General features: G+C 62.1%; 53 protein-coding genes and 2 pseudogenes (2 of these 55 cut by a window edge). 10 read left to right on the top strand and 45 right to left on the bottom strand.

The window, feature by feature from the left end; genetic code table 11:
* The 4 genes in view from NKH42_RS05890 to NKH42_RS05875 are tightly spaced (at most 13 nt apart) and all read left to right on the top strand, a layout consistent with a single transcriptional unit that may run on beyond the window.
* A protein-coding gene (locus NKH42_RS05890) for a sarcosine oxidase subunit beta family protein (RefSeq protein WP_352751002.1) crosses the window boundary here: on the top strand, positions 1-234 show its end. The gene continues 1,023 nt to the left of window position 1, outside the view; the window shows 234 of its 1,257 coding nt (coding positions 1,024-1,257); its start codon lies off the left edge, out of view; it ends in the stop codon at positions 232-234.
* A 13-nt stretch (positions 235-247) separates the two neighbouring features.
* Entirely contained in the window at positions 248-544 is a 297-nt protein-coding gene (locus NKH42_RS05885; protein ID WP_352751004.1) for a sarcosine oxidase subunit delta, read from the top strand.
* Positions 541-3,495: a sarcosine oxidase subunit alpha family protein gene (locus NKH42_RS05880; RefSeq protein WP_352751006.1), complete on the top strand. Its 2,955-nt coding sequence runs from the start codon at positions 541-543 to the stop codon at positions 3,493-3,495. The genes NKH42_RS05885 and NKH42_RS05880 overlap by 4 nt, the downstream gene beginning before the upstream one ends.
* The gene (locus NKH42_RS05875) at positions 3,488-3,991 is read left to right on the top strand and encodes a sarcosine oxidase subunit gamma family protein (protein ID WP_352751008.1); all 504 of its coding nucleotides are present in this window, start codon (positions 3,488-3,490) and stop codon (positions 3,989-3,991) included. Before NKH42_RS05880 ends, NKH42_RS05875 begins: the two co-directional genes overlap by 8 nt.
* A gap of 44 nt (positions 3,992-4,035) precedes the next feature.
* Here the strand turns inward: NKH42_RS05875 and NKH42_RS05870 are convergent, their stop codons facing one another.
* The 10 genes and pseudogenes from NKH42_RS05870 to NKH42_RS05825 form a co-directional block, all read right to left on the bottom strand.
* Positions 4,036-4,911, bottom strand: a complete 876-nt coding sequence (locus NKH42_RS05870; RefSeq protein ID WP_352751009.1) for an aldose 1-epimerase — start codon at positions 4,909-4,911, stop codon at positions 4,036-4,038.
* Positions 4,911-5,717: a FadR/GntR family transcriptional regulator gene (locus tag NKH42_RS05865; RefSeq protein ID WP_352751011.1), complete on the bottom strand. Its 807-nt coding sequence runs from the start codon at positions 5,715-5,717 to the stop codon at positions 4,911-4,913. The genes NKH42_RS05870 and NKH42_RS05865 overlap by 1 nt, the downstream gene beginning before the upstream one ends.
* Before the next feature lie 2 nt (positions 5,718-5,719).
* On the bottom strand, positions 5,720-6,601 hold the full coding sequence (locus tag NKH42_RS05860; RefSeq protein ID WP_352973981.1) for an ABC transporter permease: 882 nt from the start codon (positions 6,599-6,601) through the stop codon (positions 5,720-5,722).
* A 116-nt stretch (positions 6,602-6,717) separates the two neighbouring features.
* Positions 6,718-8,238: a sugar ABC transporter ATP-binding protein gene (locus NKH42_RS05855; protein ID WP_352751014.1), complete on the bottom strand. Its 1,521-nt coding sequence runs from the start codon at positions 8,236-8,238 to the stop codon at positions 6,718-6,720.
* Between the two features lie 107 nt (positions 8,239-8,345).
* Complete coding sequence (locus tag NKH42_RS05850) at positions 8,346-9,329, bottom strand: substrate-binding domain-containing protein (RefSeq protein WP_254818518.1); 984 nt, start codon at positions 9,327-9,329, stop codon at positions 8,346-8,348.
* A 30-nt stretch (positions 9,330-9,359) separates the two neighbouring features.
* The gene (locus tag NKH42_RS05845; RefSeq protein WP_254818517.1) at positions 9,360-10,136 is read right to left on the bottom strand and encodes an SDR family oxidoreductase; all 777 of its coding nucleotides are present in this window, start codon (positions 10,134-10,136) and stop codon (positions 9,360-9,362) included.
* A gap of 5 nt (positions 10,137-10,141) precedes the next feature.
* Entirely contained in the window at positions 10,142-11,314 is a 1,173-nt protein-coding gene (gene dgoD / locus NKH42_RS05840) for a galactonate dehydratase (protein WP_352505161.1), read from the bottom strand.
* 181 nt (positions 11,315-11,495) lie between these two features.
* Positions 11,496-12,556 (bottom strand): annotated as a pseudogene (locus NKH42_RS05835) (alpha/beta fold hydrolase).
* Between the two features lie 337 nt (positions 12,557-12,893).
* Complete coding sequence (locus NKH42_RS05830; RefSeq protein WP_352751145.1) at positions 12,894-13,106, bottom strand: glutathione S-transferase C-terminal domain-containing protein; 213 nt, start codon at positions 13,104-13,106, stop codon at positions 12,894-12,896.
* Positions 13,013-13,477, bottom strand: coding sequence for a glutathione S-transferase family protein (locus NKH42_RS05825; RefSeq protein ID WP_352751016.1), 465 nt, complete (start codon positions 13,475-13,477; stop codon positions 13,013-13,015). The genes NKH42_RS05830 and NKH42_RS05825 overlap by 94 nt, the downstream gene beginning before the upstream one ends.
* A gap of 355 nt (positions 13,478-13,832) precedes the next feature.
* Between NKH42_RS05825 and NKH42_RS05820 the strand changes: the two are divergent.
* The 3 genes and pseudogenes from NKH42_RS05820 to NKH42_RS05810 all read left to right on the top strand — a co-directional run.
* A pseudogene (locus tag NKH42_RS05820) lies at positions 13,833-13,967 on the top strand (Rieske 2Fe-2S domain-containing protein); the annotation flags it as partial.
* A gap of 15 nt (positions 13,968-13,982) precedes the next feature.
* Positions 13,983-15,278, top strand: coding sequence for a cytochrome b (locus NKH42_RS05815; RefSeq protein ID WP_352751018.1), 1,296 nt, complete (start codon positions 13,983-13,985; stop codon positions 15,276-15,278).
* A gap of 23 nt (positions 15,279-15,301) precedes the next feature.
* Positions 15,302-16,819 (top strand): mechanosensitive ion channel family protein, encoded by a 1,518-nt coding sequence (locus NKH42_RS05810; protein WP_352751020.1) that lies wholly within the window; start codon positions 15,302-15,304, stop codon positions 16,817-16,819.
* A gap of 277 nt (positions 16,820-17,096) precedes the next feature.
* Here the strand turns inward: NKH42_RS05810 and NKH42_RS05805 are convergent, their stop codons facing one another.
* The 24 genes from NKH42_RS05805 to bglB all read right to left on the bottom strand — a co-directional run bounded on the left by NKH42_RS05805 (position 17,097) and on the right by bglB (position 43,381).
* The gene (locus NKH42_RS05805) at positions 17,097-17,528 is read right to left on the bottom strand and encodes a DUF1810 domain-containing protein (RefSeq protein WP_352751021.1); all 432 of its coding nucleotides are present in this window, start codon (positions 17,526-17,528) and stop codon (positions 17,097-17,099) included.
* Positions 17,529-17,569: 41 nt separating this feature from the next.
* The gene (locus tag NKH42_RS05800) at positions 17,570-17,851 is read right to left on the bottom strand and encodes a GNAT family N-acetyltransferase (protein ID WP_352751023.1); all 282 of its coding nucleotides are present in this window, start codon (positions 17,849-17,851) and stop codon (positions 17,570-17,572) included.
* A 54-nt stretch (positions 17,852-17,905) separates the two neighbouring features.
* Positions 17,906-18,187 carry an ATP-binding protein gene (locus NKH42_RS05795; protein WP_352751024.1) on the bottom strand — a complete coding sequence of 94 codons (282 nt, stop codon included), beginning with the start codon at positions 18,185-18,187 and terminating at the stop codon, positions 17,906-17,908.
* Positions 18,180-18,641 (bottom strand): sensor histidine kinase, encoded by a 462-nt coding sequence (locus tag NKH42_RS05790; RefSeq protein WP_352751026.1) that lies wholly within the window; start codon positions 18,639-18,641, stop codon positions 18,180-18,182. Before NKH42_RS05790 ends, NKH42_RS05795 begins: the two co-directional genes overlap by 8 nt.
* Positions 18,642-18,774: 133 nt before the next feature.
* A complete protein-coding gene (locus NKH42_RS05785; RefSeq protein ID WP_352751027.1) occupies positions 18,775-19,206 on the bottom strand; it encodes a CBS domain-containing protein in 432 nt (143 codons plus the stop codon).
* Between the two features lie 137 nt (positions 19,207-19,343).
* The gene (locus NKH42_RS05780; RefSeq protein ID WP_352751029.1) at positions 19,344-19,865 is read right to left on the bottom strand and encodes a carboxymuconolactone decarboxylase family protein; all 522 of its coding nucleotides are present in this window, start codon (positions 19,863-19,865) and stop codon (positions 19,344-19,346) included.
* A 267-nt stretch (positions 19,866-20,132) separates the two neighbouring features.
* Positions 20,133-20,579, bottom strand: coding sequence for a hypothetical protein (locus NKH42_RS05775; RefSeq protein ID WP_352751031.1), 447 nt, complete (start codon positions 20,577-20,579; stop codon positions 20,133-20,135).
* Between the two features lie 245 nt (positions 20,580-20,824).
* Entirely contained in the window at positions 20,825-21,226 is a 402-nt protein-coding gene (locus tag NKH42_RS05770; protein ID WP_352751033.1) for a cupin domain-containing protein, read from the bottom strand.
* Positions 21,227-21,268: 42 nt separating this feature from the next.
* Positions 21,269-22,027, bottom strand: a complete 759-nt coding sequence (locus tag NKH42_RS05765; RefSeq protein ID WP_352476718.1) for an SDR family oxidoreductase — start codon at positions 22,025-22,027, stop codon at positions 21,269-21,271.
* A gap of 65 nt (positions 22,028-22,092) precedes the next feature.
* The gene (locus NKH42_RS05760; protein WP_352751035.1) at positions 22,093-22,884 is read right to left on the bottom strand and encodes an alpha/beta fold hydrolase; all 792 of its coding nucleotides are present in this window, start codon (positions 22,882-22,884) and stop codon (positions 22,093-22,095) included.
* A 463-nt stretch (positions 22,885-23,347) separates the two neighbouring features.
* A complete protein-coding gene (locus NKH42_RS05755) occupies positions 23,348-24,097 on the bottom strand; it encodes a glucose 1-dehydrogenase (RefSeq protein ID WP_352751037.1) in 750 nt (249 codons plus the stop codon).
* A gap of 515 nt (positions 24,098-24,612) precedes the next feature.
* On the bottom strand, positions 24,613-25,593 hold the full coding sequence (locus tag NKH42_RS05750; protein ID WP_502896021.1) for an alpha/beta fold hydrolase: 981 nt from the start codon (positions 25,591-25,593) through the stop codon (positions 24,613-24,615).
* Between the two features lie 567 nt (positions 25,594-26,160).
* Entirely contained in the window at positions 26,161-26,844 is a 684-nt protein-coding gene (locus NKH42_RS05745; RefSeq protein ID WP_352505448.1) for a response regulator transcription factor, read from the bottom strand.
* Positions 26,834-27,223, bottom strand: a complete 390-nt coding sequence (locus tag NKH42_RS05740; RefSeq protein ID WP_254818501.1) for a response regulator — start codon at positions 27,221-27,223, stop codon at positions 26,834-26,836. Before NKH42_RS05740 ends, NKH42_RS05745 begins: the two co-directional genes overlap by 11 nt.
* A gap of 2 nt (positions 27,224-27,225) precedes the next feature.
* Positions 27,226-27,867 (bottom strand): response regulator transcription factor, encoded by a 642-nt coding sequence (locus NKH42_RS05735; RefSeq protein WP_352505175.1) that lies wholly within the window; start codon positions 27,865-27,867, stop codon positions 27,226-27,228.
* Entirely contained in the window at positions 27,864-30,728 is a 2,865-nt protein-coding gene (locus NKH42_RS05730; RefSeq protein ID WP_502899796.1) for a sensor histidine kinase, read from the bottom strand. Before NKH42_RS05730 ends, NKH42_RS05735 begins: the two co-directional genes overlap by 4 nt.
* 366 nt (positions 30,729-31,094) lie before the next feature.
* Positions 31,095-34,223, bottom strand: coding sequence for a PAS domain-containing protein (locus NKH42_RS05725; RefSeq protein ID WP_352751040.1), 3,129 nt, complete (start codon positions 34,221-34,223; stop codon positions 31,095-31,097).
* Positions 34,224-34,414: 191 nt separating this feature from the next.
* Entirely contained in the window at positions 34,415-35,503 is a 1,089-nt protein-coding gene (locus NKH42_RS05720) for an ABC transporter ATP-binding protein (protein WP_352505177.1), read from the bottom strand.
* Positions 35,504-35,510: 7 nt separating this feature from the next.
* Positions 35,511-36,563, bottom strand: coding sequence for a carbohydrate ABC transporter permease (locus tag NKH42_RS05715; protein ID WP_352505178.1), 1,053 nt, complete (start codon positions 36,561-36,563; stop codon positions 35,511-35,513).
* Positions 36,560-37,582 (bottom strand): carbohydrate ABC transporter permease, encoded by a 1,023-nt coding sequence (locus NKH42_RS05710; protein WP_502896023.1) that lies wholly within the window; start codon positions 37,580-37,582, stop codon positions 36,560-36,562. The genes NKH42_RS05715 and NKH42_RS05710 overlap by 4 nt, the downstream gene beginning before the upstream one ends.
* Positions 37,579-38,847 (bottom strand): ABC transporter substrate-binding protein, encoded by a 1,269-nt coding sequence (locus NKH42_RS05705; protein WP_352505179.1) that lies wholly within the window; start codon positions 38,845-38,847, stop codon positions 37,579-37,581. Before NKH42_RS05705 ends, NKH42_RS05710 begins: the two co-directional genes overlap by 4 nt.
* Positions 38,848-38,934: 87 nt before the next feature.
* Complete coding sequence (locus NKH42_RS05700; RefSeq protein ID WP_352505180.1) at positions 38,935-41,454, bottom strand: hypothetical protein; 2,520 nt, start codon at positions 41,452-41,454, stop codon at positions 38,935-38,937.
* Entirely contained in the window at positions 41,451-42,281 is an 831-nt protein-coding gene (kduI, locus tag NKH42_RS05695) for a 5-dehydro-4-deoxy-D-glucuronate isomerase (RefSeq protein ID WP_352505181.1), read from the bottom strand. Before kduI ends, NKH42_RS05700 begins: the two co-directional genes overlap by 4 nt.
* Entirely contained in the window at positions 42,281-43,381 is a 1,101-nt protein-coding gene (gene bglB, locus NKH42_RS05690) for a beta-galactosidase BglB (RefSeq protein WP_352505182.1), read from the bottom strand. The genes kduI and bglB overlap by 1 nt, the downstream gene beginning before the upstream one ends.
* Positions 43,382-43,480: 99 nt before the next feature.
* Here bglB and NKH42_RS05685 point away from each other — a divergent pair, with 99 nt between their 5' ends.
* Positions 43,481-44,560, top strand: coding sequence for a LacI family DNA-binding transcriptional regulator (locus NKH42_RS05685; RefSeq protein WP_352505183.1), 1,080 nt, complete (start codon positions 43,481-43,483; stop codon positions 44,558-44,560).
* Here the strand turns inward: NKH42_RS05685 and NKH42_RS05680 are convergent.
* Together NKH42_RS05680 and NKH42_RS05675 are read right to left on the bottom strand one after the other, a co-directional pair.
* Positions 44,545-45,015 (bottom strand): flavin reductase family protein, encoded by a 471-nt coding sequence (locus NKH42_RS05680; protein ID WP_352973978.1) that lies wholly within the window; start codon positions 45,013-45,015, stop codon positions 44,545-44,547. The two genes, NKH42_RS05685 and NKH42_RS05680, sit on opposite strands and share 16 nt — an antisense overlap.
* Positions 45,016-45,026: 11 nt before the next feature.
* The gene (locus NKH42_RS05675; RefSeq protein ID WP_352505185.1) at positions 45,027-46,184 is read right to left on the bottom strand and encodes an LLM class flavin-dependent oxidoreductase; all 1,158 of its coding nucleotides are present in this window, start codon (positions 46,182-46,184) and stop codon (positions 45,027-45,029) included.
* A gap of 148 nt (positions 46,185-46,332) precedes the next feature.
* Here NKH42_RS05675 and NKH42_RS05670 point away from each other — a divergent pair, with 148 nt between their 5' ends.
* Positions 46,333-47,070, top strand: coding sequence for a GntR family transcriptional regulator (locus NKH42_RS05670; protein ID WP_352905265.1), 738 nt, complete (start codon positions 46,333-46,335; stop codon positions 47,068-47,070).
* Positions 47,071-47,130: 60 nt separating this feature from the next.
* Positions 47,131-48,204 (top strand): Gfo/Idh/MocA family protein, encoded by a 1,074-nt coding sequence (locus tag NKH42_RS05665; protein ID WP_502896024.1) that lies wholly within the window; start codon positions 47,131-47,133, stop codon positions 48,202-48,204.
* A gap of 30 nt (positions 48,205-48,234) precedes the next feature.
* On the opposite strand, the gene NKH42_RS05660 is transcribed toward NKH42_RS05665, so the two are convergent.
* The 9 genes from NKH42_RS05660 to NKH42_RS05620 form a co-directional block, all read right to left on the bottom strand.
* Entirely contained in the window at positions 48,235-49,293 is a 1,059-nt protein-coding gene (locus tag NKH42_RS05660; RefSeq protein ID WP_352505188.1) for an ABC transporter ATP-binding protein, read from the bottom strand.
* A 39-nt stretch (positions 49,294-49,332) separates the two neighbouring features.
* A complete protein-coding gene (locus NKH42_RS05655; RefSeq protein WP_352505189.1) occupies positions 49,333-50,154 on the bottom strand; it encodes a carbohydrate ABC transporter permease in 822 nt (273 codons plus the stop codon).
* A complete protein-coding gene (locus tag NKH42_RS05650; protein ID WP_352505451.1) occupies positions 50,155-51,057 on the bottom strand; it encodes a carbohydrate ABC transporter permease in 903 nt (300 codons plus the stop codon). It lies immediately after the preceding gene.
* A gap of 35 nt (positions 51,058-51,092) precedes the next feature.
* Positions 51,093-52,430 (bottom strand): ABC transporter substrate-binding protein, encoded by a 1,338-nt coding sequence (locus NKH42_RS05645; protein ID WP_352476697.1) that lies wholly within the window; start codon positions 52,428-52,430, stop codon positions 51,093-51,095.
* Between the two features lie 62 nt (positions 52,431-52,492).
* A complete protein-coding gene (locus NKH42_RS05640; protein WP_352505190.1) occupies positions 52,493-53,152 on the bottom strand; it encodes a GntR family transcriptional regulator in 660 nt (219 codons plus the stop codon).
* A gap of 39 nt (positions 53,153-53,191) precedes the next feature.
* Positions 53,192-54,076 (bottom strand): dihydrodipicolinate synthase family protein, encoded by an 885-nt coding sequence (locus tag NKH42_RS05635; protein WP_352476696.1) that lies wholly within the window; start codon positions 54,074-54,076, stop codon positions 53,192-53,194.
* Between the two features lie 192 nt (positions 54,077-54,268).
* Positions 54,269-56,065, bottom strand: a complete 1,797-nt coding sequence (locus tag NKH42_RS05630; protein ID WP_352737043.1) for an ABC transporter ATP-binding protein — start codon at positions 56,063-56,065, stop codon at positions 54,269-54,271.
* Complete coding sequence (locus NKH42_RS05625; protein ID WP_352476695.1) at positions 56,062-57,006, bottom strand: acetamidase/formamidase family protein; 945 nt, start codon at positions 57,004-57,006, stop codon at positions 56,062-56,064. Before NKH42_RS05625 ends, NKH42_RS05630 begins: the two co-directional genes overlap by 4 nt.
* A protein-coding gene (locus tag NKH42_RS05620; RefSeq protein ID WP_352737044.1) for an ABC transporter substrate-binding protein crosses the window boundary here: on the bottom strand, positions 56,996-57,671 show its end. Its footprint extends 968 nt past the window's final position; only the last 676 of its 1,644 coding nucleotides appear in the window; its start codon lies off the right edge, out of view; it ends in the stop codon at positions 56,996-56,998. Before NKH42_RS05620 ends, NKH42_RS05625 begins: the two co-directional genes overlap by 11 nt.

Here is a 57,671-nt window from a genome sequence, read left to right as displayed (position 1 = left end):
ATGACCCCCGATGCCAGCCCGATCATCTGCCCGACGCCGATCGAGGGTCTCTATCTCAACGGCGGCTGGTGCTATGGCGGCTTCAAGGCGACGCCGGCTTCCGGCTGGTGCTTCGCCCACACGATTGCCACCGGCAAGCCGCATCCCTTGATCGCGGCCTACGGGCTCGATCGTTTCCGCACCGGCCACACGCTCGATGAGGCCGGCGCCGGCCCTTCCGCCTGGCTGCAATAGGAGGCAGGACAAAATGCTGCGCATCGAATGCCCCTGCTGCGGCCCGCGCGATCATGACGAGTTCCGCTATGGCGGCGATGCCTCGGTCAAGAGTCCGGCCCATGACGATCCCGATCCGGAGGCCTGGTACCGCTACGTCTATATCAGGACAAACCCGGCCGGCCCGCACCGTGAATTCTGGCAGCACGTGACCGGTTGCCGCCAATGGCTGGTGGTCGAACGCGACACCCGCAACCATGCCATCGCAGCCGTCGACTTCGCTAGAAAATTGCGGGCCAGGAAATCAACTCTCAGGAAGTCACCGGCATGAGTTCAAACCGCAAACGGCTGTCGGTGGGTGCCCGCATCATTCGCGAGCAGCCGGTCGAGTTTACCTTCGACGGCCGCAAGCTGGCTGGATATCGCGGCGACACACTTGCCTCCGCGCTGCTCGCCAATGGCGTCACGCTGGTCGGGCGCAGCTTCAAATATCATCGCCCGCGCGGCATTTTTTCCGCCGGACCCGAAGAGCCGAATGCGCTGGTTACGCTCGGGACCGCCGGGAGGCGCGAGCCGAACCTGCCGGCGACCACACTGGAACTCGCCGACGGTATGGTCGTGGAGAGTCAGAACCGCTGGCCATCGCTTACCTTCGACATGCAAAGCGTCAACGGGCTGTTGGCACCGTTTCTGTCCGCCGGCTTCTACTACAAGACCTTCATGGGCCCGACGCGCCGCGCCTGGATGTTCTACGAGCACTTTATCCGCAAGGCTGCCGGTCTGGGCAGAGCCGGCACCGGCGTGGATCCCGACCACTACGAGGTTCGTCATGCCTTCGCCGATGTCGCCATCGTCGGCGGCGGCCCGGCGGGATTGTCGGCGGCGCGGGCGGCCGCCGCGGCCGGCGCGCGAGTCGCGCTGATCGAGCAGGATTTCCTGCTTGGCGGCCAGCTTCTGGCGGAACCGTCCGACAGCGCAGCGGCCGCATGGCTGAGGCAGGCCGAGGCCGAGTTGGAGGGCTTCGAAACCATCACGCTTATGAAGCGGACGACCGCTTTCGGCAGCTATGACGGCAATGTCCTTGGACTGGTCGAACAGCGCGATCCAACCAATCCGCAGCCGAATGGCGAGACACGGCAAACGGTCACTATGTTGCGCATCCGCTCGATCGTTTTCGCCACCGGCGCCATCGAGCGGCCGATGGTGTTCTCGAACAACGACCGGCCCGGCGTCATGCTTGCCTCGGCCGCCCGGACCTATCTCAACCGTTTCGCCGTCCTGCCGGGCAAGAAAATCGTCGTCGCTACCACCAATGACGGTGCCTGGCGCACCGCCTTCGACTATGCCGCAGCCGGCGCGGAGGTGACGATTGCCGATCTGCGCCCCGTCCCGCCCGCAGCACTTGCCGCAGAAGCCGCACGGCTCGGCGTGGTGGTGCGGGCCGCAACGCGCATCGTCGACCTGCATGGCGGCCATGCCGTCAGGCGCGTAACGCTCAATGGTCCGGAGGGACAATCTTCGGCCGCCTGCGACTTGGTCTGCATCTCCGGCGGCTGGTCGCCAACCGTGCATCTCACCTCGCACCTCGGTGTCAAACCTGTGTATCGCGACGACATTGACGGCTTCGTGCCGGGCGTCTTTTCAGCCAGCCAGTTCGGCGCCGGTGCAATGATAGGAGCCTATGCGACAGTCGCTGCCATCGAGGACGGCCATCGCGCCGGCATCGAAGCGGCAGCCTCCTGCGGCAAGTCGGCACCAGTGTCCGCTCCATCGAAACTCGATCTCGGTGAGACCGGCTCGAGCGTCCTTCGCGAAGCCCTGCCCGCTGGACGTGCAAAGGCCTTCGTCGATTTCCAGATGGACGTGACAACCGGGGATATCGAGCTCGCCCATCGCGAGGGCTATGAATCGGTCGAGCACCTGAAGCGCTACACTACGCTCGGTATGGGCACCGACCAAGGCAAGACCAGCAATTTTCCCGCACTTGCCGCGATGGCAGCGCTGCGCAACGCAACGATTCCTGAGACCGGCACCACGACCTTCCGCCCGCCCTATACGCCGGTTGCCATCGGCGCGCTTGCCGGGCGCGCCATCGGCCATCATTTCAAGCCGATCCGCCGCACGCCGATGCATGACTGGCACATGGCGAACGGCGCCGAGATGCTCGAGGTCGGGCTCTGGATGCGGCCCTATTTCTACCGGCAGTCGGGACGTGACGTGAACGACGCGTATGTCGCCGAAATGCGGAATGTGCGCCAGGCCGCGGGGCTGATGGACATCTCCACGCTCGGCAAGATCGATGTCCAGGGCCCGGATGCGGCAATCTTCCTCGACCGCGTCTACGCCAACGGCTTTGCCAAACTGGCGGTAGGCCGCGCCCGCTACGGCATCATGCTGCGCGACGACGGTATCGTCTTCGACGACGGCACCACGACGCGGCTGGCGGAAAACCGGTTCTTCATGACGACCTCGACCGCCAGGGCGGCCGATGTGCTGTCGCGTCTCGAATTCCTGCTCGACACGGCCTGGCCGGATTTGCGTGTGGCCGTCACCTCGGTCAGCGATGAATGGGCGGCAATGTCGGTTGCCGGGCCTAACAGCCGCGCAATCCTCGGTGCCGCTTTTCCTGCCCTTGACGTTTCCGATGAGGCACTTCCGCACATGGGACTACTCGAAAGCGAGTGGGAGGGCCGTGGGCTCCGCATCTTGCGTCTCAGTTATTCCGGCGAGCGCGCTTACGAAATCTATGTCGGCGCCACTGCCGGTGAACAGCTCTGGAGCCGTCTGCTCGAAGCCGGCAGACTGCTCGAGCTGAAGCCCTACGGCGTCGAGGCGCTTGGCGCGCTGCGGGTCGAAAAGGGCCATGTCGCCGGACCTGAGATCGACGGGCGCACGACGCTCGACGATCTCGGCCTCGGCCGCATGGCCGGCAAGCGCAGCGGCTTCGTCGGCGACGTCCTGCGACGGCGCCCTGCCCTCCAGGCCCCCAACCGACAGCGCCTGGTCGGACTGGAATGCATTGAGGACGGAAAACGCCTGCGCGGCGGCGCCATCCTGTTCCTGCCGGATGAGAAACCCCATGGCCATGGGCGCGGTCGCGTCACCTCCGTCACTTTCAGCCCCGAACGCGGCCATTATGTCGGGCTGGCCCTGCTTGCCGGTGATGTCGCGGCAGAAGGAAGCGAGGTCGTAGCAGTTTATCCGATGAAGGCCGAAACGGTTCGCGCCCGCGTTGTCTCGCCGGTATTCGTCGATCCACAGGGAGAACGGCTGCATGGCTAGCTTGACCTCTTCTCGGGATTTCAGCCTGTCCGTGGCAGATTGTCCGCTTATCCAGATAGAGGGCTGGGACGCGACATTGACGCAATTCGAAAAGAGCGTCTCGGCGCCGCTGGGCAAGAAACTTCCAGCTTCGGTCGGAGAGACGGTTCGCCACAAGGGGCTTCTAATTATCCGCGTTGCACCTCGCCGCCTCTGGCTGGCTCTAGACGAAGGCACGCAAGCGCCTGCGCTTGCCGTCGACCCCGATCTCGGCTGTTCCGTTCCCCTCGAGGAAGGTCGTGTTCGTTTGAAAATGGCCGGCCCTGGTATCGCAAGGCTTCTGTCCGGCTGCATTGCCGTCGACTGGCACGCGCCGGCCGCCGCTCCGGGCCGCGCCGTGCTGACATCCTTCCATCACGTGTCCGTGCTCTTCCTGCGCACCGGCGAGACCGCGTGCGAACTTATCGTGCCGCGAAGTTTTGCCCGCAGCCTCTCGGATTGGATCGCCGACGGCTAGCCCTGGCCGAGATCCGCCAATTCGAGGGCGCAGCTGAGGTCCGCCTAAGTGACGGCAAAGCTGCAACGGGCTACCAGGCCCTCGCCAGGCGCAAGCACCGACAGTCCATTCCATTTGTCGATCGAACCACGATTGTGGGCATCGACAGCATGACTGACCGGTTCAAAACAGAAGAAGTCGCTCTCGTCCGATAGCGAATAGACCAGGTAGAAATTCAAGGGCGATGAAGCTTCAATCCGCAGGCTGCAACTGTGCTCCGGCCACGATATGGTGGCGACGCCGCTCCAACCGGCAAACAGATTGTTTATCCATCCACTCGACAATACGACTGGGGCGCCGAAATCCCAATCGGCATGGGTTTTGACATCCACAAATCGTTCGGGGAGATGGCTGGGCAGTTCGAGACAAACCTGCGAGGCCAGCGCATGAAGCGCGGTTCGTGCCGTTCTCGGGAACCACGGATGGATGCCAAGCCCGAACGGCAATCTGATCGATGCCTGATTGACGATGCGAAGCTTCAACTCGAGCCCCTGTCCGGCCAGCGCGTAGCTCACCTCGGCGCGATATCGGTATGGGCCGGGCCCGTTGCTGATGAGGGACAGCTTCGCGTTGTCCTGCGCTGCGCTGTCGACGTCCCACTCGCTGGAAAATCCGTTGCCGTGGATGGGAAATGGCTCGCCTGCAACATTGGCAGGCAGTTCGTGGAATTTGGAGTCGAATGTGAACCCGCCGCCCGAGATGCGATTCGACCACGGCAAAAGCAGGTTGCAGGCAAGGTCGAACGGGTTGCTGCTCCCGCCATCCGGCCATGGCCGGAAGAGCGGCACGCGCCCATAGTCCAGTCTCGCAAGGCCTGCCCCAAGCGATGGGACAATTTCAGCGGACAGGTCTCCGCTTCTGATCTTGATCGTCCGGACCATCAGTTTCGGACGGTGTCGGCCTTGGCAGCGGCGATCGGCTGTTGACGGCGGCCTTTGCGAGCCACTGCAAGAAGGTCGTTCGACGCGATCCCGATGAGCGCCTTCATCTGATCGTGAGCGTCGTCGGCCCTGCGCATCCTAATTGCCTCCAGCACGTCGCCATGCGCGCTGAGCGTCTGCTGGTAATTGGCGGTGGCCGATGTGGTCAAGCGGAAGGAGAAGCTGAGAGCGGCCGCGAGCATATTGCCGAGATTGGCGAACACCGGGTTGCGGCTGGCACGAAGAATGGCGGTATGAAACCTGACGTCGGCATCGAGACACGCAGCGAGATCGTCCTGCGGAGCAATGCGCATGGCTTCATAGGCCGCTTCGATGACTGCGAGATCGCCTGACGTCGCCATCTTGGCCGCAAGTTGGGCGGCAGCGGGTTCAATGACCAGTCGCGCCTCGATCAATCCGCGGACGAAATCGAGGTCGGGCTCGATATCGCGCATCCATTCCAGAACCTGTGCATCCAGCCTGTTCCATTCGCTCGACGCGCGCACACGCGTCCCGGCCCGCTTGCGTGCCTCGATCAGTCCTTTCGCCGAAAGCGTCAGAAGAGCATCGCGAAGTGCAGTGCGGCTCGCCCCGTAGATGACGCAAAGTTCGGCTTCCGTTGGCAGCACGGAATGCTGCGCGTAGGAACCGGCGAGGATGCGCTGTCCTAGATCGCGTGCGATGCGATCCTTGAGCGATGACGTGGTGCCATCTGCGGCAGGAATGTCCTGCTTACCCTGGCTAGTCGAAGCGATCGCCGCGTCCATCGTCATGTCCTGTTCAAGTGGTACTCGGCAATTACCACAGCAAGTATCAGCAGCGAGCCCTTGGCAAGCAACTGATAGAAGGTTGGCACTGACGTCAGTATCATTCCGTTGTTGAGGACGCCAATGATGGCGACGCCCAGCAGCGCGCCGATGATCGTACCCTTCCCGCCCTGCAAGGCGCAGCCACCCAGCACGGCCGCTGTGATGGCCTCGAGTTCCAGACCTTGGGAACCGGATACGGGCTGCCCCGAGCCGGTACGGGCAGCCAACAGAATCCCGGCCAATCCGGCCGCCACGCCACTCATGATGTAGATGCCGACGCGGTAGCGGTTGATGTTGATGCCGGAGAAGCGCGCTACAACGGGATTGCCGCCCAAGGCATAAATGTTACGGCCAACGATCGAGCGGGCAAGGAAGAGATGGAACACGATCGCGGTCAGCAAAAGAATCCAGATCAGCAGAGGCAGGCCGAAGATTCGTCCGATCCCGATGAAGCGGAACGTGTCGCTGAAGATCGCGATCGATTGCCCATCGGACATGATGAATGCGATGCCGCGGAAGATCGCCATCGTACCGAGAGTCGCGATGACTGCGTTGACCCGCCCATAGGTGATGATGATGCCGTTCACAAGACCGGCAAGACCGCCCAGGACCAGGCCGGCAACAATGCCCACCGCAGGCGAGCCCGTCGACTGGATGGCCATTGCCGTCGATACAGTGGTCAGACCAACAATTGCGCCAACGGCGATATCAAGTCCGCCCGCGACAATGACCACCGTCTGGCTCATCGCCAGAACGCCCAGGATGGTGATGCCGAGGCCGATGTTCAGCAGGTTTCGGCTGGAGAAGAACACATCGCCTCTGATCGTGCCGAAGATGAGCACGAGGATGGCGAGAGCAACCAGAAGGCTTATGTTGTGAATGCCGATGCGCTCCGCGATGCGTAAGGACGCGCGCCTTTTGTCGGTTTGTGCTGTTGCTGTCCTGAGCTCAAGGCTGTTCACTGAATTTGTCCTCCGAGCGATGGTACAGATTGCGGCATTGCGTGCTTCAGGATCGTCGCCTCGTCGATGTCGGGGCGGGAAAGTTCGGCCGTGATCCGGCCTCCAGCCATGACAAGCACCCTGTCGGCCAGCCCGATCAGTTCCGGCATTTCCGAGGAAATCAGGATTATGCCGATGCCGCTGGCGGCGAGTTCGTCGATCAGGCGATAGATTTCCGCCTTGGCGCCGATGTCGATGCCGCGGGTCGGTTCGTCGAGGATGAGAAGCATCGGCTGCCGCGCAAGCCAGCGCGCGAGAACGACCTTCTGTTGATTGCCGCCCGACAGTTTCGAAACCGGTTCGTCGAGGTTAGGCGCCTTGATCGACATCTTTGCTGCGAGCGGTGAGACAATCTCCAGCGCCTTGCGCCGGTTGAAGAAGCCGAAGGTCGACGTCCTGTCGGGCACGCAAAGCGAAGCGTTGGCAAGAATGCTGCGGAACAGCAGCAGGGCTTCGTGCTTGCGGTCTTCCGGGGCGAAGCCGATGCCCGCCACGATCGCTGCATGTGGGCTGTTAGAGTCAACGGGCACGCCATTCATCGCTATGGTTCCGCCGAGGCGCCGATCATAGCCGACGATCGCCTTCGCCAGTTCGGATCTGCCCGCCCCCATAAGGCCGGCGATGCCGAGCACCTCACCGCGGCGGACCTTGAGGCTCACATCGGTGACGCGGTCGGTGGTCAGGCCCGCCACGTCCAGCAACGGTTTTCCCGATTGCCACGTCTCGCGCGTAAACAGATCGGCGATGTCGCGGCCGACCATGAGCTTGGCTATGGTCTGCTCGCTGGCACCTGCCGCGGGGGAATCGTCGACCAGCCGGCCATCCCGCAAAACGACAATGCGGTCTGCTAGGTCGATGATCTCGTTCAGCCGGTGAGAGATGTAGACGATCGAAGTGCCCTCTTCGCGCAGCCGGCGGATTACTGAAAACAGACGGCGCGCTTCGTCGTCGGTCAGTGACGAGGTCGGCTCGTCGAACGCGATCAACTGGCCGCCGGCACGTATTGCGCGCATGATTTCGATCATCTGACGCTGCGCCGGACCGAGCGTGCTGCAGAGTTGCCGCGGCCGCATATCCTGTTGCATGCCGAAGGTCGCAAGCACCCGGTCGGTCTGTTCCTCCAGCCTGTGCCAGTCGAGCAGGACGCCCGCCAGCCGCGGCAGTTCCCCAACGAAAATGTTCTCGGCCACGGTCAGGTTCGGAACGATCTCCGGCTCCTGATGGATGACGCGTATTCCGGCTCTGTGGCTGTCGCGCGGTTCGCCGAAAACGATCGGCGTGGAACCGTGCCGCACAGTGCCGCTGTCGGGCTCGAACACGCCCTCGAGAATTCGCATCATCGTCGATTTGCCGGCCCCATTCTCGCCAACCAGGGCGAGCACCTCTCCCGGCCGAAAGGCAATCGAGACGTTGTCGAGCGCCTGCACGACGCCGAAGCGTTTGGATATCCTATCGAGCGAGAAGAAATCCGATTGCATCAAAGCTCACTCCCGAGGATCGATCCCGTGTCGGTGGCGTGTGCGCGCTGACAACCTGCCGGCCCAAAGAGCGTCACGCGCCCTGCGGCGCATGACGCGTAGCCGGCTCAGTGGCAGAGCTTGGCTTTGTAGTCCGACGCAAAATTGTCGGCGGTGATGTATTCCGGGTCGGTGAAGGATTGAACCGGCAGCTTCGTTCCATCCTTGATCGAGGCCAAGAGAATCTTCACCGCAAGCGCGCCGTGATTTTCCGAATTGAGCCACATCGTCCCACGGAATGCCGAGGGCTTTCCTGATCCGAAGGCGTCGCAGGCGCGGCTCCCGTCGATGCCTATCCCCATGCCCTGGTCTGCGGTATAGCCGGCATTCTCCAGTGCTCGCGCACCACCCAGCACGCCATCATCGTTGCATGAGTAGAATATCCAGTTCGTGACGCTGGGATTGGCCGTCAATGTGGTGGTCATCACGTCGATGGCGTTGACCATCGTGTTGTCGTAGGGAACGCGCACGATATTCCCGGGCTTGAAATCGGGCACCGCCTTCAGGAACGCTTCCTCCGCGCCCTTGTTGCGCTGCATGCAGGTGTCGGCCTTGCGGTCCTCGATCGAGGCGATGCGCACCTCTTTGCCCGCCCAGCCGTCGGCCTTGTAGAGCTTGGCGAGCTCTTCGCCCACCCGCGCACCGATGTTGTAGGCATTCATGCCGACATAGGGGACCTGTGTGCCATCCTGATAGTAGATATCGTCGTCGACCGCCACCAAAGGAATTTTTGCGGCCTTTGCTTTCTCCGCGATGACCGGTCCCAGCGCCTTGTCGGGGACGACGATGGCGATGCCTTTCACACCATCGCCGACCATCGTATCGAAGGTCGTGATCGTCAAATTGGCGTCGAACTGGACGTCCTGCGACACGAACGCGGCCCCCGCCGCCTCAGCCGCTTTCCTGGCGCCACCAACTTCGGCGACAAACCATGGATGGTCACCCATCTTGTTGATGTAGCCGATCTTGATTTCGTCTGCGCTTGCTGCGCCACTCATCAGTCCGGCAGCCAGTACTGCAAATGTCGCCAAAGCCTTTGTTGTGGTTTTCATGAAGATCCTCCCTGAGCTCTTTGGTGGTTGCTAGTCGTGGTAGAGAACCGAGCGCCCACCATCGATGGTGATCGTCTCGGCATTTATGAACGGCGCTTCGTCCGAAGCGAGGAAAACCGCCGTCATTGCAACCTCGTCCGGCCGGCCAATACGCTTGGGCGGATGGAGGTCGTAGGCTCGCCGCTTCTCCTCGGCGGGGTTCGGGAATGTGTTCCAGTAGGCGTCCGCGATCGGCGTCTCGATATAGCCGGGGGCGATCGCGTTCACCCGGATACCGCGTGCGGCGTATTCGATGGCCAGCGAACGGGTCAGGCCCAAAAGTGCATGCTTGGCGACCGGATACGGGAACGTATGGGGAATGATCTGGAAGGCGTGACAGCTCGCTATGTTGACGATGGACCCCGAGCCCTTCGCCAACATCGTCGGCAAAACCGCCTTGGCGCAGAACCACGCGGCCTGGAGGTCGAGCTTGAGGCAGCGCTCCCATTCCTCATCCGGCATCATCAATGGTTCGTAGAAGACGTTGGCACCGGCATTGTTGACCAGAATGTCGACGCCGCCATAGGCCGTGATCGTCCGCGCGACCATGTCCGCGACTGCGGATGCGTCGGTGACGTCAGTCTCGACGAACAGAGCGTCCGCGCCTTGTGCCAGCAGTTCGTCGGCGATCGCTTTCCCGCTTGCCGCATTCAGTTCGGCAATAACGGTCTTTGCCCCATGCATCGCAAAGGCGCGGGCGGTGGCGGCACCAATGCCCTGGCCCGCTCCCGTGACGATTGCGATCTTTCCTTGCAGCCGGCCTGCCATCGCATTCACCAGTCGACCACGGTGCCGTCCGGCATGACGGCATTACGGGCATGCAGCACTTCCTGCTTGAAGGGGTGGCGCGCGATCACGTCCTCATTGACGGTAACGCCAAGGCCCGGCAGTTCGGGCAGATCCCAGCGACCTGGTTTACGCTGAATTGGCCAGGTGACGACGTCGTCGTACCAGGCGACGGCACCGGACATCTCCTCCTGAATGACAACGTTCGGCGTCGATATGCCGAAATGAAGAGCAGCCACACCGGCGATCGGACCAAGCGGGTTGTGCGGCGCAAGGCCGATGCCCGCGGTTTCCGCCATGGCCGCGATCTTCTTCGTCTCGAGCAGACCGCCAGTGTGGCAAATATCAGGCTGGGCAATGTTGAAGGCGCGGGCTGCGATCGAGTGCGTAAATTCGCGGCGCCCGATCAGCCGCTCGCCGGAAGCGATCGGCACGGCCGATCGCGCCGTGATATGCGCCAGTCCGGCAACATCTTCGGGTGGAACGGGTTCTTCCGCGAACATGATGCGGGCCGGCTCGATTGCCTTGAGGTAGTCCATCGCCGCGTTAACCGATGCAGGGCGTCCGTGGAAATCGACCATGATGTCGATATCCGGGCCTACCGCCTCGCGAAGTGAGCCAACCATGTTGGCAACGGAATCGACTGCCTTGGCGGGCGATACGTAGTGGGTGTAGGGAACGCAGACGACCTTGACCGCATCGTAGCCTGCTTGCGTCACGATGCGTCCGCGTTCCACGATGGCATCCGCGGATCCGGTCTCATAGACCGCCTTCATGTCCCCGAGGCCGAGATGCGTGTAGGTGCGCAGATAATCGCGGACCTGACCGCCCAGAAGGCGCCAGACGGGGACGCCCAATGACTTGCCCAAGATGTCCCAGAGCGCGATCTCGATGCCGCTGACGGCAGACATTCCCTCGACGCCAAGACGCCAAAAGCCGTGGCGCGTAAGTATCTGGTAGCACTGCTCCACGTTGCGCGGATCTTGCCCGACGAGCAGGGCCTCAAGATCCTGAAGCGCCCCAACGACGGCTCTGGTCTTCCATTCCAGTGTCGCCTCACCCCAGCCAAATAGCCCGGGCTCGTCGGTTTCGACGCGAACGAAGACCCAGTTGCGCATTTCCGCATTGCAGACGCGCGCCTTGATGGCCGTGATTTTCATCGGTCCTCCCAGACCTGCCGTCTTTTTTGAGGGCAATATGTATGATTTATTACAGATAATATGGACGAGTCAAGCGCAACGTCGCTGTGGACCAAGGCCACGCCTCGATGTTCAGCTCGCAACCATCATGTCCTCGCCGCCCATCCAACGCAGGCATCAGCAGCTCACTCAGCTTGCCTGATCAGTATTCGCCAACGTCGATGACAGCCTGGGCAAAGGCTTGCGGGGCTTCTTGAGGCAAGTTGCGGCCGATACCGCCGGTGATGATCCGGTGCGTGTATCTGTCCGAGAATTTCTTGGCGTAGGAACTGCTGTCCGAATGGGGTGCGCCATTGGCATCGCCCTCAGGGTAATGGTCGGCACTGTGATCACGGGAGCTTCGGCCAGCCGGTTTTCCAGAACGTCATACTCCGGCTCGCCATGTACCAGGCCGAGCCTCCAGCGGTAATTGTGTATGACGATGCTGACGTGATCCGGGTTATCCAGGGCTGCGGCGCTACGCTCGAAGATGTCATCGTCGAAATTCCACTGCGGCGAAGCGAGTTGCCAGATGGGTTTGGCGAAATCGCGCGTGTATTTCTCGTAGCCGGCGCGGCCGCGATCCGTGGCGAAGTAATGAAGTAATACTGATACCACCATTGGCGCTTTGTCTCCGGTGGCAGCGGCACCCTGCCGACCTGTTGATTTCCTATGAGATAGCCGCTCACCGAGACGGTCGCCTTGCAACGCTCAGGCCAGAGCGCGGCAACGACACTGGCCGTTCGAGCGCCCCAGTTGCAGCCGGCGATCGTGGCCTTTTCGATCCCCAGTGCATCCATCAGGGCGATCGCAGCCGCGGCGAGCGCCGACTGCTGGCCGTTGCGTATCGTGTCGTCGGACAGGAAGCGCGTAGTGCCGTAGCCGCGCAGGTAGGGCACAATCACGCGGTAACCCGTTGCGGCAAGCTGGGGAGCGACGTCGGTGTAGGTGTGAATGTCATAAGGCCAGCCATGAAGCAGGATCACTGGAGCACCTTCGGCAGGCCCCAGCTCCGCATATCCGACGCTCAGTTTTCCGCATTGACCTGTCTGAGCGAGCCGAATGATTCCGGCCTGGCTTGCGTCGCGGACGCCCTCGCCTCAACCACCAAGTGGCTGCCGGCGCGCTCAAGCCGAGTTCGGTGGCGGCGAACGTCATTGCTGTCGCACCGACAATGCGCCGGCGGCGATGATCAACCGTGTCGGGGGCCTTACTCGCATTCATGATGAAGCCTCTATGACGACCAACGAGCGGGAACGACCAGACTCGCCCGCCTCATCGGCCGACAAGAAATATTGCGCTTATTTCGATGGTGACTGCCGCGAATCCAGTATTGCAACCACTCGGCCAGGGGGCAGTGCGGCGAGCTCTGACGGAATGTCCGTAAGGTCCAGCGTTTCCTCGATTTCCCTTCGGAGAAATTCGAGATGTAGGCCGTCCCCGCGCTTGGAAGCGGCAGGATGTAGCATCCGCAGAAACGGCAGCATGAGAATGACTCCTGATCTTCTGTTGGGGCGAGAGAATATGTTGCGTCTGATCTTATGCTCGGGCCACCCCGGCTTCAGACAAGGCCCTCACGATCCATTGCGACGCGCACAGCCGGTCGGGCAGCCATTCGGGCGCGGAGCGCTTGCAAAGGCACGGGAACAGGGACGTGGAAGCGGGCCGCCCAAAGCAGCATCACGAAAAGATAAAAATCCGCGACGCTGGGTTTGTCGCCGAACAGATAGTCGGTCTTGAGCCCGTCTGCGAAGAACTCGAGTTGGCTCGTAATCGTCGCGCTCGCCTTGGCCTTTCAGCATCGCTGCTTTGGTGCCACATCGGCTTGAAGCTTCGATGTATTTCAGTCGAGACATAGGTCAGCGCTTCGAGAACGCGCGTACGGCCCAACGGCCCTTCCACTCCCAGTGCCGGATATCGCGACGCGAGCCAATCGAGGACGGCGATGTTTTCCGTCAGCGTTTCGCCGCTATCCAGCACGAGGGCTGGAACATACCCCTTGCGCGTCACGGTGGTGAAATCATCCCCCGAGGCCGTCCGCTTGGTTTTGAGATTGACGGTTTCGCGCGCGAAGGATGCACCAGCCTCCTCCAGCGCGATGTGGTCCGCAAGGCTGCACGCGAGAGGGCTGTAGTAGAGTTTCACCGCTTTTCCCTTTTCTGAACCCGATTGAATCGCGCTGGTCGTCGTCGGGCGGAAAACCTGCCACGCGAGACAACCGCTCCAAGAACTCGCACTTGGCGGGGACGACGACTACGACACCGACAGCTAGACATGCCTATGCCGAGGTATGGTCGGGCTGAAGTTTGGGATCGCCGTGCGCAATGCCGGGGCATATCGGTTATCTGGAGGAATCCAGAACCTTCCATGATGGCATCATCGCCAGCCCGGCCAGTCCTTCGCTCAGGAAATCCTAAACGAAAGTATTGGACGCGCGTGCCGTTGGCACGATGGCTCACACCCGGCCACGGCCGGCATATTCGGCGCGGCATGAGCACATTTCGGCGGCTGGTTCTGCCCATGCCACGGTTCCGTATACGACACCGCCGGCCGCATCCGGAAGGGGCCGGCACCCGAGAACATGGCGGTACCGGTGTTCCAATTCGTTTCCGACACCAAGATCCGTATCGGCTGAGGCAGGGGCATTTCGATGAGCGGCGACAAATACTCGACCTATACGCCCAAAACGAGAATCGAACGTTGGCTCGACGCCCGCCTGCCGCTGCCGCGGCTGGTCTATGACAGCTTCATCGTCTATCCCGTCCCGCGCAACTTGAACTACGCCTATACGTTCGGCGGCATCCTCACGATGATGCTGGTTTCACAGATCCTGACCGGTATCGTGCTGGCGATGCATTACGCTCCTGATACGGGGCTGGCCTTCAATTCGGTCGAGAAGATCATGCGCGACGTGAATTCGGGCTGGCTGCTGCGCTATCTCCATTCCAACGGCGCGTCGTTCTTCTTCATTGCCGTCTACATCCATATCTGCCGCGGGCTCTACTATGGTTCGTACAAGGCGCCGCGTGAACTGCTGTGGGTGCTCGGTTGCACCAACCTCCTGCTGATGATGGCGACGGCCTTCATGGGCTACGTGCTGCCTTGGGGACAGATGTCGTTCTGGGGCGCTACTGTCATCACCAACTTCTTCACGGCCATTCCGCTGGTTGGCGACTGGCTCCAGCAGCTTTTGCTCGGCGGCTTCGCGGTCGACAATCCGACGCTGAACCGCTTCTTTGCGCTGCATTACCTGCTGCCATTTGTGCTTGCGGGCGTGGTGACCTTGCATATCTGGGCGCTTCACGTCGTCGGCCAGAACAATCCGACCGGCATCGAGGTCAAATCGAAAACCGATGTCGTGGACTTCACGCCCTATGCCACCGTCAAAGATGCCTTCGGCATCCTCGTGTTCCTGTTCTTCTTCGCCTACTTCGTCTTCTACTTGCCGAACTATCTCGGCCATCCCGACAACAACAGCATCGCCAATCCGCTGAAGACGCCGGCCCACATCGTGCCGGAATGGTACTTCCTGCCGTTTTACGCGATCCTGCGGGCCATCACGTTCAATATCGGGCCGATCGATTCCAAGCTCGGCGGCGTGCTCGCGATGTTCGGCTCGATCGCGGTGCTGTTCCTGGTGCCGTGGCTCGACACCTCGAAGGTGCGCTCGGCAGTCTATCGCCCCTGGTACAGGGTGCTCTTCTGGCTGTTCGTTGCCAATGCCCTCTTTCTCGGCTGGCTCGGCTCCCGGCCGGCGGAAGGCGCATACGTCGTGATGTCCCAACTGGCGACGCTTTACTATTTCGCGTTCTTCATCATCGCCATGCCGGTGCTCGGGCTGATCGAAAAGCCGCGACGGCTGCCGAATTCGATCACCGAAGCAGTGCTCGAAAAAGGCAAGGCCAGGGGCAGAGGCCCGATCGCCGGGCCGGAGACCAAACGTTGAACTGGGCATTGCGGTGATTGTTCATGAACTGGTGGAACTCTCCTCTGGTCTACATCGTGTTGCTCGGCCTCGCCGGGATCGTCGTTTGGTCTCTCATCCCCAGACGCTTCGCCAATGCGAAGCTGGTCGTCCAACTCGCCTTTTTCGTCGCGATGTCGGCCATGGTTCTCCACCTGCGCGTCGTGCCGTACGAGGCCGCAGGGGACAACGAGACAACCGGAGGAGCGATCCTCATCGGCTCGGTCAAGCTGCTCTGGTGGGTTCACCTTGCCTGGGCGCTGATCGGATTTGTCCGTATCTATCTCGTCTTTGAGCGAAAGCCGCGCGAGGCACGTCTCCTGCAGGACGTCGTGGTCGGCATCGTCTATGCTGGAATGTTCCTGTCGATCCTGGCGTTCGTCTTTGCAGTGCCGGTCGGAACGCTCATTGCCACGTCGGGCGTGTTTGCCGTCATCCTGGGACTGGCGCTCCAGAATACGCTTGGTGACGTATTCTCGGGGATCGCGCTTAACCTCGGCCGCCCTTACGTGCTTGGAAACTGGATCATTCTGGGCGACGGAACCGAAGGCCGCGTTGTCGAGACCAACTGGCGGTCGACCCAACTCCTGACCCCGACCCACAATGTCGTCGCGCTGCCAAACAGCCTTCTCGCCAAGATCGGGGTAACAAATTTAAGTGGTCCGGACGAGAGCCATGGACTTGCCGTCACCGTCAAGGTGGCGCCAACGAAGACGCCGGCGATCATCGTAGATCTCATGCGCACTGTCTTGCTGAGCTGCAATTCAATCCTCCAGGACCCTTCGCCTTCGGTTACCATCAGAAGCCTGGATGCCGCAGCTATCGAGATCGAGTTGTCGTTTCGCGTCGCAAGTATTGACCAGCGAAGTGCCGCTCAGAACGACATCTTCGATCTCATTTATCGCCATTCAAAGTCGACCGGCATGCTGCTGGCGCAGCCACTTTCGGGCTCGATTGCCATGACCAACCGGCCGAGCGACGAGACGGCAGCCTCGCAAGGCTTCACCCCGATCGAGCTTATCAATTCCATACCGGTGTTCTCGGCACTGACGGGTACCGAGCAGGAGTCGCTCGCCAAAGCGGCCTCGGTTCACACCTACCATAAGGGCGAGATCATCGCACGACAGGGAGAGATGCTGCCGTCGCTCATGATCGTACGGACGGGCGTCATCGTCCGGCAAATTGGCGAGGACGACGATCAACTGCAGGAGATCGGCCGGCTTGCACCTGGCGATTTCTTCGGCGAGACCGGCCTGCTCGCCGGCATTGGCGAGATGTCGAGTTTGCGGGCAATGACCCCTGTCACGGTCTACGAGATAGACCAGGAAAGCTTTGCACCGCTGCTGCGCGACCGGCCCGAAATGGCCGAAGATCTTGCCGCGATCCTGTCGATGAGGGTGTCGGCTTCTAATGAAAGCGGCATCGCGGGAGAGCATCACACGAGCTCCAAATTCGCGCTCCTCAAAGCCATTCAGACGGTCTTTCGAGCCGCTCCGTTCAAGCGCGTTCGAGCACCTGGCTGACAAGGCATGCAGAAGGACAGAGATCCATGACCATCCGCCAAAGCGATATCACAGGCATCGATCCAGCCGGCTATCCTTGATTTTGCGGACGGACTGAAGGTAGGGCGCGTATTGCCCTCCTTGAATCGCCTCATGATCGGGCCCTTCGTCCTGTTCGACCATTTCGGCCCCGCTATATTCGACGCAGGTCACGGTTTCGAAATGGCACCGCATGATAAGGCAGCGGATGGTGACCTCTGCGCCGCGACGGCTTTACGCCGCTGGCACGAGCAGACCACTACGACATCAAGTAGAGATCGTTCATCGTTTCCTCGTCGAGCAAACCGTCGAACCAGACGTCGAAGATTGTCTCGAGCAGGAACTCCTCGTTGCTTGCTTCGGAAAACAGCGTGAGGGACGCGTGCAACTTCTTCGCATCAACCTCACCGAAGACAGCGCGAGCGCTCAGGCCGGAGAGCCGTTGCAGGGTGCCAACGCATTCCCGATAACGGCCTCCGAGGATCGGAAATGAGAGATAGGCGCTGGCTTCGTCGAGCGATGTGATTGCATATGGCTCAGGCGCTGCACCACTTCGCCTTGTGGCCAACCTTGGGAAAATGAACTCCATGTAGGGAGTGCACATCATCCCTCGACGTAGAATGGCCAGCGCGTCGTCGTAAACCGGAACCTGTGCGCTGACGAACCTCTGCAGATCATACTCGTCAGGCATTTGATAGATCCTTGGGAAACCCTCAACATTCGTGCCCATGACTAGCCGCCGACGACATCTGCATAGTCCGGGTGCTTGGCGAAAAAACGGCTCATGAAGGGACATTTCAAGATCGCTTTACGGCCGGTTTTGCGGAGCAGTTCGAAGGTCCCTTGGGCCAATTGCGACGCGATCCCTTGTCCGGAAAATTCCGACGGGACTTCGGTGTGTATCAGCGCAACCTTCCCGCCCTCGAGCCGATAATAGGCCGCCGCAAACATATCGCCGGCGATCGGCAGCTCGAAACGGTGCTGTTGGACGTTTTCGACGACTTCTGCATCCATCTTTATCTCTCGATTGTATGTCACGTTTGTCACCGGAGGCAGATTGGCGGGCCGCTATCGCATCGCAGGCAACCGCAGAGTGACGGTCGTGCCTGCTCCAAGTGTGCTCTGAATATCGATGCTTCCGCCTGATTGCTCGGCAAAGTGCTTCACCATCGGCAAACCGACGCCGCCGAGGCCTTCGCTTTTGGTGGTGAAGAACGGATCGAAGGCGCAGACCATCGTCTCGCTGGTCATCCCGATACCGTTGTCCGCGACACGGATATCTACCTGACTGGCGGCAGAGTTTTCAGAGGCCACGCCGGCATCGATCGAGATGAAACCGCCGTCAGGCATTGCATCGCGCGCGTTGAACAGAAGATTCAGAACCGCATTTTTGCAATCCAAAGCGATCGCATCGCACCAAAGGCAGGTCGGACCCGACCCGAAGCTCAAGACCGAAATTGGCGTCCAAGGCGCTCCGTACGAGGGTCTCGATCTCAGCCAGGCAAGCACCTACGTTTGTGTATTCGATTTCAGCGTGGCTCTCTCGGGCCAGGCTGATGGTTTGCCGGACAAGGCCCCCGGCCCGTTCCAAAGCCGTTTTGGCGCCGGCTATTACAGGCCCGAGCGCCGGAGCCGCTTGGACGCTCGGATCGCGGGCCAGGTGGTTCAACGCCGACGAGGCGACCTGAATGAGATTGCCCAGGTCATGGACGATGCCGGTCGTCGACATTTGCACGGACATACCACTTCCAGGGCCATCGGGCGGGCCGTCGAAGACATCTTCTTTTATGTCCGGACGAAACATTGCATTCCCCGCTGGCTAAGTCGTCACCTATTTGCTTCAATACGCTATAATTTGCGACCTTTATTTTCTACTATATCTAAGAAGACGCCGATGCATACTTCCGTATATTCAATCGCGAGACCATGCTCTATTGCTAGCCGATCCCGCTGATGTAGTTGGCAAGCAGCCGTTCCTGCAGTTCCTCTTGTTTAAAGAGCGCCTTCATCGCATCACGGATATTTAGGACGCCTAGCGGTTTCGAGTCAGCCCCGAGCACCGGCACATTCTGCAGGCCTTGCGCGGCCATGGTCTGCCAGACTGAATGAAGATCATCATCGGGACCACAGGACACGATGGACCGGCTCATCAATGCCGCAATCGGCGCTTCTGTTGGCCCTGAATTGGCCAGATGGCGGACAAGGTCGGACTTGCTCAGCACGCCTGCCGCCTCCCCACTGCCGTGGCACACCACGACCAGGCCTATTGCGGGCCTGGAAAGTGAGAGTGCCGCACTGCGGAGTGGAGCGTCGACATCGACCACCATAAGACGGGCCGATATTACTGGATGCAGACTGTCAATGCGCATGACAACCTCCTGAGAGCGCCTCGCGGCCGCGGCCGGGAGGCTGAGATCGGTTCCAGTGTTGGTCGCCGAGCTCGGCGACTTTGCCGGGCGGCTCAGAATGGCGCACAAACAAGCGCCATTCTGACCCATTCCAAAGATTAGCTCAGCGCTGCTTTGCTCAGGCCAAACTTCGCATCGCCCGAGCCCGGGACGGGTTTGAAGCCGATGTTCAGACGGTTCCAAGAGTTGACCGCGATGACAACGAAGGTCAGATCGGAGATTTCCTTCTCGGAAAGCTGCGACCTGACCCGATCGTAGATCTCGTCCGGGACACCCTGCTCGGGCAACTTCGTCAAGACTTCCGTCCATGCCAAGGCTGCACGCTCGCGAGGAACGAACAAGGTCGAATCCCGCCAGGCTGCCAGGTGGTAAAGACGCAGTTCGCGCTCGCTATGAATCTTCGCCTGTTTGACGTGCATATCGAGGCAGAAGGTGCACCCGTTCAGCTGCGCGGCCCGGACGGCAACAAGGTCGCGGATTGGCTCTTCGATCGACCCCTCTCGCGTCGCTCCAAGAAATTCGATAAATTTCTTCAGAAGTTCGGGCGACTGCTCGGTATAACTCGCGCGTTGGGCGGCGGCTTTTCCCTTCGGAGCGACCGGTGACGCTGCAATATTCATTACTCTATCTCCTTGAGGTGTTTGCAATCCATTGCCGCGTAAGGATGACCGGTGAGCCAAATTGTTGCTATCGTGCCCGATGATATGTACTGCCATTCATTAGGTCGGGGCGCCTAAACCGAAGTATAGGAGGTGGAAATTGGCACCTGACCGCTGCCCTCGGCAATTCGCTTTGGCGCAGGCATGCGACAGGCGCACGGCGTTTGGGTCACTTGAAGGGCGAGGCTGAACCGACCGGTGTCGATTGAACCTGGATCGAAACTGCGTTCACTCTTCGAAGGGAGCGTTCATCACAAGATCAACTGCCGAAGTCGCCTTGTAGCCTGAAACAAAGCGCTCGCCGAAGTCCCGGGCAAAGTTGTCGTAGGTGGTTTCCGGCCTGACCTCGGCGATATGGCAAAAGCATCGCGTCATCCGCCGCTTCATCCCGAGGCGCGGAAATTCGCCAACGATCTTTGCAATCTCGGCTGACGAAACGAGGCTGTATTGCAAGCCGACGACATCGAGGCAGATGCCGGCTGTGCACAGCGCCACCTCAGCCTCCTTGTAGAGGCCGATCGACGGCGTCGAGTTGAGGGCGACGCTGTCCCAGATCAATTGGGCGCGCCGCTCGTCGAAGCCGCCTTCCCGAACGAAGGTGCGGGCAAGATCGGCGCCTTCCACTTCGAAACGGCGCGGCCCGGCGAAGTCCTCATTGAGCGTGATGTCATGCAACAGGGTTGCAACGGCAACAACCTCCGCGTCGTGCTGGATATTCTGAATCTGTCCGATCCGGGCCGCGAAAAGCCAGGATCGGACAACGTGGTTGAACAAGTAGGGTTCACATCGCTGGCGGGCATGTTCGATCGCTCGGCCAACAAGCGGTGTATCGGGGACCGAAATCCCCGCAAGTGTGCGGCTGGCGATCGAATTCATGTCACTGACCGTCCTTTCGCATACGATGGTCCGGGGCCGCGATTTCATTTCGCGTTCGTCGTCAGTTCCGTCTCGCTGGTGTCAACGACGAAAATAGCAAGCAGACGAGCGCCTTCCGTCTTGCTGGCGTTTTCGCTGACGGCATGACGGTCGCCCGGGAATTCGGAGAAACTCTCGCCGGCGCGATAAGTCTTCACCGGCCCATCGTTGACCTGGCTTCGGATCGCCCCCTCCAGAACCGTGGCATAGATGAACGCGGATTTGGGATGGGTATGGGCCGGCGACGTACCCCCCGGCGCGTACTCGACGAGCACGGCCTTCATGCTCTTGCCGGGCACGTTTGGAAGGGCCTGGTCGTAGACAAGCTTCACGCTGGCGGCGTCATTGGCCATTGCTGCGGTGACGGAAGCGACGGTGAGCGCGGCGCAGAGAAGTGTTCTGATCATGTCTGGTCTCCTTGTTGTGAGAATGACCTATCCGATGATTGCTTATTTCGGTGGCGTGTATCGGCTGAGCCAATCATCGAAACGCACGGCGCCGATGCGCGCATTCTCGCCGGGCACCAGCGTTCGGTCGTCGATTGCCACTTGGCCGTAGTAGAGCGCGCCGGGATCCGGGACGACTTTGCGCGGGTCGTTGGTGGCCTTCAGGAAGCGCTCGACAAGTTCGCTCATGCGAACACGCTCCGGGCCGGCAATTTCGATCATGCCGTTCAACGGCGCGGCAAGCGCGACGTCCGCCATCGCATCGGCAACATTATCAGCCGCCATGGGTTGGAAGTAGGCCGGCGACATATGAATGGTATCCCCGACGGCGCCCGTGTTTGCGATGGCGGCGGTGAATTCGAAGAACTGAGTGGCGTGAACGATGGTGTAAGGAATTCCGGATTCCCTGATCAGCTTTTCCTGAAGCAACTTGCCGCGGAAATAGCCCATGCCCTGCAGCCGGTCGGTACCGACGACCGACAGCGCCACGTGATGACGGACGCCGGCGGCCGTTTCGGCGGCAAAAAGATTACGCCCGGATGCCCCGAAGAACTCCAGGGCAGCCTTTTCCTCGAACGACGGCGAGTTCGCCAGGTCGACGACGACCTGCGCACCGGCAAGCGCGGACGCCAGACCCTCTCCCGTAACGGTGTTGACGCCCGAATTCGGCGACGCCGCAAGCACGTCGTGTCCTTTATTTCGCAGTCTCTCCACGGTCTTTGAACCGATCAGCCCGGTTCCGCCGATGACGACGATCTTCATGTCTGGTCTCCTGGTGTTGCGTGTTTGTTTTCGTTGCTCGATCGGATGCAGGCGCTTCCAGCCTGCTACTGACTGACCGATGCAGCAGCATCCTCGATGAGTGACGTGACCTCGTCGGGATGCGAAACCATGAGCGCGTGGGACGCACCCTCGATGACGACGGTCTTTACCGCGTGCGCACGCTTGGCCATGAAGCTCATGACGGCTGCCGGGATGTTGCGGTCATCCGAGCCGTAGATCATGTAGGACGGCAGCGTCTTCCATGAGGCGACGCCCGAGGCTTCAGCCAGAGCCGCCTGAGCAACGGGACGTTGAGTGGCAGCCATCAGCAAAGTCTGCTCTTGCGGAACGTCGGCGGCGAACTGGGCGCGGAACTTGGCCGGCTCGATGAAGAGGTCTTGCCCGCCGTCCGGCAACGCTACCGGAGCGAGCGCGCTCCCCAAGGTGCTGCCGGGAAACATGCTGGACAACGTAAGGCTCGATTCGCCGGTATCCGGCGCGAAACCCGCCACGTAGACCAACGCCTTTACATTGGGATTGCCATTGGCGGCCTCGGTGATGACAGGCCCGCCGTAGGAATGCCCCACCAGCACGACCGGCCCGGAAACCGACCGGACGATGGCTGAGACTGCTTTCGCATCGCTGGCAACGCCGCGGAGCGGATTAGCTGCGGCTATCGCTACATAACCGTCTTTGCTGAGCTTGGTGATGACTGCGTCCCAGCTCGACGATTCCGCGAAGGCACCGTGCACCAGTACGATCGTCGGCTTGGGCTGAGAATTGGCGGCCTGCGCCATCCCGCCGCCCGATGCGGCCAGCGCTGCGGTGAGCGCCAGGGCTCGAGTTATGTTTCGCATTTGCTTTCTCCCATGTGGCCTGTGGTGACCAATGCTCAAGAGAATGCGCCGACGCAGCCCGCCAATCTATTGTGCGGAAGGGTCTGTCATACAATGCCAAGGTGCAGGGTAGGTCACCGGGGAGATCAGGTGCCTGCAGCATAATTGAGGTCTCTGTGCCGGGTGTGCATTGTCGGCGGACGCCGGAACAGACACTGAGGGCGCGCGGCCGGAGAGCTGTGTTTGCAAGACGCCGCGCTGCCGCCGTGGCGCGAACCTGGCGAGCCGACTTTCTCTCTTGCGCGTCGATCCCTGCAATGCGACTTGCTATTTACGTGGCTCAATTTGCGCCACGTCGACAAAATGTGTCGCCTCCGACCCATTTGGCGCGACTCGTGCGGCAGCTTCCCAAAAATTTTTCGTGAGGAAGACCGATTGCTCAGCCGAAACCGGCGGTCTATTGGCGCGATCTCGCAGTCACGGCTCAGAGCACTGCCATCCCGCCATCCACCCGCAGATTGATGCCCGTGATGAAACTGCTCGCGTCCGAGGCAAGGAACAGGGCGGCTTTTGCCAGCTCGTCCGGCTGCCCCATCCGGCCCAGGGGTATTGCCTCCGCCGTCGCCTTTTCAAACAGCCCGCGCTGCTCAAACGGTATGCCTAGCTTATCGAGAATAGCCGTATCCACCGGACCTGGGCTGAGCACGTTGACCCGGATGCCGCGAGACTTCAGCTCGATCGCCCAAGCGCGCGCAAAGGCATTTATGGCCGCCTTCGAGCCCGCGTATACAGCATGACCGTCCAGAACCTTCTCGCTGGCGAGCGAGCCTGTGAGGATGATTGCGCCGCCGTTCCGCATGATCGGAATCAGCTTCTGGACGCCGAAGAAGACGCCTCGCGTGTTAACGGCAAATTGCGCATCATATTCTGCCTCGGAGACGTCGGCCGAGTGCGTGATGGTGTTTATGCCGGCGTTCGCCATATAGATGTCGAGCGCCCCGAACCTCTGGCGGATCTGCTGCACTACCTCGTCATGGTGCGACACGTCGGCCACATTTCCCTGAATGCCCAGCGCGCCTGCCCCGATCTGTGCGACCGCTTCCTCGACCGCCTGCCGCCGGCGGCCGGTAATGACGACTTGCGCGCCCTCGGCCGCAAAGATTTTTGCAGCCGATAGTCCAATCCCGCTGTTTCCGCCGGTGACCACCGCGATCTTGCCTGAGAGTGCGCCCATGTCGTTCCTGCCTTCGAAAAATTGTGCCGGTGCTGCTGCGATCGTCGCAACTGCTGGCCAAGAAAATTTCACGCCGAATTGAGACCGCCAAAATGAGCGGCAATCGCAAACGGCTGCCGATTGATAAACTCCCGGCGATTAGCCAGTTTGACGTCCTCGAGAGCGCTTTGGCCTTCAAGGCGCGGCGCCGACCCCCGACAGCGCGACGTAGTGTCGAACGCCAGCGATCGCCTCCGCGCTGCACAGGCGCAGTTGCCCGAATGGCAGCCCTGTCGCAGCATATGTTTGCCGCCTTTGCCAGCGCTCCAACTCGATGGCGCAGTGGTTCGGTTCCACAATCCGAGACATGAGCCGACAGAACCGGCATTCAGGCCACCGCTCGGCTATGCGAGCGCACAAGGTTCGACCTGGCGCGCCACCCGAAATGCAGTTCAGGGTGCGCGAAATATTGCCAAAGGTGGTCATCGGCGGCTCCAAGGAAGTGCGGACAACATGCGGTCGTGTCTGAGGGCGTACTATCCTTTGATGAAGGCGAGCAGGTCAGCATTGACCTGATCCTGGTGCGTGGCCGTGATCCCGTGGGGCGCGCCGGGGTAGTAGATATCCTTTGCGCCTTTGATCAGTCGGGCCGACTTGACTGCCGAGTCCTTGACGGGGACGATCTGGTCGTCCTCGCCATGCAGGACCAGGGTTGGTACGTCGAACTTTTTGAGGTCCTCGGTAAAATCGGTCTCGGAGAACGCCTTGACGCTTTCGTACGCGTTGACGAGACCCGCCTGCATGCTCCAGAGCCAGAACTGATCCAGAGTCCCCTGGGAAACCTTGGCGCCCGGCCTGTTCGCGCCATAAAACAACGGTGCGAGGTCCCGGTAGTACTGCGAACGATCCTTGACGAGGCCAGCCCTTATGCCGTCGAATACCTCGATCGGCAGGCCTTCCGGATTGGCCGGCGTCTTCACCATGATCGGCGGAACAGCGGCGATAAGAACAGCCTTGGCCACCCGCTTCGTCCCGTGCCGTCCGATATAGCGAGCAACCTCGCCTCCTCCGGTGGAATGGCCGACCAGCGTGGCGTCCCGGAGATCCAGCGCCTCGATCACGGCTGCAAGATCGTCCGCATAGCCGTTCATGTCGTTGCCGGACGTCGCCTGGCTCGATCGGCCGTGGCCGCGCCGGTCATGCGCAACGACGCGAAAGCCGTTATGGGCAAGAAACAGCATCTGGCCGTCCCAGGCGTCGGAATTCAGCGGCCAGCCGTGCGAAAATGTGACGACAGGACCCTTGCCCCAATCCTTGTAGTAGATTTCGGTGCCGTCCTTGGTCGTGATGGTGCTCATCGTCTTGGTTCCTTTGATGGAGGGGGAAGAGGAAAGCTTTTGTTTTCGGCTCGCGGCCGAAACAGCGCGAGGCAGTCCGGCGGCTACCGTAGAGATCAGGCCTGCCAACAAGACATCGCGGCGAGATCCGCCGACGGAGAAAAGTCCGTCTTTGTTCATCATGTCCATCCATGTGCTTTGAACATCCTGCTCACCATCACGACCGTCGAGTCGGCCTGAGCAGTCGCGTTCGGGGAGGAGCGAGCGAGGAGCGGTAGAAACGCGACGGTCGTGATGGCTTGCGAGGAACAGGATGCACCGATCCGGGCCGTGAACCTATTCTACCGAAGCATCTGTCATACGATGCCAAGGTGCAGGGCAGGCACGCCGAGGATAGGGGCGGGCTAAGGCAAGCTCTTATAGACACACGTCAATTTAGGCTTGGGTAGCGGCGCGGGGACCGATGCGGCATGGCCGGCGTCAGTTGTTTGCATGGAATGTTGCGAGTTTGTCGGTCAGGCTGGGCCGCCAAGGAGCGCCGCTCAATGGTAACCGATGTTGGCGCGGGCCTTGCCGCGAAACACCCAACAGGACCACCGATGTACATCCGGATCACCCGCATCAGCACGAGCGTACCGACAGCAGGAAGGCCTGGGCGCGCAGAGGTAGCAATTTCCCGCAGCCTGAAGCAGCCGGGCGCGCCGGGCGATCCTATTGGATGGGGCATGGATGGGCTTGTGCCAAATTCTAGGCCTGGCGCATCGGCGCGGGCAGCGTTTCCCATGTCCTGATCAGCTCACCGATGGAAGCGGCCTCCATCTTGCGCATGACATTGCCGCGATGCAGCTTGACCGTCACTTCACTGATGCCGAGGTCGAAGGCGATCTGCTTGTTGAGGCGTCCGCGCGCCACTTCTCGCAGAACCTCGCGCTCGCGCGGCGTCAGCGTTTCGACCCGCTCTACATTGCGCTTGACGATCACCGCATCCGCCCGCCGCTTGGCGTCCACCGCAATGCCCGTGATCACCGCGTCAAGCAGGGTCTGATCCCGCACCGGCTTGGTGAGAAAGTCCACGGCGCCGGCCTTCATCGCTTGGACAGTCATCGGGATATCGCCATGTCCGGTCAGGAAGATGATGGGTTTGGGGTTGCCGTTTTTCGCAAGATGATGCTGCAGATCGAGACCGCTCGTCCCTGGCATGCGCACGTCGAGGATCAAGCAGCCGGGACCTTCCAACACATCGGCGTCAAGCAATTCGCGGGTCGAGGTAAAGCTGACCGGCAGGAAACCCGCCGACAGGATCAATTCCGACAGCGCCTCCCGAACAGAGGCATCATCATCAACAATAATGACCAGCGGCTGCTCGGCTTCAGCCCTCCGCTGCTGTGATGACGGCGTCGATCTCCGTAATGGCAATTGGTCAACTGTCATGTTTAGGCTCCGTTTTTGGGTTGCGTAAAGCATCGCCGATCGCCGCAAGCAGGGCCTGGCCATCGAAGGGCTTGCAGAAAAGCCCGCCAATGCCCTTGGCGCGGTGCTGATCCACTATCTCGTGGCGACCGGTGATCAGGAACACAGGCAGGTCCGGACGCGCCTTCTTGACCAGGTCACGAAGTTCAAAGCCGTCCATGCCGGGCATCCCGATGTCGGTGATGAGCATGTCCAATCCAGACAGGCCGCTGACCAGCAATGCCCCCGGCGACGAGAAGCTGCGGGCCACATAGCCGGCGGACTCCAAGAGGTCCTCCAGCGACTCGAGCAGTCTTGGGTCATCGTCGACAATCGCAACGACAGGCCTCCGCTTGCTCACCCTCAGCTCCCCCCTGCCCGGCGCGAGTGCGTGATCGGTATTCCCAATCGCTCGGCGATGCGCACTAGGTCGGCGAGCGACGCCGCGATCATCTTCTGCATGACGTTCCTTCTATGAATTTCCAGCGTAACTTCGCTGATCCCTAGTTCAGCGGCGGCCTGCTTGTTGAGCAGGCCGCTGACCACCAGCGGCAGCACCTCACGTTCGCGCGGCGTCAACTCAAGATAACGTTGCTTCAACACGCCCAGCTCGGCGCGCTCCGATCGCTGTACCCGATCCTGGGCAATCGCCGCATGGATTGCGGCCATGAGGTCTGCATCGCTGAAGGGCTTGGTCAGGAAATCCACGGCGCCGTGCTTGATCGCACGCACCGAGGACGGGATATCGCCATGTCCTGTCAGGAAAACGATCGGCGGATGATCGCCCTCGGCAATCTGTCGCTGCAGATCGAGGCCGTTAATATCCGGCAACTCGATATCGAGGATGAGGCAGGCAGGGACGTCCGGCTTGTCAGCGCGGATATAATCGCCCGCCGATCCGAACGCTGTGGCACGCAGGCCATGTGCGGCCAGCAGTTCACTAAGCGCCTCCCGGATGCGTTCATCGTCATCTACGATAAAGACAATTTGGCCGTCCGTCGTCATGACGCCGCTTCCATTTCAACCGGCAACGTGAAGATAAACGTCGCTCCACGTGGTTCGTTCTTCTCGACCCATAGACGCCCGCTGTGCGACTCGATGATCGAACGGCAGATCGCCAGTCCCATGCCCATCCCTTGCTCTTTCGTGGTAAAGAACGGTTCGAATATCCGGTCGGGAAACTCGACGCCCCGGCCGCGATCTCTGACTTCGGCCTGGACAACATCCCCGATATGGCGCACGCGGATGCTGATAACTCCGTCATCCGCACCAGAGTCCATCGCCTCGATGCCGTTGCGAATGAGATTGACCAGAACCTGCTGGATCTGGACGCGATCGAGCGCGACTAGCGGAACGTCGCTTTCGACATCAACGCTGATGCGAACGCCCCGCCGCATCGCTTCCTCGGTCACGAGGTCGCGTGCCTCTGCGATGACACTGCTGAGCGCGGCATTGGTCCTCGTCTCGGTGGATTGCTTGAACAGCGCGCGGATGCGGCCGACGACGTCCGCCGCCGAATTGGCGTCCCGGATAATGCGCTCGGCCGTAATCTTCGCGCGTTCGACGTTCGGCGGGACGGCGCCCAGCCAACGGTGGCATGCATGGGAATTGGCGACGATCGCGGCCAGCGGCTGATTCACCTCGTGCGCGATCGAAGCGGAAAGCTCGGCGAGACTTGCAGCCTGAGTGGCTTGCGCGAGTTTGTCGGAGGCTTGTCGCAGCGCTTCCCGCGCGCGCACCTCTTCGTCGATGTCGAGGGAAACCCCGTACCATTGCACAACCGCCCCGTCTTCATCACGCCGCGGCTCGACCCTGCACTCCGCCCAGCGATAGCCGTCTGTTTCGCGCCAACGAAACCGCATCGCGGAACCGCCGCCTGTTTCGAAACAAGTCAGCAACGTGCGCAGCACCTCGGGAGCATCTTCGGGATGAACCAGTTCTTGCAGCAATTCCTCGATGCGCGGCTCTCCGAGTGTTTCGACATTGGCGATGACGGCGCGGAAATGGTCTTGGTATCGCTTGTTGAAGTAGACCGGCCCGCCGGTCGGCACCGCGCTCCAAATGCGGACCGGCACAGCGTCGATCATCTGCTGAAGCTGCAATTCGCTCCGCCGCAGCGCCTCTTCGGCTTGCATCTGATCGTCTATGTCGTGACAGAGGCCGTACCACTGCACGATCAGGCCAGCGTGATCGCGCATCGGCTCTGCCCGGCTCGACATCCAGTGATAGACGCCATCGGCGCGGCGCAGGCGATACCTCATGGAGAAGCGCTCGCCGGTAGCAAGACAGTGACTGAGCGTGTCGCCGAATGCTGCTGCGTCGTCCGGATGGACGGTGGCCGCTATCATCGCCGCCAGCCGGCCGATGCCCTGTTTGTCCAAATCCGTTACGTCAAGGCCGAGAAAGTCGACCATTCGCTTGTTGAAAAAGGTCGGCTCGCCGTCCGGCGTCAGGCGCCAAACGTGGCTCGGAACCATGTCGACAAGCTGCGAGAGCTCCCGCTCCCGGTCGCGCAATGCCTCCTGCGCGCGCACCTCATCGTCGATGTCGATGCTGGCCGTGTACCATTGGACGATCGCTCCACTCTGGTTCCGCAGCGGCTCGGCGCGGCCCTCCCTCCAGCGGTAGACACCGTCAGCGCGACGCAGGCGATACCGTATGGGATAGGGTTCGCCGGTGGCGAGTGAGCGGCTGAGCCATTCTCTCATCCTGGGTCCATCGTCGGGATGGACGGCTGCCGCGACTACGGTCGCCAGGCGGCTCGTGCCCGGCTTGTCCCAGCCCGCGATGTCGTTGAGGCCGATATAGTCTGTCGTGCGCTTGCTGAAGAAGGTTGGTTCGCCGTTGGGCGCCATGCGGGCAATGTGAGCGGGGATCATTTCGACCAGCAACGAGAGTTCTCGCTCCCGCTCCCGCAAGGTCTCCACACTTTGGCGCAAAGTGAGCACCGCCGCCTGATGCTGCCTGGAAATGGCGGCCACGACGAGCGCCGAAAATGCAGAGATGCCCAGAAAAAGCTGCAGCATGATCTGGTTGTGCTTCTGGGACTCGGGATCGCCGGCAAATTGGCTGGCGCCGGATATCGTGAATACTGCCGTGATCAGAGCGAGAACGGTCAATGCTACGGCGGCGCCTCGGAACTCAAAGCGCACCGCGGCCCAAAGAAGAGGCGGCATGATGATGTAGGCGAACGGCAGATAGCCGCTCAAGGAAAGGGCGGCGATCCCAAGAAAGATCAGCCCTAGGACGCAAGCTTCCATCCACCGCGCTGCCGAGAGCTGCGCCTTGCCGCGCCAGTTCTGGAACACGACCAGCGCCAGTGGCGCTACGATCAGGACTCCCGTCGCGTCTCCGATCCACCACAGCGGCCAAGCCGTCGCAAAGCTTTGCGATTGTATGCCAAACCACGCAAGCGCCGCACTTCCGACCGTGGCGCTTGCAACCGGCGCAACTCCAGCGGCCAGTACGACGAATGCGAGGACGTCCCGCAACGTTTCCAGCCGAACTGGGCGCTTGCAGGTCTGGTTCACAAGCCATGCGCCGGTCACCGCTTCAAGAGCGTTGCCGGCAAAGATCAGGAAGGCCGCGGGCAGCGGAGTGTGGAACCACAAGAAGTTGCTGAACAGTTCTGCCACACAGGCCCCCAGCACCCACCACGGCCAGCTATACCTGGAGGCGAAGACAAGCGTAGCGATGAAAAGCCCGCTCGGAGGCCAAATGGAAATCCCTGTTCCAGGTATGATTGCGAGCGACTGGGCGAAGCCGCAGCCCAGGACATAGGCCGTAATAAAAAGCCCCAGATGCAAGAATTGAGGACGGTGCGACCAGACGCGCGACAACCTGCCTCTTTCAAGATCGCTGATCATGTTGCCGCGAATCAGGCCCGGTTCATTCGTCGCGAAAGGTCGGCCACTTCCCGGTCCGGATCGGTCCAACTCATGCGTTAACGCGAGCGTTGCGTTGGAATCGGTCTCGCCAAGTGAGTTGGGCGCTATCGTCATCGGGTGCCCCTGACGGACAAACAAAATCTGGAGATTGTCGGCGCTTCGTGTAGCACTTGTTCTTGATAGCTGGACTGGGCTGACGGACTCACGTCGCCACCCTAATCCCGCCACGCCCCAACCGCACCTCATGGAAATCCATGCATTGCACGGGGCGGCGGCGCCCCTTCACCGAGAGCCGAAAAACCAAGCGCTTACTGAGCGCCGCCGGTGGCCGAGGTGTCGCCCGACTTATTGCGCAGCTTTCGCTTCAACCGGGAGAGTGAAGATGAATGTCGCCCCACGCGGCACGCTATTTTCCACCCAAAGGCGTCCGCCGTGAGACTCAATGATCGAACGGGAGATCGCGAGCCCCATGCCCATCCCGTTCCCTTTCGTTGTAAAGAACGGCTCGAATATCTTGTTAGGACGTTCGATACCCGGGCCTCGGTCGCTGACCTCGGTCTGGATCGTGTCCTCTATCCGGTGCACGCGCATCCCAAGAACCTTGTCGCCCGCGGTGGTGTCCATCGCCTCCATGCCGTTGCGAATGAGGTTGACCAGGACCTGCTGGATCTGGACGCGATCGAACGCAACCAGCGGAAGGTTGCTTTCGACGTCGATGTCCATGCGAACGCGACGCCGCATGGCTTCCTCGGCCATAAGGTCACGGGCTTCCGCAACGACGCTGGGGATCGGCGTACTGGTTCTCATTTCAAGCGAAGGTCTGAACAAGGCACGGATGCGGCTGACGACATCCGCCGCCGAATTGGCGTCGCGGATGATGCGCTCGGCCGTGATCTTCGCGCGCTCGACGTTCGGGGGCTCGGCGGACAGCCAACGGTGGCATGCGTTCGAGTTGGCGACGATGGCGGCCAGCGGCTGGTTCACCTCATGAGCGATGGATGCGGAGAGTTCGGCAAGGCTCGCCGCCTGACTCGCACGCGCCAGTCTCTCTTGTGCCAGTCGAAGCTCCTCTTGTGTCCGCACCTCATTTTCGATGTCGAGGCAGATAACGTTCCATTGCACTATGGCGCCTTCGGCATTGCGCATCGGCGCGGCACGCGTCTCGACCCAGCGATATTCACCATCGAAGCGCCGCAGACGGTGCCGTCGCGCATACGGCTCGCCTGTGGACAGACAATGGGCATATCTTTCTTTGACGCCTGTCAGGTCGTCGGGATGAACACCGGCGTCGAGTGTGCCAGCCAGCCGCGACTTTCCCGCTTCGTCCAATTCCTCAAGATTGTATCCGAGGAATTCGCGGAGCTGCTGGCTGCGGTATATCGGTTCGCCATCTGGCGCGGCGCAATCGATCATTGCCGGCAGCGTTTCAACGAGCTGCCAGAGAGCGCGTTCTCTCTCGCGCAGCGCCGCTTCGACGCGCAGCTGATCGTCGATGTCGTGCGTAAGACCGTACCACTGGACAATGCGTCCGCCGTGATCCCGCAGCGGCTCGGCGCGGCCCTCCATCCAACGATAAACGCCATCGGCACGGCGTAGGCGATACCTCATGAAGAAGCGCTCGCCGGTGGCAAAGCAGCTGTCGAGTGCTTCCTTCAGGCTGGCTGCATCGTCGGGATGGACGACGGTGGCAATGAAGGCCGCCAGCAGGCTCATGTCCGGTTTTTCCGCGTCCGCTATGTCCAGGCCGAGAAAATCTATCAGGCGCTTGTTGAAGAAGGTCGGCTCACCGTTGGGAGACAGCCGCCAGAGGTAGCTCGGAACCATGTTGACGAGTTGCGAGAGCTCTCGTTCCCGGTCGTGCAACGCCGCTTGCGTGGTCACCAGGTCATGGATGTCGACGCTCACACCGTACCATTGGAGAATGCTGCCATCTTCGTCGCGCAGCGGCTCGGCGCGAGTCTCGGTCCAGCGATAGCCGCCGTCGGCCCGCCGTTGGCGATATCTCTGAACGTAAGGCACGCCCGTTGCGAATGAATGGCGGATCGCCTGCCGTGCGGTGTCGATATCGTCTGGGTGGATGACGCTCAGCGACGGCGAGCCGTCCGGGGCCGTGATGTCATGGAGCGTGGCCCCGGTTACATCGGTGAACCGCTTGTTGACGTAGGATGGCGTCCCTTCCGGTGTCGTACTCCAGATCAAAGCGGGCACGGTGTCGATAAGCTGCTGAAGGCGCCGCTCACTTTTGCGCAACGCCGCCTGCGCGCGCACCTCATCGTCGATGTCGAGAGAAACCCCGTACCACTGCACGACCGTTCCGTCGTCATCGCGCCGCGGCTCGACCCTGCACTCAGCCCAGCGATAGGTGCCGTCTTTTTCGCGCCAGCGAAACCGCATCGCGGAGCCGCCGCCAGTTTCGAAACAACTCAGCAACGTGCGCTGCACCTCGGGAGCATCTTCGGGATGAATCACCTCGTACAGCAACGTTTCGATTCCCGGCTCGCCGAGCGCGTCAAAGTTGGCGATAACGGAGCGGAAATGGTCCTGGTATCGCTTGTTGAAGTAGACCGGCCCGCCGGTCGGCATCACGCTCCAGATACGGACCGGCACGGCGTCGATCATGTGCCGAAGTTGTTGCTCGCTCTGCCGCAACGCCGCTTCGGCGTGCATCTGATCGTCTATATCGTGACAGAGGCCATACCACTGGACGATGCGGCCGGCGTCATCGCGCATCGGCTCCGCCCGGCTCGACATCCAGCGATAGACGCCATCGGCACGGCGCAGGCGATAGCGCATGGCGAAGCTCGCACCGGTAGCGAAGCAACCGCGGAGTGCATCGCCGAATGCTGCCGCGTCGTCCGGATGAACGGCGGCCTGTATCATCGCCGCCAGCCGGCTCATGCCCGGTCGGTCCAGATCCGCTACGTCGAGGCCAAGAAAGTCAACCATGCGCCCATTGAAGAAGATCGGCTCGCCGTCGGGATCGAGCCGCCAGATGTGACTCGGGACCATATCCACGAGCTGCGAGAGTTCCCCCTCCCGGTCGCGCAATGCTGACTCGGCCCGCTTCTGATCCTCAATGTCTATTGTCGTGCCGTACCATTGAATGATGCGCCCCTGGCTATCGCGAAAAGGTCGTCCTGAGCTTCGAAACCAGCGATAGACGCCATCGGCGCGCCGCAGACGATGCTCGGTATCGTAGGGATCGCCGGTTTCGAGGCAATGCCGCCATCTGGCGGCTACAGGATCATAATCGTCGGGATGGACAGCTCGACACCAGCTGAACTCATCGTTGTCTTCGGAGGTGTTGAGACCTTCATGCGTGTTGCCCATGAACGCCAGGGTATTTGGGCTGACATAGGTGAACCTTCCGATGGCATCGGCTGCCCACGCGTTGCCGGGCATGCTCTCGATGATTTGCAGCGCGAGCGTTGCTTCGGGGTCGATTTCGCCAAGTGAGTCGGATGCTGCTGTCATTGGCTTCTCCTGTCGGACAAAAAAGCCTGGGGAGGGTCAGCGCTTGATATAGCACTTGTTTTCAATATCTGGACAGGCGAACTCACCGCCTAAATCTAGTTCCGCCATGCCTCGGCTGCATCTCATGGAAATCCATGTATTGCGCGGAGATATCGCCGCTACGAGGCCCCTAACGATGGCCTTGCGTGAGGCTAACGCGGTGGAACGCGCAGCCCGGCGGCATCGAAGAGATGCATGCGCTCCGGCGGCAGAGCGAGGTTGATCGGCGGCCCTTGCGTTTCAACGCCCTGCTGCTTGAGAACGGCGATCAGTTTGCTGTCGCCGGCAATGGTGGCGTGGACAACGGTTTCCGGTCCCAACGCCTCGGCCAGCGTTACCCGCGCTTCCACCGATCCCTTGCTGCCATTCGAAAGTTGGATGTCGTGTGGCCGGATGCCAAGCGTCGCGTCGTCTCCCGGTTTCAGCGCGACCCCATCGGCCGGGATCGAGGCTGAGAGCCCGCCTGGACCTTCGACACGCACCTCGGCGCCGCTTGCCGAACGCACCTTCACCGGCAGCAGGTTCATCCGCGGCGCGCCGATGAAGCCGGCGACGAACAGGTTGGCCGGCGCGTTGTAGAGATCGAGCGGCCGGCCGACCTGTTCGATCCGCCCCGAGCGCATGACCACGATGCGGTCCGCCAGCGTCATCGCCTCGATCTGGTCATGGGTGACGTAGATCATCGTGGTTGCCAGCCGCCGGTGCAGGCCCGCCAGTTCAGCGCGCATGGTGATGCGCAGTTCGGCATCGAGGTTGGACAGCGGTTCATCGAGTAGAAAGGCGGTCGGATTGCGCACCACCGCACGGCCGATCGCCACGCGCTGCTTCTGGCCGCCCGACAGTTGACCGGGCCGGCGGTCGAGATAGGGAGCGATTTCCAGCATGCGCGTCGCTTCCGTGATCCGCGCGTCGATCTCGGCTTTGGGCATACGGATGTTTTCGAGGCCGAAGGCGAGGTTCTGGCGCACGCTCATGTGCGGGTAGAGCGCGTAAGACTGAAACACCATTGCCAGACCGCGCTGTGCGGCCGAAACGTTGGTGACGTCGACCCCGTCGATCTCGATCTTGCCGTCGGTCGGTCGATCGAGCCCGGCAATCAGCCGCAGCAACGTGGACTTGCCGCAACCCGACGGGCCGACGAGGACCAGCATCTCGCCGTCACCGACGTCGAGGTTGATGCCGTGCAAGATCTTCATCTTGCCGTAAGCGCGATCGATGTTGGTCAGCGTTATCCGTCCCATGACATCCTCACTTCAGCCCGGTGCCGGCAATGCCGGAAGTGATGTAACGCTGCAGGAAGACGAAGACGAGGACGACGGGGATCATCGTCACCACGGTCATCGCCAGGATGTAGTGCCACTGCACGTTTAGCTGGCCGGCATAGGTATTGAGGCCGACCTGGAGTGTGTAGAGTTCCTTGCGCGACAGCACCACCAGCGGCCACAGAAAGTCGTTCCAGCGCCAGACGACCGAGAAGATCGCCAGCACGGCGAGCGCCGGTGCTGCAAGCGGCAACACGATGCGCCAGTAGATCTGCCATTCGGAAGCGTTGTCCATGCGCGCCGCATCGAGCAGCTCGTCGGGGATGGTCAGCATGTATTGGCGCAGCAGGAAGACGCCGGTTGGCGTCGCCACGGTCGGCAAGATCACGCCCCACAGCGAATCGAGCAGCCCAACGGCGCCCACCACCGAATAGAGCGGCACCAGGATGACCGACAGCGGCACCATCAGCGTACCGACGATAACAAGCATCGTCAGATCGCGACCGCGGAACTTGTATTTCGACAAGGCGAAGGCGGCCATCGAATTGGTGAGCAGCGTGATCAGCGTCGCCATTGCCGTCACAAAAATCGAATTGCGCAGATAGCGCAGGAAGTCGAAATGGACGAAGGGCTCGGTGTAGTTCTCCGTCGCGAAGCCGATTTCGCGCACCGGCTGCCGGTCGGCGATGTTGATCTTGACGACATCGTTCGGCGCCTGCGGGTCCACCATCTGCGCCATGATGCCGATGCGCCGCACCTCGGCCAGCACCTTGGTCGAACCATCCGGCAACTTCACCCTGTATAGGGCCAGCGGCTTGTCGTAGCCTTCGACCGTCGCCTGTTGGCTGACATAAGGCATTATGGTCGGCGGGAACTCGGCGAGCTGTGCCGGCGTCTTGAATGACGAACCCACCAGCCAGACGGCCGGGCCGAACATGATGACAACACCGCCGAGCAGCCACAGCCAGCTCACGATATCCGTCCAGTGCCAGCCGCGACCGCCGCGCCGGCGGGTCAGGAATGTCACGACCCGGCTCATTCGCGGGCTCCTTTCCGCTCACCCCGGCGTCCGACCTGCAGCTGAACCAAGGTGAGCACGACCAGCACCAACCCCATCAGGATCGAAGCCGCCGAAGCCAGCCCCGGATTGCGCAACAGGGAGGCGAAGCCGATCTCATAGATGTACTGCGTGATATAGAGGGTCGAGGTTCCCGGCCCTCCACCCGTCAGCACATAGACTTCGTCGAAGATCTGCACGGCGCGGATCAGCGTCAGTACGATGACGACAAGCAGATTCGGCATCAGCAGCGGCAGCGTGATGCGCCAGAACACCCGCGCCGGCTTCGTGCCGTCCATCTCGGCCGCTTCGTAAAGGTCGCGCGGGATCGCCTGCAATCCGGCAAGCAGGATGAGCGTGTAAAAGCCCATATGTGCCCAGACCGAAACGCTGACGGCGGCGGTGAAAGCCCAGAAACGGTCCGTCAGCCAGTTGTGCGGCTCGCCGCCCAGATCATGGACGATCAGGTTGAGCAGGCCTTGGCGCTGCAGGATCCAACGCCAGATCAGGCCGGTGACGACAGGCGACAGCAGCACCGGAAAGAAGAACACCGCGCGCCAGAAGCTGCGCCCGACGATCTCGCGGTTGAGGATCAGCGCTGTCGCCATCGACACGGCCGTCATCAGCGCCACCTGCACGACGACGAACAGGCCCGTATTGTGCACGGCCTTCCAGAAGAGATCCTCGTGGCAAGTGGCAGTGTCCAGGTAGTTGCCGCAATCGAGCAGGCGGCGGTATTGCTCGAGCCCCACATAGGTTCGGTCCTGCAGGAAGTAGGCCGTTCCCGACGTGGCCGAATAGAAGAAGTTGATGATCATCGGCACCAGGACGAAAATGCCGAAGATCGCCATGTTTGGCGCGAGGAAGAACGCGGCCATGCCACCGGTGCCCGTCGCGCGCTGCCAGAACTTCAGCGGCACGTTGACGATCGATGCCAGCCAGACGACTGGCGCCGCGAGCGCGGCGCCAGTCCATGCCTTTAGTGTCGCGGCGGCGGTCACTTCGCCTCGGCAACCTTGTCGGCGATATCCTGGTCGATTCTGCCCCAGGCATCGTCGAGGCTGAGTTCGCCGGCCATCACTTGGCTGACGCGCGTCACCAGCGCGGCGAAGTAAGCGTTGGCCCACTTCCACGGCGGCAGCGCATCGGCCGCCGGCAGGGTTTCACCCGCCGCCTTGACGAACTTGTCGAGCGCCGGACCGACGTTCTTGTCGGCCGAGACCCATTTCAGCCCGCCCTTGTCTACGACGCCCTTGTGCGCGGGCAGAAACAGCGTGCGCTCGCTGAATTCTTTCACCACGTCTTCACGGGCCAGATAATCCATGACCTTGGCGACGTCCTTGGGATTCTTGGTGTATTTGATGGCAACCAGCGCCGCGCCGCCCTTCACGCCCGAACATCCTGCGGTACCGCAGGGCGAGCCGGTTGCCACCCAGTCGAAACTATCGCCGATCTTGGTCGACAGATTGGCGACCTGCCAGCTGCCCGAATAGTAGAACGGGATCTGGGCGTTGATGAAGTCGTCGGCGGCCGCGCGATAGGTCGAGCCTGCCGCCGACACCCAGGTATCCTTCAGCATCAGGCCCTTGGCGGTCCAGTCGACGAGCTTGCCGACGAACGCCTTGGTGCCGTCGTCCACTTTCGCCGGCATGCCATCGGGGCCGATATAGTTCGCTCCGAAGGAGACATTCGGACCCGAAATGCGGTGACCGGAACGGTCGATGGCGAAGGCAGCCGGAAGCTGCTGGCTCTTCGCCACCTCGGCGGCGGCGGCGATCCAGTCGTCCCAGGTCGCTTTGTCACCGGGCAGCGGCACGCCGGCCTGTTCGAACAGCGTCTTGTTGGCGAAGCCGCCAGTGAGCGTGAGCTGGGTCATGAAACCCGGGATGGCGTTGGAGCCATCGGGGCGCATCCAGTCCAGCGTGTCAGCGAAATTGGCCTCCCAATATTTCGGATCGGCCACCAGTGGCCTGAGATCGAGCCAGTGCTGGGCAAGCTCCTTGATGTTCGTGACGCGGGCGATGTCCGGCCCCTGGCCGGCTTCGAGCTGGATGGGCAGCTGCTCCTGGATCACCTTGTAGGCGACGTTGTCGAGCGTGACGTGGATGTCGGGATTGTCCTTCAAGAAGCGGTTCAGAATGTCCTGGATGACATCGCCCTCGACGCCGTCCGAATACCACATGATGCGCACGTCGCCGGCAAACGCGCTGGTCGATGCGAGCAGACTGACCGATAGCGCGGCCAGCAAAGTGCGGGTCTTATTCATGCTTCGTCTCCTCCTTTAGCGGGGCGGCGCCCCGATGGTTCAAGCGGCCACGCCCTCTCCTCTTGAGCGTCGCAGCCGATTTCCTCCCTATCCTCCTTGCTTCATGCGCATCGCCTCACCGCGCACGATCCAATTGGCCGGATCGAGTGTGCGTCCCTCAGCCACGATCCTTGCGTCGGCCAGGAAATGCACCGTGCCGTACTCCGGATCCTCGACGGTCAACTCGCCGTCGGGACCCGACCGCACAGACAGGCCGGCAAAGGCGCCCGCCCAGGCGTCGAGCGCCGGCAGATTGGCATTCCGATCACCGAGGCGGACGATCCATGTCGTCCTGCGTCCCGGCGCCCGCAACTCGTTGCCGGCGGTCGGGCCGGCCACGACCTGCGTGAGCGGAACATCCGTCTTCAGCATAACGAAGGCGTCGCCAGATTGCGCGAACGCCCGATCGCCACCCACTTGCACGGCATCGAAGGCTTTTGCGGGGAACCAGGCGTGTGTAAAGTCGGGCTGTTCATCCGAGCAGGAGAAGCTGACTATTGCGAGGTCGCGGTATTGGTGAAGCCGGGGCAAAGTGCCTGAGCCGCCCCAATATGATGGTCTGCCATATCCCGACTGCAGCACTTCGCCGGGGTGGTTGATCCAGATCTGCGCATCCGGGTTCTTGCCCAGCCGGGCGTGAATGACGGTCTCCTGATAACCCCATTGGTTCCAGCGGTAGCCAGCGGCGCTGCCCATCGCATGGTTGCGCGTCTTGTAGTGGTAGAGCCGCGCGAAGCGGTCTTGTCCCTGCGCGAAAGTCCATTCCCACGCCGTATCGTCGGTGAGGGAAGCAATTGCAGCCAACCCATCGGGAACGCTCAAATCGTGATCCCGCAGGCAGAGTGCCAGCTGCGGCAGCGCGTGAAAGCGCATGCCGTAATTGCCCTTGCCCCATAGCATGCGGCAGATGCCGGATAATTCCAGGGAACGCGCGGCGCGCAGCGTGTGCTCATAGGAGCGGCCCTGCGCCCCGGTGAGGATGCCGCGATGCGCCGAGCGCGCGACGATTTCAAGCAGGCGTATGATTGCCTTGCCGGCACGTTCGGCGATGTCCTTGTCCGGGGCCAGCGCGTAGAGCGCGCACAGGCCCTTGAGGTCGATCGGGAAATAAGGCGCCGAGTTGAACTCGGCCATCTCCCATGCCTCGAAATGGTCGAGCCAGGCGCGTACACGCGCGGCTCCAACCGCGGACTGTTCGCGGCCAAGGCGGCCCGACCGCACGAACCGCATATCAGGCAACAGACCCCCAGCAATATAGGCGGCGGTGTGGAAGAGCAGCGCGTGGTTCTCGGAGAAGTACCACTGTACATCATTGCCGGGCTCGTCCATCCAGTAGCGATAGCCGAGGATGGCGTTGTCGACGCGCGCACGCAGGCTCGCTTCCAGCCGATCGCCATAGGCCGTGCGGCACCACAGCAGCGGCACCAGGATGAAGTCGGCGCAATCGTGACAATCCTCGATCGCCGGCAGCGTGCCGGCGATCATGGCGTCGGTCTCGGCGCCCTGCTGTCCGATCGCCAGGCGCGCCAGAGCGCGCACGGTGTCGGCCTCGGCGTGACCGGCGACCTCGCGCAGGGCTTCATCTATACGCGCGGCAAGCGTTTCTGGCGCATCGCCCTGACGGCGCGCGTGGCATATCTCGACGCCGAAGACACGCGATACGGCATGGTCGGCGACCTTCAGCGTCACCTTGAAATGGCGAAAGTCGGCCGGCAGCTGCTCGGTATCGGCGATCGGCAGCCGCGCCTGGCCCGCCGGCAGATCGAAGGCGAAGCGCACCGGCGCCTCGATCGACATGAAATCGCCTTCGATCTCGACCTCGACTTGCGCCTCGCGCGACAGGGCCACGCCGGTGACGAGCGCCACCTCGCCGCCGTCATAGGCGGGACGCTCGAAATGCATGTCGTCGAGGGCTGCTTCCATCGCATCGGCAACGCCGCTCTCGACTTCGATCGGCAGTGCCACCGAAGCAGCCGGACCGGATAGATAGTCGAGCTGGAAATAGTAGCGGGCGTCGCGCTCGGCGAGATCGTCGAACCACACGCGAATGTCGTTACGGCCGGCCTTCAGCGCGATCTTGAAATGCGCGGCACTTTCCAGATTGCGGCCGTAGGGCGCCATCCAGCCGGCTTCCCCACCGTTGGCAAAGAGTATGGCGCCGCCGCATGTGCGCAGCCGCACCAGCGCCTCGCCAGTCGAGGCCGCCTCGATGGTGGTCTCGGCCCAGGTTCCAAGCACCGTCGGCCGAAACCAGAAGCCCGACAGGTCGATGCGTGGTGAGGCGAAGGGCAGCCAGGTGCGCTCGGCGCCGAATTCGGCGCTGACCTGTGGTCGCTTGCCGCGGCGTTCCGCTGCGAACTGCGTACGGCACGGATATTCATGCGGAATGAAATTCTTGTGCTTGGTCAGGAAGAAGAAGGGATCCATCTCGCCTTGCATGGGCTGGTCGGCCACGTCGTAGCGCTGCCCGGCGATGGACCCGAGCCGCCAATAGACGATAGGCTGCCCCGCCGTGAGCGGCCGGCGCAGCGTAAAGTCCGTCCGAACGCCTTGCGCGGCCTCGCTCATCGCAAATCCTTCACGGCAACTGGATCGACATCGGTATAGGCCTGGTTCTCGCCGGTCATGCCCCAGACGAAAGCATAGGGGCCGGTGCCGGCACCCATATGGATAGACCAGGCAGGCGACAGGACGACGTCGCCGTCAGCGACCATCAGGTGGCGCGTCTTGTCTGGCCGGCCCATCAGATGGATGACACGGTCGGCCTCGGCGAGGTCGAAATAGCAATAAGCTTCCATGCGCCGCTCATGCAGATGCGGCGGCATGGTGTTCCACACACTGCCCGGCGCGAGGTCGGTGATCCCCATCAGCAAGAGGCAGGACGGGGCCACTTCGGGATGGATGTACATACGCAGCGTGCGCCTGTTCGCACGGGCCTCCTCGCCGAGCACAAGCGGCTTGGCTTCGCTGCTGACGATAAGCCGATGCGCAATATCGGCGCCGGCCGGAACCGAGTTCATGTAGAAGCGTGCCGGCCTCTCCGGATCGTCGCTCTCCAGCGTCACCTCACGCGCTCCGCGTCCGACATAGACGATGTCGCGGTTAGCCACGTGAAAGCGCCGGCCGTCCACCGCGACCGCGCCATTGCCGCCGAGATTGGCGATGCCCATCTCGCGCGCGTCAAAGAAGAGCGGGGTGCCGACTTCGGCCCGGTTGCCGAATGCCAGCCGGTTGGCCAGCGGCACCGCGCCACCGACGATCATGCGGTCGACATGGGTGTAGACGAATTCGATCGCGCCAGGCCGGAACAAGCCGTCGACGAGGAACTCGGCCCTCAGCCGGTCCGTGTCCATGCCGGCAATATCGGCCGGCGACGCGCCATAGAGCGTCCGCATCACGCCGCCTCCACCTTCGACTGCAGATGCCGCGCGCCTTCGGTCAGGCACAGAATGGCCAGCGCCTGCCCGTAGCCCGTCGGATGGATGGGTATATCGCGATAGAACTGCAGGTCGGCGCCCATGCGTGTGCCATAGGACACGTTCGCAACCACACCTTTGTCATCGATGTTCGCCACCACGGCTTCCAAGGCGCGGAGCCCGGCGGCACGGCACTCTGTCGAGCCGATTCCGAGCCGCGCGGCTTTCATCAAGCCGTAGCCGAAGCCGGCCGTGGCGGAAATCTCCTCGTAAGACGTCGGGTCGTCGAGCAGAGTGTGCCAGGCGCCCGAACCCGCCTGCACCTCGAGCAGGGCGTTGATCTGCGTCTCCAGCACGCCGAGCAGATAGGCCCGAACCGAAGGCGCAATTTCGGCGAACTCCACCAGGTCGAGGATACCGACGGTAATCCAGGCATTGCCTCTCGCCCAACGCGCACGGGCGAAATTGTGCCGTCCCGCGAACGTCCAGCCGTGAAACCACAGCCCTGATGCCGGGTCAGCGAGATAACGGGCGTGAACCAGGAATTGCCTTTCTGCTTCCTCGACGAAGCGACGCTCGCCGGCAGCCTGGCCATACGATGCGAGGAACAGCGCCACCATGAACAGCGTGTCGTCCCACAATTCGTCGTCGTTGACCCGGTCCGAAACATCATGCTGGAAACCGCCTTCGGGTGTCCGCGGCAAGGCGGTGACTATCTGCTCGGCCCATTCGCGCAGCACCGGCTCGAAGCGCGGCTGGCGCCGGCGCCGCCACAATTCGCTTAGCGCCAAAAGGGGCGCGGTGGTGTTGACGTTCATCGCCGGGAGACCGGCAGCGATGCGTCGGTCATACCAGGCCTCGATCGTCTGCAGCAGCCGATCATCGCCGGTCTGCGTCCACAGCCGAACCAGCCCGTAGAGCCCGACGCCTTGCGGCCATTCCCAGCTATCGAAGCTGACATAGTCGCCCGGCGTGCCGTCGAGATTCGGCTCATGGAAGCGCCCGTCATGACGCAAGCCGGTCATGCCCGCCACGAGGCTGGCAAGCGCGGAATTCAGGCGTTCGGCCGATAGCGGCATCACTCCTCCCGTTTCTCCCGCTTCATCAGAACTGTTTCACAGCTATTTTTCTTGCGCAATCTGAAAATTTGTTGCATTAATCGGATGACTTTGCCGGAGATGACGAAGCGGATGAATATCCAGGGCAAGCGCGGCCGCCCCAGCCGCCGCATTCGACTTGAGGAGATCGCGGCGCGTTGCGGCGTGTCGGTCAGCACCGCCTCCCGTGCGCTGAGCGGCGTCGGCGGCGTGAGGGATGAGCTTCGCACCAGGATCATCGAAATAGCGAAGTCGATGAACTACGCCATTCCCGCCTCGGTTGCCGGCCGCAAGGTCATCCTGGCCGCAAGCAGCGTGGCAATGGTGGACAGTGCCCGCAATCAGTTCACCTACCATGTCCTTGATGGACTCAACGAGCGCGCCCGGTTGCTGGGCGTCGAACTGGTGACCCGGCCAGTTTCGGCGCCCGAGGACGAAATCGCGCTTCTGCGTGAATCCGAGCGCGACGACAGCGTCGCCGGTTGCCTGTTTCTGACGCTGGACGATGACGATGTGCTGACGCTGACAGCCGGCTTCGCCAAGCCGATCGTGCTCGTCAACGGCGACGATCCCTCGATGCGCCATTCGAGCGTGACGCCCTGCAATCGCTCTGCCGCCATGCTTGCCGCGCAGCATCTGATCGGCCTCGGCCACCGCCGCATCCTGTTCCTGATGCGGCGTGGCCGGCGCACAATCGAGCGGCGCTATGAAGGTTGGCGCGACGCGCTGATCACGGCCGGCATTGCCGGGTTCGACGACTTCGTGGTCGAGGTGCAGGACTGGCTGCCGGAACTTGCGAGCAGAGCCGTGACCGAGCGCATCGCGGCCCGCGGCCTCGATTTCAGCGCCGTGCTGACGGCCGGCGACAGCCTGGCGTTTGGTGCCATCGCCGGCGTCCAGGAGGCCGGATATTCGGTGCCTGGCGATGTGTCCGTGGTCGGTATGGACGACTTGCCGCTCGCTGCCTTCTGCAACCCGCCGCTGACGGCGATGCACATTCCCATGCGCGAGATCGGATCGGCAGCACTTAGCCTGCTGCTCGACGACATGGCCCATTCGGGGTCGCCGCCGCGCCGCGTCGAGCTTGCCTGCAATCTCGTGGTGCGCCAGTCGACGGCACCAGCCCGGAGCGTCGCCGGCGGTCATCAACTGGTCTCTTGAGCGCGCGACTTGCCGCCAGCAAAGAGCAGCGGCAAACCCTCTTGCGTCTCCAGTTCAAGGACACGTCCAAGCAGGATCATATGGTCGCCAGCCGGAAAGCGGTCGGCGACGCTGCATTCGAACCGCGCCAGTGCGCGCGGCAGCAATGGCACGCCGTGCTCGCTCCACGACAGGTCAAGATCGGCAAAGTCCGTGCCCGACTTCGAAAAACGCCAGCACAGATCGATTTGATCTTCCGCCAGCACGTGAATGGCGTAGTGCGCGGAATTGGCGAAGGCTTCGAACCGGCGCGAGTGGCGGCCGATTGACCAGAGCACCATCGGCGGGTCGAGCGACACGGATGAGAAGCTGTTGGCAGTGATTGCGACCGGGCCGTCGGCCGTGCCGGTGGTGACGACCGTGACGCCGGTGGCGAAACGCCCGAAGGCATTGCGCAAAAGGCGTCGATCGCACACGACATGCTCCATCAGCGGCGCTCCCCCGTTCCCAGTGGTGTCGCTGGAATCCGGTCCGGCACCCGGCCATAGGCGTGGGGGAGCGAGCATGTCTTGAGCTGGGGCAGCACCTTGGTGCCGAAATGGCGCGCCTCGTCGAGATGCGGGTAGCCGGAAAAGATGAAGGCGCGGATCCCCATCTTCATATACGCCTCGATTTCCGACAGAACCTGATCGGTCGAGCCCACCAGCGCCGCGCCGCAGCCAGAGCGCGCTCGCCCGACGCCCGTCCACAGATGCGGCTCGACATAGCCTTCGGCGTCGGCGATCTGGCGGTTCCTGGCCTGGTGCGATACGCCGAGCGATCGGGCGTCGAGCGCGCGCTCGCGGATCGCCCTGCCCTGCTCGTCGTCCAGCTTCGAAACCAGCTCCCGGGCATATTCCTTTGCCTCGGCCTCGGTGTCGCGCACGATCATGTGGACGCGCAGCCCGTAGTCGAGCGTCCGCCCATGGCGCTCGGCGCGTTCGTGGACGGCTTTCATGCGGCCGGCAAGTTCCACCCTGGTTTCAGGCCACATCAGGTAGACGTCGCACTGTTCGGCGCAAAGCTCGAGTGCGTCGGGCGAATAACCGCCGAAATAGAGCAGCGGACCGCCATTTTGCTGATAGGGCTTCGCCGGTGCCGTCGAGAGCCCCTTGAAACGATAGACCTCGCCCTCGAAATCGATGCTGTCCCTGGTCCAGGCCTGGCGCAGTATCTGCACCACCTCGCGGGAACGCTGATAGCGGTAGGCGCTGTCGGCCGCCTCGCCCGGAAAGTCCGACGAAATGATGTTTACCGTCAGCCGGCCTTCCAGCATGTGATCCAGCGTCGCAATCGTGCGCGCCAGCATGATCGGCTGCATCTCGCCGCAACGTACAGCGGCAAGCAGATTGATCGTCGAGGTGACCGGCGCACAGCCGGCAACGAAGCTCAGCGTGTCCTGGCCGACCTGATAGGACGACGGACACAAGATGTTGCGGAAACCGAGTTCCTCGGACGTCTTCACGATCTCGGAGCAATGCGCCCAGCTCGAGCGCAGCGCGTCGTCCGGAACGCCGAGATAGTAATAGTCGTCCGAGCAGAGTGCGGCGAACCACGAGACTTCGGCTGCATCGAGATCCGGCGAGGTGATTGGGACGATGCTCATTGCCACTCTTCAGAAAAAGACGTCCGGGCCACTCTTCAATGACCTCCGGAGCTGCGAATAGGGCTTGCGTAGCATTCGTTTTGGTGTAGATCAATACTGTATCACTTTTGGAGCCAAGCCCTAAACCAGGATGCGATTGGAACACCGGATGCATTTGACAAGGGCGGACCCCGGCCACCGATCCAGCCAGATGCGCGGCCCCCTGCCTGTGCACTTGCAGACCAGCGAAATGCTGATCCGCGAAATCGCGGCCGGACGGCTGGCCGACGGGGCGCGGCTGCCGCCCGAGCGCGCGATGGCCGCGAGCCTCGGGATTGCCGTCGGCACGCTCAGGCGGGCGCTGGCAGATTTGACCGAAAAGGGCCTTCTCGACCGCATCCAGGGCTCGGGTAACTATGTGCGGGCGCGCGGCGACTTGCTCGGGATCTATGCTTTCTTTCGCCTGGAGCGTATCGGTGGCGGCGGCCTGCCGAGCGCCGACGTGCTATCCGTCGAGCGACTGCCCAAACCAGCCGACCTGCCGCAATTCGGCAGCGCCGGCGAAGCCCATCGTATACGCCGGCTGCGGCGGCTCGACGGCGAGCCGGCCGCGGTCGAAGAGATCTGGCTCGATGTCAGCCGCGCCGAGAGGCTCAAGCGCGAGGACCTGTCCGAATCCCTCTATCTCCACTACCGGCTCGCGCTCGGCTTTTCGATCGTTCGCGCCGAAGACCATGTCGCCGTCGCGCCTGTGCCGGACTGGGCCCCGCTCGAGTTCAGGCCACCGCCGGGGACGGTCGTGGGTTTCATAGAACGTATCGCCTGGGCTGGCGATGGCGCCAGCGCAGAATATTCCCGCAGCTGGTTCGATCCGGGCGCGGCGCGGTACGTCACACGTTTCAGATAGGCCGGAGCAAGACGCAGCGTGACCAGATCATCGATCGGCTACGGCATCATCGGCTGCGGCATGATGGGCCGCGAGCATATCCGCAACATCGCTCTGTTGCCCGACGCGCATGTGGCCGCGATCTTCGAGCCGGACCCCGGCATGTTGGCGGCGTCGCTGACGACGGCGTCGGGCGCGCGATCGGCGGCATCGATCGCCGAGCTGCTGGCGATGGACGAGGTGGACTGCATCTTGATTGCCAGCCCCAACCACCATCACCTCAGTCAGATGGAGGAGATCGCCGCACTTCGACCACTGCCGGTGCTGGTGGAAAAGCCGCTCTTCACCGCGGCCGCCGACGAGGGGCGAATCGCGGTGTTGAAAGCACGGCTTCCGCTCGTCTGGGTGGCCATGGAATACCGCTATATGCCGCCCGTCGCCGCATTCGTCGAGCAGGCGCGCCATGCCACCGGCGGCATCCGCATGCTGACGGTCCGCGAGCACCGCTTCCCGTTTCTGGCCAAAGTCGGCGACTGGAACCGCTTCAACCGCAACACCGGCGGCACGTTCGTCGAGAAGTGCTGCCACTTCTTCGACCTGATGCGGCTGATCCTCGGGTCCGACCCCGTCCGCGTGATGGCGAGCGCTGGACAGGCCGTAAACCATCTCGACGAACGCTATGGCGGTGAGAGGCCGGATATCCTTGACCATGGGTATGTGCTGGTTGATTTCGCGAGCGGCGCGCGCGCCATGCTGGAACTGTGCATGTTTGCCGAGGGCAGCCGCTACCAGGAGGAACTCTGCGCTGTCGGCGGCGGGGGAAAGATCGAATGTCTGGTGCCCGGACCAGGCCGTTTCTGGCCGACCCACCTTGGCCCTGCGCCAGTGCCCCAGTTGATCGTCAGCCCGCGCAATCCGCCTGGACCACGACTGCTGGAGATTCCCGTCGACCCCTGGCTGCTCGAGGCAGGCGACCATAACGGTTCGACCTTTTTCGAGCACGCTTGCTTCACCGCTGCCGTGCGCGGACAAGGCAAAGTGGAAGTGACCTTGCAAGACGGCTGGTGGGCCGTCGTCATGGGCCTCGCCGCCGAGAGATCGGCCCGCGAAGGCCGCGCCATCGAACTCGCCGGTGAATTCGCATTGCCGACCTAAGGCCAACCACGCATTCACCAAACCATCGGGTCAGATGCGCCGACCGGTTGCTGCGTCGAACAGATGCGCACATGCGCGGTCGATTTCGATCCGCACCCCTTCGCCTTGCTTGAGCGCAAGCCTTTCTCGGAAGAGGCAGGAGATTTCTTCACCGGAGCAGTCGACCCTGGCGAAGATTTCCGAGCCGGTCGCCTCGAGAAGCGTGATCGTGCCCGGCACGCCCTGCCCGGTCGCCCGGATATGTTCCGGTCGAATGCCGTAGACGAGTTCGCGTCCTGCGGCATCCGCCGGCTGGGCGCCTTCCGGCAACGGCAGGATCAACCCGCCGGCGCTGCGGAACACACCCTCCTCGATGCGGCCGGCAATGAAGTTCATGGCGGGCGAGCCTATGAAACCGGCAACGAAGAGGTTGGCCGGATGGTCGTAGAGGTCCAGCGGCGCGCCGATCTGCTCGACCAGGCCGTCATGCAGCACGACGATCTTGTCGGCCATGGTCATGGCCTCGATCTGGTCGTGCGTGACATAGATCGTCGTGGTACCCAGCCGCTGGTGCAGGGCCTTGATCTCGCCGCGCATCTGGACGCGCAATTTGGCATCGAGGTTGGAGAGCGGCTCGTCGAACAGGAAGACCTGTGGGTCGCGTACGATCGCGCGGCCCATGGCGACGCGCTGGCGCTGGCCGCCAGAAAGCTGGCGCGGATAGCGGTCAAGCAACTTTTCCAGGCCAAGAATGCCGGCTGCTTTCCGGACCCGGCCAGCGGTGTCGGCCGGATCGGCTTTCTTGATCTTGAGGGCAAAGCCCATATTGTCGGCAACAGTCATATGCGGATAGAGCGCATAATTCTGGAACACCATGGCTATGTTCCGGTCCCGCGCGCGCAGATTGTTGACCATACGTTCGCCGATGGCGATCTTTCCGCCGGAGATCGTTTCAAGGCCTGCGATCATGCGCAGCAGCGTCGATTTTCCGCATCCCGACGGACCGACCAGGATGACGAATTCGCCGTCGGCGATGTCGACGCTGACGTCGTGAATGATCTTGGTGGCCCCGAAGGCCTTCTGCACGTTGTTGATTGTTACCGATGCCATTGGATCTTTCCTGGAAAAGAGTGATGTCGGGACGCGCCCTCAGCCGCCCTTGACGGCGCCGGCGGTCAGCCCCGCGACGATCTGCCTTTGCGCGAACATGGTCAGGATCAGCACCGGCAGCGTCACCACCAGCGCCGCCGCGGCGAGCGGCCCCCAGCTGACCTGCTCGTAGGACAGCATGTTGTAGACGGCGACCGGGAGTGTGCGCGTCTCACGGCTGGCGAGCACTACGCCGAAGACGAAATTGTTCCACGAGAAGATAACGGACAGGATGAAGGCGACGACGATGCCCGGCTTGGCGATGGGAAGGGCAACCAGCCGGAAAACCTGCCAGGAGCTGGCGCCGTCGATGTTGGCCGCCTCCTCCAGTTCCATCGGCGTGGTCTCGAAATAGCCGATCATCACCCAGACCACAATCGGCACCGTCACCACCAGATGGATGATGATCTGCGGCCAGAGCGTGCCGAGGATCCCGATCCATTGGAACAGCAGAAACAGCGGGATAAGATAGGATAGTCCGGGCGTCATGCGGGCTATCATGATGAGGACCGCCGATCGTTCAGCCTTGAGCCGTGCGATGCCATAGCCGGCCGGTACGCCGATCAACAGCGCCAGCAAGGTCGCCGTGCCGGTGACCAGAACCGAATTCCAGAGATACAGCAGGAAATTGTTCTCCTCGAACACTTTCACATAGTTCGACCAGGCGAAACGTTCGGGGATCAGGATCGGCGGATAGGCACCGTTATCGATTTCGAATTTCAGCGACAACGAGATCATCCAGAGGAAGAACAGGATCGCCGGCGAGACGAAAACCAGGGCAGCGAAAAACAGACCGATCTGGTTGAGCAGCCGTGAACTCATCTATTTGCCCTCCGTATCGATCCACTGCGAGCGTTGGCGCAGCATCAGCAGGGCAAAAGACAGGGCCACGATGACAACGAAGAACACCACGGCCATGGCCGAGCCGTAGCCGATATCGTAGTAGGAGAAGGCGGTGTTGTAGAGATAGATGTTGATGGTCTCCGACGCCGTGCCCGGCCCGCCCTGAGTCATCGCGTAGATGATATCGAAGCTCTTCAACGCATCGATGGTGCGGATGATGACCGCGATCATCAGGAACGGCGCGATCATCGGCAGAGTGAGATAGCGGAATTGCTGCCAGGCATTCGCGCCGTCGATCTCGGCGCTTTCGAAGGGCTCGCGCGGCACCGAGGCCAGCCCGCCAAGCACGATCAGCATGACCAGCGGCGTCCACTGCCAGGTCTCGACCGCAACCAGCGACGGGATGACCGTGTTGGCGTTGAATATCCATTCCTGAGCCGGGATGCCGACCAGCGACAGCAGGTAGTTGAGCACGCCAAGCTGAGGATGGAACATCATTGTCCAAACCAGTGCCACGGCAACGGGTGTCGCCATCATCGGCATGACGAAGACGCCGCGCAGCAAGCCGCGCAGCGGAAACCTGGCGTCGAAAATCAGGGCGGCCAGAGTGCCCAGCAGCATCGGCGCTGCAACCGAGAGGAAGGTGTAGGTCAACGTATGAACAAGGGATTCCCAGAAACGTGGGTCGCTTGCCAGGCGGAGATAGTTTTCCATCCCGGCAAAGCTCCGCGATTGGCCGAGCGTCCAGCGGTTGACGCTCATCCACAGGGTGAAAGCCCAGGGGAAGACGATGACGGCGCCGACGACGACGAGTGCGGGGACAACGAAAGGCCAGTAGTTGGGAGCCAGCCGGATGGTCTGGCTCCCGTCGATAACCGGCATCGTCACCCCGGTCTGTTCTGGGGTGGTGGCCGACATCAGCCCTGCTCGCTCCTGTCGAGAACCGGCTGGAACTGCTCGGTGGCCTTCTTCAGCTCCGCGGCGGGATCGGCGCCGGCAATCATGTTGGTCAGCGCCACGCCATAGATGTCGCGGAATTCGGTGACGGGGATGATGACCGGCAGCGCCAGCCGGCTGATATTGCCCGAGCCGACCACGGCATCGAGCCAGCTTGCCGGCATGGTTACGCCTTCGCGCACCTTGGGATCCTCCAGCACTGATTTGCGGAACGGAACGCCAGCGCCGGCCTGCAACAGCCGCGCGCCCATGGCTGGCGATACCGCCCACTGGCAGAACAGATAGGCAGCTTCCTTCTTCTCGCTGGCGGCGGTAACGCCAATCCCGTCGCCGAAGGTGCCCGAGGCATGCGCCTTGGGACCCTTGGGCATGACGCCATAACCGACCTTACCGACTACCCTCGACTTTTCCGGGTTTTCCATCGGCGGGGCAAAACCCACACCGTCGAACCACATGCCGATCTTTCCCTGCAGGAAGGCAGACTGTGCTTCGGCCCAATTGAACCCCGTGACGCCCGGAGGGGCGGACTTGGTCATCAATCTTTGATAGAGCTTGGCAGCCTCGACCGCCTCGGGAGCCTCGGTGCGCAGCTTGCCCTTGTCATCGAGCGGCGTCATGTCGTAGCCGAGCATCAGCGACGTCCACACCGGCGTGTTTGCGTTCTTGAGCCCGCGGGCGACGAAGCCGTATGTATTGGTCGAGGGGTCGGTCAGCGCTTCGGCGGCGGCCACCAGTTGCTCGAAGGTCTCGGGGTATTTGAGGCCCTTGGCCTCGAACAGCTCCTTGTTCCAGTAGAGGATCCAGTAGTCCACCGAGAAGGGTAGCGAGCGCAGCACGCCCTGGCCGTCCTTGGCAAACAGCATGCCGGCTTCGGCGAAGTCGCTTTCGACCAGCGCCGGATCGGTGAGCGACGGGTCGGCGAGATAGCCGGCGATGTCGGCCAGCCAGCCGCCCTTCTCGAACTGGCGCTTCTGCACGTGGTAGCTCAGATGCACGACATCGAAGCTCGGCTTGCCCGAGCTCAACTCGATCACCGTCTTCTGGCGCTGCTGCTGCTCGGGCGTTGCCTCGGCATTGACCTTGATGCCGGTCAGTTCCTCGAACTCGGCAAGATATTTCAGGATGGTGTCGCTGCGCGGGCTTTTCACCAGATTGACGTCAAGCGTCGTCCCGGCAAAGCGTTTCCAGTCGACGCCTGCGGCAAAGCCGGGGCGAAGCCCCACAAGGCCGGCAGCGGTTAGCGCTGCGGTTCCGGCAAGGAGTTGCCTCCTGGTTGGGTTGAACAGATTGGACGACATTTCTTCCTCCCGGTTGCTGTCGTTGTGGATGCGCCGCGAACCCGCAGCGCGGCTATATTTCCTCAGATCTGGAGCGCCAGCCGGCGCGCATTGTCGATATGCAGACTGATCGCTTCAACCGCCTTTTGCGGATTGCGGCTCTCCATGGCTTCGATGACCGCCAAATGTTCGCGCATCACCGGCACCACACGTCCGTCGATGCGGAAACGCTCCTGGTGGATCAGCCGGATTTTCACCGAGTTGACCAGGTAGGCCTTGGCGATAATCTCGTTGCCGAGCGCATTGATGAAGGTGTCGTGCATGGCCCAGTCGATGTTCTGGGCCTTGGCTTCCATTTCCGGCGTCGGCGCCTGTCCCAGAGCTTGAGCCAGCATCTCCTCATGTTCGCGCCGCATGCGGGCAAGTTCGGCATCAGAAGCGCTGGCCGTGAATAGCGCCACTGCCTCGCGTTCCATGAACAACCGAAACTGAAACGCCTCGCGGATCAGATTGATGTCGATATGCGCGATCTGCATGCCGCGCTGCGGGATGGTGGTCAGCAGTCCCTCAGCCTCGAGACGCGGGACGATCTCGCGAATGGCACCCAGCGGCAGTCCGGTGAAAGCGACCAGTTCGCGCTGTGACACGAACTGCCCCGGCCGCAGATCACGGGCCAGCAAATGCCGCGTGAAGCTGGCATAGGCTTTCTCCCGGAGAGTAATCGGTTCGCTGCCGTCTTCCACTTCAGCTCGCTTCCTTGTCGGTCAGCCCGGCCTTGTCGGTCAGGCCGCCTCTGTCGCAAACAGCCTGTCGTATGCAGCAGCAAGCTGCCGCTGTCCTTGCGGGCCGATCGCCTCCAGGGGCGGGCGAACCGCCAGCCAGCGCTCGTCGCCGATCTTGCGCGCGACCATAACCTTCACCGCCGGCGTGACTGGGTATTTGAGCAATTCGAGCACGAAGTCCTCGACGCGTGAGTCGTCGCGGCCCTCTTCGACCATTGCGCGGATTTCGCCGGTAACAAAATTAGCCATGCCGGAAATCGCACCCTGTCCGCCGCGGCGCACGCTTCTCGCCAGATGCCGTTCGTCGCCGATGAGGATCACCAGATCGCCGTGCGCTTCAAGCAGCGCCTCACTGTAGCTCCAGTCCCCACCGGAATCCTTCACCCCGGCCACCGCGGCGGGAAAAGCGGTGCGCAGCCGGCCGATCAGCCCAAGCGGGAGCGGCACCATGGTGACTGAGGGGATGTTATAGAGGAGCACGTCGCGCGCCAGCGGACCGAGTGCGGCGAAGACGGCGGAAAACCATCCGAACAGCCCGTCCTCGCCGACATTCTTGAAGTAGCTCGGCGGAGCCAGCAGAATGTTGCGAACGCCGCGCTGCAAAGCGTGCCGGGCCTGATCGGCGGCATCTTCGGCTGCATCGACCAGCACGCCGGTAACGAGCTGATGTGCCGGAATACCGGCCGCCAGCATGGCCTCGATCACGATCCGCCGCTCGTCGGTGCCGACCGAGGCACCTTCGCCGGTGGTGCCGAACAGCGTCACACTGCTGCAGCCGGCGCCAAGGCAGGCTCGGGCATGCGCGATCATCGGCGCGAGCGCTATCTGCCCCGACGGGTCGAAGGGTGTGGTTAGGGCAACCGAAAGACCAAAGCGGAAAGCCAATACGAACTCCGTTGAAATCAATGTGCACGTAGTGTTAGCACACTAACATGTCAGATGTAAACTGGCGATCGGCATCGCCGACTGGCGCTGCCGCGGCAACGCCATCGCCGATCATTTCCCGCGTCTGAGCATCACATAGGCTGCTGTCCCCGAGCCTCTGCGGATTGGCTGGACGAGGTAGCCTAAGCTCGCTCAAGTGGCGACGAGGTGGCCGTCGCCAACATCTTCAAGCTTGAGCTTCCGGGGCTCGTCACCGATGCGCCGCACAGCGCTTGGAATTTCGCTGTCCAAGCGGGCGAACCGGGCGCGCCGGCGGCCTGGATCGGGAACCGGAACGGCTTCGATCAGCCGCTTTGTGTAAGGATGGCACGGGTTGGAGAAGATCTGGTCGCGGGTGCCCATCTCGACGATCTGCCCCAGATACATTACCGCCACGCGATCCGAGATGTTTTCTACCACCGCCATGTCGTGCGAGATGAAGAGATATGCGACGCCAAATTCGCGCTGCAGTTCCTTCAGCAATCTTAACACGCGCGCTTGCACCGACACGTCGAGAGCAGAGACGCTCTCGTCGGCAATGATCAGCTTCGGTCGCAGCGCCAGCGCCCTTGCAATACAGATTCGCTGGCGCTGCCCGCCGGAGAATTCGTGGGGATAGCGCTCCATCTGGTCAGCGGAGAGGCCGACGCGTTCGAATAGGGCGGCGATCTGGGCACGCCGTTGCTCTCTGTCGCCAAGGCCGTGGATCAGCAGAGGCTCGGCGACGAGATCGCCTACTCGCATACGCGGGTCGAGGGACGCGAAGGGATCCTGAAAGATCATCTGCACATTGCGGCGGACAGCCTTGCGCTCCTTTCGGCTGAGTGCCGACAAGTCCTGGCCGCCGATTGAAATGCTGCCGATGTAGGGCACCAGCCCGGCGATCGCCTTGGCCGTCGTCGACTTGCCGCAGCCCGATTCGCCGACCAGCGACAGGGTTTCGTGCGGCGCGATCGAGAAACTGACGCCTTCGACCGCGTGCACCCTGCGGTCAACGCGGCCGAAGAAGCCGCCACGCAGGTCGAAGCGGACGTGAAGATCGCCGACATGTACAAGCTCGGCCGGCATGTTGGCGGCATCTTGTCGGTCTTCGGCCATCCGTCCGCCGCCGATACGCGGCACGGCGGCCAGAAGCTCGCGCGTATAGTCGGCCTGCGGGCGATTGAAGATGTCAGCCGCCCTGCCCTGCTCGACCATCCGGCCGTCGCGCATGACAATGACGCGGTCCGCCATCTCGGCGACGACCCCCATGTCGTGCGTGATCAGGATAACACTGGTGCCGTGCTCGCGCTGCAGGTCGCGCAGCAGCTCCAGCACCTCGCCCTGAACCGTGACGTCGAGGGCGGTCGTCGGCTCATCGGCGATCAGCACATCCGGGTTCAGGGCCAGAGCCATGGCAATCATCACGCGCTGACGCATGCCGCCTGAGAGTTCGTGCGGATAGTGCTCGAGCCGCCGTTCGGCATCCGGAATTCGGACTGCCTTCAGCGCCTCGAGCGCCCTCAACCGCGAGTCGGAGCGCGACAGCGAGGTGTGTGCCTCGATCGCCTCCGTAAGCTGACGGCCGATGGAAAGAACCGGATTGAGCGATGTCATCGGTTCCTGAAAGATCATTGCAATACGGTTGCCGCGGATGCGGCGCATGCCGCTCTCGCTGAGAGCCGCGAGATCCTGATCGCCGAGCCGGATGGAGCCTGATCTGATGCGTGCGGCCGGCTGCGGCAGCAAGCCCATGATGGCCAGCGCCGTCATCGACTTGCCGGAACCGGACTCGCCGGCGATGCAAAGCGTTTCGCCGCGCATCAGGCCGAATGTCAGGTCGGAAACGACGTCGCGCTCGCCCTCCTCGCCACGCACGGCGACGCTCAGACCTGAGACGCTGAGTACCGGCCTAATGGAGCCACTCTCCGCGGCGGCCTGCCCGGATCGTTTGATGTCCTCCACGTTCATTCAAAGACGCAGCGGGGGAAGTAGAACGAAACCACCCAGTTGGGCATGTCGACGATCTCGCTGATGCGCAGGTCACCGCAAACCGAGACGAGCATGTAGGCATCTACCGGATCCATGCCGTAGCGGCCGGAGAGCAGGTCGATCATCTGGGAGACGGCGCTCCTGGCGCCGTCCATCAGATCCGGCCCGATACCGGTTGTCACCTCATAGCCCTTGGCGTCGAGATGCCGCGACACCGGACCGGGCGTTGTGAAACGCGGCGTCCGCAGCCGGGCATCCTTGACCAGATCGAGCGTCAGCACGGCATTCATGGGGCTCTCGATTGCCGTGCCGCAGACCTCGCCGTCGCCTTGCGCGGCGTGCGTGTCGCCGACCGAGAACAACGCTCCCGCGACCTCTACGGGCAGGTAGAGCACCGTGCCGGCAGCGAGATCGCGTATGTCCAGATTGCCGCCCACGCGCCGCGGCGGGACCACCGAATGCAGACCCGGCTCAGCCGGGGCATTGCCGATGGTGCCGGCGAAGGGCTTCAGCGGCACCCGGCCGCTCCTGCCGAACAGCGCCGGTTCGAGCGAGGCGGCGTCGTACTTCCAGATATTCAGTGCCGGTTGAGTGAAGTCATCCGCCAACAGACCGAATCCCGGGATATTTGCCGTCCACCCGAAGCCGGACGGCTTGAACGCCTCGATAGTGATTTTCAGGGCGTCGCCCGGCTCCGCCCCGTCGACATAGATCGGCCCAGTGACCGGGTTCACCTTGGCAAAATCGAGCACAGCAACGTCGTCGACGGTGCTCTCCATCGTCAGCTGCCCGCCGGACGAGTCCAGGCACTGGAACTCGATCGTCGACCCTGGCGCCACTCGTTCGGCCGGGACAAAGGAATTGTCCCAGCCGAAATGATGGTGGCGCCCGTGGATGGTGTAGTCGCAGTTATTGCACATCGGTCACATACACATTGTCGTAGTTGATCGGGATGTGGACCGGGTCGACATAGAGGTTGTCGGCGCCACCCATGCGGGCTGATTTCATGGTGAAACGCTGCTCGTTGAACACCGGTGCCCAAGGCGCGTCTTCCATGATCTTGCCGTAGATCTCACTCCACATCTTGGCGCGCTCGCCAGCCTTGGCCGGGTCAACGATGGAGTCGGCTTCGGCTGCCTTGGCGTCGAGGTCCTTGTTGCAATACCACGACCAGTTCCAGCCGCCCGGGACGGCACCAGCGCAGCCGAGGATCGGGCCGTAGAAGTTCGACGGATCGGGGAAGTCGGCGATCCAGGCCATGCCGCCGGACCAGATCATCGGCGCACCGGCCTTGTCGCCGCCGGCGGCGATGACGTTGGCCTGCGCTAGCGACTGGATACTGGCCTTGATGCCGACCGCCGCCAGATCCTGCTGAATGGCCTGCGCGATGCGCGGGTTGGGATCGGTGTTCATGGCAAACAACTGCGTGTCAAATCCGTCGGGATGCCCGGCCTCGGCAAGCAAAGCCTTGGCCTTGCTCACGTCATAGGGATAGCCCTTGAATTCCTTGTCGTAGCCAGGCATCGACGGCGGCAACGGCTGATTGGCCGGCACCGCACGGTTGTTGATCAGCTGGACGATGCGG

The organism is Mesorhizobium sp. M1142 (assembly GCF_040318565.1).
In the GTDB taxonomy this organism is placed as follows: Bacteria; Pseudomonadota; Alphaproteobacteria; order Rhizobiales; family Rhizobiaceae; genus Mesorhizobium.
The sequence above is the reverse complement of the archived record's forward strand: the minus strand, read 5'-3'. Positions and strand labels throughout refer to the sequence as shown.

What these genes read in the sequence shown, in the direction of transcription:
- kduI (WP_352505181.1), bottom strand. Translation starts at nt 42,281, where the DNA reads ATGCGGACGCTCTATGGCGCGTCGCCGGCCGATATTGCCGGCATGGAC.
- NKH42_RS05880 (WP_352751006.1), top strand. Translation starts at nt 541, where the DNA reads ATGAGTTCAAACCGCAAACGGCTGTCGGTGGGTGCCCGCATCATTCGC.
- bglB (WP_352505182.1), bottom strand. Translation starts at nt 43,381, where the DNA reads ATGCCGCTATCGGCCGAACGCCTGAATTCCGCGCTTGCCAGCCTCGTG.
- NKH42_RS05700 (WP_352505180.1), bottom strand. Translation starts at nt 41,454, where the DNA reads ATGAGCGAGGCCGCGCAAGGCGTTCGGACGGACTTTACGCTGCGCCGG.
- NKH42_RS05885 (WP_352751004.1), top strand. Translation starts at nt 248, where the DNA reads ATGCTGCGCATCGAATGCCCCTGCTGCGGCCCGCGCGATCATGACGAG.
- NKH42_RS05790 (WP_352751026.1), bottom strand. Translation starts at nt 18,641, where the DNA reads ATGTTTCGTCCGGACATAAAAGAAGATGTCTTCGACGGCCCGCCCGAT.
- NKH42_RS05785 (WP_352751027.1), bottom strand. Translation starts at nt 19,206, where the DNA reads ATGCGCATTGACAGTCTGCATCCAGTAATATCGGCCCGTCTTATGGTG.
- NKH42_RS05630 (WP_352737043.1), bottom strand. Translation starts at nt 56,065, where the DNA reads ATGAACGTGGAGGACATCAAACGATCCGGGCAGGCCGCCGCGGAGAGT.
- NKH42_RS05650 (WP_352505451.1), bottom strand. Translation starts at nt 51,057, where the DNA reads ATGCCGGTTATCGACGGGAGCCAGACCATCCGGCTGGCTCCCAACTAC.
- NKH42_RS05800 (WP_352751023.1), bottom strand. Translation starts at nt 17,851, where the DNA reads ATGGATGCAGAAGTCGTCGAAAACGTCCAACAGCACCGTTTCGAGCTG.
- NKH42_RS05810 (WP_352751020.1), top strand. Translation starts at nt 15,302, where the DNA reads ATGAACTGGTGGAACTCTCCTCTGGTCTACATCGTGTTGCTCGGCCTC.
- NKH42_RS05745 (WP_352505448.1), bottom strand. Translation starts at nt 26,844, where the DNA reads ATGACAGTTGACCAATTGCCATTACGGAGATCGACGCCGTCATCACAG.
- NKH42_RS05675 (WP_352505185.1), bottom strand. Translation starts at nt 46,184, where the DNA reads ATGAGCATCGTCCCAATCACCTCGCCGGATCTCGATGCAGCCGAAGTC.
- NKH42_RS05795 (WP_352751024.1), bottom strand. Translation starts at nt 18,187, where the DNA reads ATGCCTGACGGCGGTTTCATCTCGATCGATGCCGGCGTGGCCTCTGAA.
- NKH42_RS05685 (WP_352505183.1), top strand. Translation starts at nt 43,481, where the DNA reads ATGACGAAGCGGATGAATATCCAGGGCAAGCGCGGCCGCCCCAGCCGC.
- NKH42_RS05865 (WP_352751011.1), bottom strand. Translation starts at nt 5,717, where the DNA reads ATGGACGCGGCGATCGCTTCGACTAGCCAGGGTAAGCAGGACATTCCT.
- NKH42_RS05855 (WP_352751014.1), bottom strand. Translation starts at nt 8,238, where the DNA reads ATGCAATCGGATTTCTTCTCGCTCGATAGGATATCCAAACGCTTCGGC.
- NKH42_RS05645 (WP_352476697.1), bottom strand. Translation starts at nt 52,430, where the DNA reads ATGTCGTCCAATCTGTTCAACCCAACCAGGAGGCAACTCCTTGCCGGA.
- NKH42_RS05870 (WP_352751009.1), bottom strand. Translation starts at nt 4,911, where the DNA reads ATGGTCCGGACGATCAAGATCAGAAGCGGAGACCTGTCCGCTGAAATT.
- NKH42_RS05805 (WP_352751021.1), bottom strand. Translation starts at nt 17,528, where the DNA reads ATGCCTGACGAGTATGATCTGCAGAGGTTCGTCAGCGCACAGGTTCCG.
- NKH42_RS05770 (WP_352751033.1), bottom strand. Translation starts at nt 21,226, where the DNA reads ATGATCAGAACACTTCTCTGCGCCGCGCTCACCGTCGCTTCCGTCACC.
- NKH42_RS05730 (WP_502899796.1), bottom strand. Translation starts at nt 30,728, where the DNA reads ATGATCAGCGATCTTGAAAGAGGCAGGTTGTCGCGCGTCTGGTCGCAC.
- NKH42_RS05660 (WP_352505188.1), bottom strand. Translation starts at nt 49,293, where the DNA reads ATGGCATCGGTAACAATCAACAACGTGCAGAAGGCCTTCGGGGCCACC.
- NKH42_RS05715 (WP_352505178.1), bottom strand. Translation starts at nt 36,563, where the DNA reads ATGAGCCGGGTCGTGACATTCCTGACCCGCCGGCGCGGCGGTCGCGGC.
- NKH42_RS05850 (WP_254818518.1), bottom strand. Translation starts at nt 9,329, where the DNA reads ATGAAAACCACAACAAAGGCTTTGGCGACATTTGCAGTACTGGCTGCC.
- NKH42_RS05845 (WP_254818517.1), bottom strand. Translation starts at nt 10,136, where the DNA reads ATGGCAGGCCGGCTGCAAGGAAAGATCGCAATCGTCACGGGAGCGGGC.
- NKH42_RS05875 (WP_352751008.1), top strand. Translation starts at nt 3,488, where the DNA reads ATGGCTAGCTTGACCTCTTCTCGGGATTTCAGCCTGTCCGTGGCAGAT.
- NKH42_RS05760 (WP_352751035.1), bottom strand. Translation starts at nt 22,884, where the DNA reads ATGCGAAACATAACTCGAGCCCTGGCGCTCACCGCAGCGCTGGCCGCA.
- NKH42_RS05670 (WP_352905265.1), top strand. Translation starts at nt 46,333, where the DNA reads ATGCATTTGACAAGGGCGGACCCCGGCCACCGATCCAGCCAGATGCGC.
- NKH42_RS05655 (WP_352505189.1), bottom strand. Translation starts at nt 50,154, where the DNA reads ATGAGTTCACGGCTGCTCAACCAGATCGGTCTGTTTTTCGCTGCCCTG.
- NKH42_RS05750 (WP_502896021.1), bottom strand. Translation starts at nt 25,593, where the DNA reads ATGAACAAAGACGGACTTTTCTCCGTCGGCGGATCTCGCCGCGATGTC.
- NKH42_RS05780 (WP_352751029.1), bottom strand. Translation starts at nt 19,865, where the DNA reads ATGAATATTGCAGCGTCACCGGTCGCTCCGAAGGGAAAAGCCGCCGCC.
- NKH42_RS05665 (WP_502896024.1), top strand. Translation starts at nt 47,131, where the DNA reads ATGATGGGCCGCGAGCATATCCGCAACATCGCTCTGTTGCCCGACGCG.
- NKH42_RS05720 (WP_352505177.1), bottom strand. Translation starts at nt 35,503, where the DNA reads ATGGGACGGATAACGCTGACCAACATCGATCGCGCTTACGGCAAGATG.
- NKH42_RS05815 (WP_352751018.1), top strand. Translation starts at nt 13,983, where the DNA reads ATGAGCGGCGACAAATACTCGACCTATACGCCCAAAACGAGAATCGAA.
- NKH42_RS05725 (WP_352751040.1), bottom strand. Translation starts at nt 34,223, where the DNA reads ATGACAGCAGCATCCGACTCACTTGGCGAAATCGACCCCGAAGCAACG.
- dgoD (WP_352505161.1), bottom strand. Translation starts at nt 11,314, where the DNA reads ATGAAAATCACGGCCATCAAGGCGCGCGTCTGCAATGCGGAAATGCGC.
- NKH42_RS05735 (WP_352505175.1), bottom strand. Translation starts at nt 27,867, where the DNA reads ATGACGACGGACGGCCAAATTGTCTTTATCGTAGATGACGATGAACGC.
- NKH42_RS05765 (WP_352476718.1), bottom strand. Translation starts at nt 22,027, where the DNA reads ATGAAGATCGTCGTCATCGGCGGAACCGGGCTGATCGGTTCAAAGACC.
- NKH42_RS05625 (WP_352476695.1), bottom strand. Translation starts at nt 57,006, where the DNA reads ATGTGCAATAACTGCGACTACACCATCCACGGGCGCCACCATCATTTC.
- NKH42_RS05705 (WP_352505179.1), bottom strand. Translation starts at nt 38,847, where the DNA reads ATGAATAAGACCCGCACTTTGCTGGCCGCGCTATCGGTCAGTCTGCTC.
- NKH42_RS05755 (WP_352751037.1), bottom strand. Translation starts at nt 24,097, where the DNA reads ATGGGCGCACTCTCAGGCAAGATCGCGGTGGTCACCGGCGGAAACAGC.